Consider the following 57,671-nt stretch of genomic DNA (forward strand, 5'->3'; position numbering starts at 1 on the left):
ATCAGCTATCAGCTATCAGCAGCTTAAAAAAATAGAGAAATGAATGTAAAGCTACTTCAATTTATTAACACAAATAGCTAAACCTCCATCTCGGGCAACTAAAAACTGACGGCTGAAAGCTGAAAGCGCTAAAACAAAAAACCGCTGTAGAGACCAAGCAACTACAGCGGTTTTTACGAAATCAAAGCCGTTTAGAATTAATGCTCTTCATTAACGATATTGAGATTGTACTTAGGTATTTCAACCACTAGGTCTTCATCTTTAATCACTGCTTGGCAGCCTAAACGAGATTCTGGCTCTAAGCCCCATGCTTTATCTAACATGTCGTCTTCTAGCTCATCGCTTTCATCAAGTGAGTCAAAGCCTTCGCGAATTACTAAGTGGCACGTGGTACATGCACACGACTTCTCACATGCATGGGGAATACTAATGCCATTTTTAAGGGCCACATCAAGGACTGTTTCGCCTTGTGGCGCTTCTAATGCTGCACCGTCAGGACATAATTCCGGATGGGGAAGAAAAATAATTTGTGGCATTCTAACCTCTTTAAACGTTGTCTACTGACTGCCCTGTAAGGGCTTTTTTAATTGATGCATCCATTCTGCGCGAGGCAAAATCGCTGCTAGCGTTATCTACTTTTTCAATTGCGGCTTTAATATCACTTGGTTGTGTCGCTGTTTCGCGCACTTTAGCAAGCTCGCTTATTTCAGCTCTTAAATTAGCAAGTTGAATATCATCAAGCAAATCACCATCCGTCGCAAGTGATGCTTCTAGCGCTTCTATAACACGAAGAGCTTCAACTTGCTGCTCTTTAAGCATGCGTGCTTGCATATCGTCTTTAGCGTTGCTCATTGACTCTTTTAGCATGTTAGCCACTTGGTCATCAGATAAGCCAAACGAAGGTTTAACTTGTATTTCAGCTTGCACACCTGTTGATTTTTCCATTGCTGATACACTCAGCAAGCCATCGGCATCCACTTTAAAGGTAACACGAATATGTGCAGCACCTGCAGCCATAGCCGGTATGCCTTTTAAACTAAATTTAGCGAGCGAGCGGCAATCATCAACCAGTTCGCGTTCACCTTGAAGTACGTGTAAAGACATAGCTGTTTGGCCATCTTTAAACGTAGTGAATTCTTGTGCTCGAGCCACAGGAATAGTGGTATTACGCGGAATTATTTTTTCAACTAACCCGCCCATCGTTTCAAGTCCAAGCGACAGTGGCAATACATCAAGTAATAGCATGTCAGAATCAGGCTTGTTGCCCACTAATACATCAGCTTGTAATGCGGCACCTAATGCCACAACGCGATCAGGGTCGATAGATGTAAGCGGTTCTTTTTCAAAAAAGCTTTCCACTTGGCTACGAACCAGAGGCATGCGGGTTGAGCCACCTACCATGACAACCTGCAGCACTTCTTCGTTTTCAATGCCAGCATCTTTTACCGCACGGCGACACGAACGAAGCGTTTTTTTAACAAGCGGCATAGCCAACTCGTCAAAAGTCTCGCGTGTAACTTCTACGGTATGTTTTTGCTCGTCAAATTCAAGTACTACATTCACTTTTGCGTACTGGCTCAGTGCTTCTTTACAGGCTTTTGCTTTATTTATAAATAAGCGCAGTACAGAAGGCGATAATGTAGAAATATCGGTTTGCTGCTTAAAGTAGTCCACCAATAACGCATCGAAATCATCACCGCCTAAGCTTGAGTCACCGCCGGTAGCCATTACTTCAAACACACCTTGGTGCAAGCGAAGTATTGAAATATCAAAGGTGCCTCCACCTAAATCATAAACAGCGATAATGCCTTCTTGGCCTGAATCTAAACCATAGGCAACTGCCGCAGCGGTTGGCTCGTTTAATAAGCGCAATACGTTAATGCCCGCAAGCTCGGCTGCATCTTTAGTGCTTTGACGTTGTGCATCATCAAAGTAAGCCGGTACGGTAATGACAGCACCTAAAATGTCTTGGTTACCAAAGCTTTGCTCTGCGCGTGCTTTTAATGCCGATAAAATATGGCTAGAGGCTGTTACAGGGCTTATTTTTCCAGCTTCTGTTTGAATAGCTAGTGAGCCGTTGTCTTCACAAAATTGATAAGGTAGCTGGCCATAACTTTGTTCAATTTCAGCTTGGGTTTTACCTAAAAAACGTTTAACTGAAATTAGGGTGTTTGCAGGATCTTGTGTTGCTGCTTGTGCAGCTTCTGTACCGACTGTTACACCACCGGCTTGATAGCGTACAACCGATGGCAGCATGGCAGCACCAAGCTCATCTGTTAATGTACGGGCTTCGCCACTTTGTACCGTTGCTACCAATGAATTTGTGGTGCCTAGGTCAATTCCTATAGCTAATTTGTGTTCATGTGGTGCCGCGCTCTGCCCCGGCTCAGCAATTTGCAATAATGCCATAATGCTCTTTTAACTCGTGTTGCTCGCTTTACAGCAAGTAATTAATCGTCAAATAAACTGTCTTCAATGCGCTCAAGCTCGTCTTTCAGTTTATATACAAACTTTAATTTGCGAATATTATCAGCAGCTTGTTGATATTGCGCCTCATCGTTACTTGCAAGTTGCTCGGCAAGTTCATTACTGTACTGGGCTTTTAATTGTTTTATTTGTGATTCAAAATTAGCAATTGCGGTATCAGGGTCACTCGCCGATGCAAGCTCTTCAAGCTCTTCACGCAGCTCCATTTGCTGCATTAAAAACATTGGATCTTGCAGTGTTTGTTGCTCTGCACGAATATCAACACCTAACTCACTTAGCATATATTCGGCCCGCTTAACTGGGTGCTTAAGTGTTTGTAGGGCATCGTTAATTTCAGCCGTGCTTTGTACAGCCATCAACTTATCGCGACTACTCGCATTAGCCTGACGATCAGGGTGCACTGCGCGTTGCAGCTCAAGGTAGTGCTTATTTATTGTGGCCATGTCGATATTATAATCAACAGGTATCGCAAATAACTCAAAATAACGCATAACTTTAACCAATATAATTCACAAATAATAAAGCCCTACAATTACTGGCAGGGCTTATAAATACTACAAAGGTAGTTGAGCTTAAACGGTAAAGCTTTCGCCACAACCACACTCATCGGCTTGGTTAGGGTTATTAAATTTAAACCCTTCATTTAAACCTTCTTTGGTGTAGTCAAGCTCTGTGCCATCGATATAAACCAAGCTTTTAGCATCCACAATTAAGGTAACGCCATTAGCTTTAAAGGTTTCATCGTCTTCGTTTAGCTCATCAACAAACTCAAGTACATAAGCAAGACCTGAACAGCCCGTCGTTTTAATGCCAACGCGCAGGCCTAAACCCTTACCGCGGTTTGCTAAAAATGATTGTACGCGGTTTGCTGCCGCATCTGTCAATGTCACTGCCATGAGTATCTCTTACTTCGCTTGTTTGCTTTTGTAATCAGCAATTGCTGCTTGAATTGCATCTTCAGCTAAAATTGAACAGTGAATTTTCACTGGTGGTAATTCAAGCTCTGCACTGATATCAGTGTTTTTAATGGTTGCTGCTTCGTCTAGTGTTTTACCTTTCACCCACTCTGTTACCAGTGACGATGAAGCAATTGCACTACCACAACCGTATGTTTTAAATTTAGCATCTTCAATAACGCCTTCAGACGATACTTTAATTTGCAATTTCATTACGTCACCACATGCTGGTGCGCCAACCATACCCGTTGCCACTGACGGGTCGTTTTTGTCAAGAACGCCCACGTTACGTGGGTTTTCTACGTGGTCGATTACTTTATCACTATAAGCCATAATTCTATCCTCATTACCTGCTACGGTAGATGCTCACACGTATTAGTGGTGAGCCCATTCAACTGAATCTAAATCAATACCTTCTTGATGCATTTCCCACAAAGGAGACATCTCGCGTAGGCGACCGATAGAGTTTTTAATTAATTCAACGGTGTAATCAATTTCTTCTTCGGTAGTGAAACGACCAATACTGAAGCGAATTGAACTGTGTGCTAGTTCGTCGTTGCGACCAAGTGCACGCAATACATATGAAGGCTCTAAACTTGCTGATGTACACGCAGAACCAGACGATACCGCTATATCTTTTACTGCCATAAGTAGCGACTCACCTTCAACAAAGTTAAAGCTGATATTCACAATACCTGGAACAGATTGGTCTTGTGCGCCGTTAAAGTATACTTCGTCCATATCAGCCATAATGCCATCAATTAGGCGCTTACGTAATGCGCTGATATGTGCGTGATCTTTTTCAAAATCTTGCTTAGCAATTCTAAATGCTGCACCCATACCTACTAGCTGATGCGTTGCAAGTGTACCTGAACGCATACCACGTTCGTGACCGCCACCGTGCATTTGCGCTTCTAAGCGAGCACGTGGTTTACGACGCACATAAAGTGCACCAATACCTTTAGGACCGTATACTTTGTGAGCAGAGAACGACATAAAGTCAACTTTAAGTTGCTGCACATCGATTAATACTTTACCTGCGCTTTGTGCTGCGTCTACATGGAACATTATCTTGCGTTCACGACACATTTCACCAATGGTGTTAATGTCTTGAATTACACCTAGCTCGTTATTTACGTGCATAATGCTTACAAGTACAGTGTCTTCACGCATTGTTTCTTCAAGCTTTTTAAGATCTAGTAGGCCGTTCTCTTCAACGTCCATGTAGGTTACTTCAAAGCCTTGACGCTCGAGCTCACGACACGTGTCGATTACTGCTTTGTGCTCAGTTTTAGCGGTAATAACGTGCTTACCTTTCTTTTTGTAAAACTGCGCTGCACCTTTAATTGCAAGGTTATTTGATTCTGTAGCGCCCGAGGTGAAAACAATTTCACGTGGGTCGGCATTAATTAAATCGGCAATGTCAGTACGCGCTTGGTCAACTACTTCTTCAGCTTGCCAACCAAAACGGTGCGAACGTGACGCAGGATTACCAAAATTACCGTCCATTGTCAGGCATTGCATCATTTCTTTTGCAACACGCTCATCAACAGGCGTGGTCGCTGCGTAATCTAAATAAATCGGTAACTTCATTTCTCTCTCCGCTGCAGGTCAACTTTATAGTTGACAGCTTACTTGAATGTTTTCCAACTGCTTAATTGCATTATTGATGCTGTTATCTTGGCGAGATGCAATTTCTTTTACATCTGACTTTTCCACCAATTCAGCTAAGGTAATATTATTTAAAAACTCTTCGATGCGTGCGCTTAAATCAGACCATAAGCTGTGAGTTAAACACCGCATACCACTTTGACACCCGGTATCGGCACCTTGGCAACGTGTTGCATCTACCGATTCGTCTACAGCGCTAATAACGTCGCCAACAGAGATAACCGTGGCTTCTCGGCCTAGCAAATACCCCCCGCCAGGACCACGAACCGAGCTCACTAGGCCATTCTTACGTAAACGGGCAAATAATTGCTCAAGGTATGACAAAGAAATTTCTTGTCTTTGTGAAATATCAGCAAGGGCTACAGGGCCTACACTCGCATGTAGTGCAACATCCAGCATAGCTGTTACGGCATATCTGCCTTTTGATGTTAACTTCATAACGCCCCCCGCACAAAAGAGTGCAAATTTTAATTACCAGAGTAAAATAGTCAAGTATTATCACTTGATAAAAATTTGATTAAGAACCCTGTTCTATTAACAAATTTTTAATACCTGACCTTTTTGGTCAAGTATTAGGTGTATTGTAATTACCTGAGTGTTTTAGTCAAGTATTAGCTCGTTATTTACCCGCAGGTTTTTATAACCAATCGCTATACCTTACTTAGGAATAGATTTATTAATTGAGGTAAGAATACCGCGCAGTATGTTTAGCTCTGCCTCTTCTGGGCGAGCTCGGTTAAACAAACGACGTAGCTTAGTCATCACTAAACCTGGGTGCTGCTTAATAATAAAACCAGTGTTATCAAGCGTCTGTTCTAAATGCTCGTAAAATAACTCTGTTTGTTTTGAACTAGGATAAGCAGTCTCATCGTCTGCTTGCTCTGCCTTTGGCTGCTGATTTAAAAACGCCATACGCGTTTCGTAGCTTAGCGTTTGCACAGCCATAGCTAAATTAAGCGAGCTATATTCAGGATTTGCAGGAATGCATACATGGTAGTTACACAGTTGTAGCTCTTCGTTGGTCAATCCGCTATTTTCACGACCAAATACAAGTGCTACTGGACCATTCACCGCCTCAGCAACTAGCTTTTCACCGCATTCACGTGGCTCAACCATAGGCCAAGACAACGTGCGCGAGCGTGCACTTGTGCCAATTGTTAATGCACAATCGGCAATGGCATCAGCCACGGTATCAACAATAACCGCATTGCCTAATACATCGGTAGCACCGGCTGCAAGCGCGCTTGCATGGCTATCTACTTCACAAGCAGGGTCTACTAAATAAAGCTTTGATAAGCCCATGGTTTTCATGGCGCGGGCCGCCGAACCAATGTTGCCAGAGTGTGAGGTGTTAACTAAAACGATGCGAATATCATCTAAGATCATTGCTGTGCTACTTTTCTATGCCAAAAAATTGTGCGAATTCTAACATAAAACAGCAATAAGATCCTAGATCCTTAAAGCCCGATCAACACGCTAAATGCCGTTAAACCATGGCCGCTTTTACATATACATCAAAACGGTTCTTTTTTGTTTTAATTTGCATGCTGGGTGTTTTGTCATTTAAAAATGGGGCGTAATCAGGGCGCTTTACAACAACACGCTTACTAGCTAGTGGATAGGCAAAATCAAGTAGATCATCTGCGTCGGTGTCTTCGCCAACAAGCTCTTGAAATACGCGCATTTCTTTTTTAACTAGCGCTGATTTTTCACGGTGAGGAAACATAGGATCTAAATACACTACATCGGGCATGCTCTCGCATTGCTCTAACAATGTATGGCTTGAGCCAAACACTAAGCTCATATTTTGCTGCATCCAAGGGCCAATTTCAGCGTCGTCGTAGGCACGTTTTAAGCCATCAAACAATAAAGCAGCTACCACAGGGTGACGCTCGTGCAGTATTACTTTGCAACCAAGAGAGGCCAGCACAAAGCCATCTCGTCCAAGGCCTGCGGTGGCATCAAGTACAACAGGCGTTGCGCCTTTATTTAGGCCCACCGCTTTAGCTATAGATTGCCCTTTTCCGCCACCAAATTTTCGCCTGTGCGCCACAGCCCCGGTTACAAAGTCTACGTTTATAGCGCCGAGCTTAGGTTCATCAGTTTTTAGTAGGTTTAGGCCAGTTTCGTCAAAATATAGGCTAAAGCCGCTACAACTTTGCGCCCATTGGATTAAGTTAAAACGCGTTTCTAGCTCATTTAAATACGGGCGACACTCTTTAAAAGCACACTGAATAACCACTACACACTCCGACGAAAAATTTCGGCTGCAGTATAACAAGCGTTAACGCACTAAAATAGCTCTATATCGCTTTGATGCGCAAGACTATGTGAGCTGGCCTCTTCTACTTTACTACGCAGGTTACACAATAATTCGTTGCGGCTCTCGGTCACTTGTTTAAGCTGGTATTTTATAAATGCTAGATCACTATTTGCGGTCACTAACAGCTGCATAGTTTCGTCTAATTGAGACATGTATAAGGTTAAATCTGCAGGGTTTGCCTGTGCTTGTGTTTGTTTAATAGCGCAGTTTAGTTCATGCAGCTGCTCTATAAACTGCCTAGTGTAGTCATTTTGTACAACATTTTGGCTGGTAAGTTGCTTTACGATATCTTGCAAAGCAGTGCTAATTTGAGTGGCTTGCTCAAAGCTATTTTCGTTTCTGTCCATAGCAACGACCTTTTCGTTTGTCACCTCGAGTATGTGCGGGAATAAGTCTTTATAGCGGCCGTATAAAGCACGATTATCAGCCGGCATATTTTTAATTAATAAAGATATTTTGGGGTAGTTAATAATGGTGCTGCTACCAATATCAACAAATCGATTAGCATTGCGGTGCTGCTCTAAAAGCTCTTGCTCGAGTGGGCATACACCACTTTCTAAACTATAAAAATAGCTTCCCCCTTGATACCAAAATACAATGACCACATCTAAATTAAACGGGGTAAAAAAAGCAAGTAAGTGCTCGCTTAATGACTGAAAATTATGACAGTGGTAGCTTTGTCCTACAAACCTTACTATACGGCCCATGTCTCCCGATTCAGCTAAGGCCATTGCCGCTGTGTTTTGTGCTTTAGCGACATCATGTTTAAGTTTTACGCATTGCTGTCGGTACTCATAAAGCACTTTAATACGCGCCATAAGCTCTTCTGTATTAAAGGGTTTGATGATGTAGTCAGACGCGCCTACGCTGTAGCCTTTTACTCTATCGTTAAGCTCCACCTTAGAGGACAAAAACATAATAGGTATATCGTGTGTAGACTCATCTGCTTTTAATGCTTGGCAAATTTCATAGCCTGATTTACCGGGCATTTCTATATCGAGTAAAACGATGTCGGGCGTGTGTTTTTTGGCTAGCTTAAGTCCTTGTTCGCCGTCTTTAGCGTGAATAAGCTTACAAAAGCCCGCTAAAGCCTCTTCAATAATTCGATGAACATACAAATCGTCATCAATCGTTAATACCAACTTTGCCATGCCCTAGTCCATTTTGCTGCGTATACACAAAGCATAGTACGGGTGATTAAAATTACTAAAAACAATTGTCCAATATATTAAAAATATAAAAAAAGCGCCATATAGGCGCTTTATAAGGTTAACTAATTGTTTATGCAGCTATACCACTGTGACGCAGTAACGCATCAACGTTTGGCTCACGCCCGCGGAACTTTTTAAATAACGCCATAGGCTCTTCACTGCCGCCTTTTTCTAAAATATTTTCTAAGAAGGCTTTACCTGTCTCGGCATTAAAAATACCGTCTTCTTCAAATTTAGAAAATGCATCCGCAGAGAGTACTTCAGCCCACTTGTACGAGTAATAACCAGCACTGTAGCCGCCTGCAAAAATATGACTAAAGCCATGTTGAAAACGGTTGAATTCAGGTGGATTAATAACCGATGTACGGCTACGTACGTCGTTTAAAATCGCTTGAATTTGGCACGCTTGATTTGCTTGGTAGTCGTGGTGAATTTTAAAATCGAACAATGAAAACTCAATTTGACGCAGCATTTGCATACCCGAATTATAGTTTTTAGCAGCCAGTAGTTTATCAAGTAATTCTTTTGGTAATGGTTCACCGGTTTCAAAGTGGCCTGAAATAAAGCTCAGTGCTTGTTCGTCGTAACACCAGTTTTCTAAAAATTGGCTCGGTAGCTCTACGGCATCCCATGCAACGCCGTTGATACCCGCAACAGGCGCGGCATCAACTTGGGTAAGCATGTGGTGAATACCGTGGCCAAATTCGTGGAATAATGTGGTTACTTCATCATGCGTAAATAGCGCCGGTTTATCACCGACTGCTTTGTTAAAGTTACACACTAAATACGCCACTGGCGTTTGTAGCTCACCACTGGCTCGCACTTTGCGGCCCATGCAGTCGTCCATCCAAGCGCCGCCACGTTTGCGTTCGCGTGCATATAAATCAAGGTAAAAACGGCCGCGCAATGTATTGCTGCTATCAAAAATTTCAAAAAAGCGCACATCGCTATGGTAAGTATCAAAATCGCTGACTTCTTTTACCTGAATACCAAAAAGGCGATTAACGGTTTCAAATAAACCACTCAGCACTTTGTCCGCAGGGAAGTAAGGACGTAATACTTCATCTGAAATAGCGTATTTTTCTTGCTTGAGCTTTTCGCTGTAGTAACCAAAATCCCAAGCTTCTAGTTCAGCTATACCATGCTTTTGCTCAGCATAGGCTTTTAACTCTGCTACTTCTTGCTCTGCTTGAGGTTTAGACTTAGCTGCTAAATCTTCTAAAAAAGAGAAAACTTGCGCTGGCGACTCGGCCATTTTAGTCGCTAATGATTTTTCAGCATAGTTATTAAACCCTAACAGCTGCGCTAGTTCGTGGCGAAGCGCAAGCTCTTCTTTCATAATGTCTGAGTTATCAAACTCACCTGCATTAGGGCCTTGATCTGAAGCGCGCGTACAAAATGCCGTGTAGGTTTCTTTTCTTAGTTCTCGATCATCTGCATAGGTCATTACCGGTAAGTAAGACGGAAAATCAAGCGTAAATACCCAGCCATCTAAGCCTTTGCTTTTAGCTGTTTCGCTGGCAAGCGCCAAGGCCGACTCTGGCAAGCCTGCCAATTGGCTTTCATCGGTAATGTGCTTATGCCATGCAAGCGTAGCATCCATTACATTATTACCAAATTTAGAGGCCAGTTCAGATAAGCGCGTGCTAATTTCGCCGTAACGCTTTTTGTCATCTGCCGATAAGGCAATGCCAGAGAGTTTAAAATCACGTAGGGCGTTGGTAATGGTTTTTTGCTGTGCAGTGCTCAGTGTCTTAAATTCATCGCTGTTATAAAGTGTGTTATACGCATCGTACAGGCCTTGATGCTGCCCTACAAACGTTGAGTACTCAGATATAAGTGGTAAACATTGCTCGTAGGCTTCACGTAATTCATCATTATTCATGACTGAATTTAGGTGCGATACCGGTGAGAACATACGCGAGAGTTTATCGTCCGCTTCTTCAAGGGGTAATACTAAATCGTTCCATGTAAACGAGCCTTTCGCTAGCACCTCATCTATGGCTTTACGACATTGCTCTATACCGTGCTTTAGTGCCGGTACTACGTACTCTGGCTTTATTTTTGAAAACGGGGGTAAGCCTTCTAGGCCAATGAGTGGATTTGTTTGTGCTTCGCTCATGAATTTTCTCAATTTAAATGACTATGAATTTGAAGTTGGGGCAAAACGATGAAATACAAGCCTCCATTAATGGGTCTAATATAGCTTAGAATGAAACTGATCCGCATAATAAACAATTTCGTTTGTTGTATTTATCAGCTTTTTAGCGCGCCGCGCTGGGTGACTTGCACTTAGCATATGCTATCATCGGCACATTATAGTTAAATATTTTTTTGAGGATAAAACATGGCTCAGCATTTTGATTACATTGCGATTGGTGGTGGTAGTGGTGGTATTGCCTCTGCTAACCGTGCGGCAATGCGTGGCGCTAAAGTAGCACTTATCGAAGCAAAACACATGGGCGGCACCTGTGTTAATGTAGGTTGTGTGCCTAAAAAAGTAATGTGGCATGGCGCACAAGTTGCTGAAGCAATTAATTTATATGCACCTGATTACGGCTTTAACGTAGAAGTAAAAGACTTTAACTGGAGCAAACTCGTTGAAAGCCGCGAAGCCTACATTGGTCGCATTCATAAAGGGTACGACAACGGCTTATCTAACAATGGCGTAACCGTAATTAACGGGTTTGCTAAATTTGTTGATAGCAAAACCGTAGAAGTAAACGGCGAGCATTACACGGCTGATCATATTTTGATTGCAGTAGGTGGTCGTCCTCACACACCTAATATACCCGGTGCAGAATACGGCATAGACTCAAATGGCTTTTTTGAATTAACAGAGCAACCTAAGCGAGTTGCAGTTATTGGCGCAGGCTACATTGCTGTAGAGCTTGCCGGTGTATTGCATGGCTTGGGCACTGAAACCCATTTATTTGTACGTAAACATGCGCCACTTCGTAACTTTGATACGCTACTGGTTGATACCCTTGTAGAGATCATGAAAAAAGAAGGCCCTACACTGCATACTGAGTGCTCGCCTAAAGAAATTGTTAAAGAAAGCGATGGTAGCTTAACCATACATTTTGAAAATGGTTACAGTCAAAACGTTGACCAAGTAATTTGGGCTATTGGCCGTGAGCCAAGCACTGATGTTATTAACATTGCAGCAGCAGGGGTTGAGCTAAATAGCTCTGGTTATGTAAAAGTAGATGAATATCAAAACACCAATGTACCTGGTATTTATGCTGTAGGCGATATTATTGAACACGGTATAGAACTTACGCCTGTCGCTGTTAAAGCCGGCCGTACCCTATCAGAGCGTTTATTTAATAAAGAACTCCCTGATGATTTAAAAATGGATTACAGCCTTGTACCTACCGTTGTATTTAGCCATCCACCTATTGGCACTATTGGTGAAACCGAGCAAGAAGCCATTGCTCGCCACGGCGAAGAAAACGTGAAAGTGTATAAATCGGGCTTTGCCGCTATGTACACAGCTGTTACGCAACATCGCCAACCGTGTGCAATGAAGCTGGTATGTGTAGGCCCAGAAGAAAAAGTTGTTGGCTTACACGGCATTGGTTTTGCTGTTGATGAGATGATTCAAGGCTTTGCAGTAGCAATGAAAATGGGCGCAACTAAAGCTGATTTTGATGCCGTGGTTGCGCTGCATCCGACAGGCTCTGAAGAGTTTGTAACAATGCGCTAGGCATATCCGGCCTATAACATTAAACGCCCTTACTCTGTTTGCGTAAGGGCTTTTTTATACTTGCATGTTTATACGTATATTGATCAATTAATCAACTCATAGCGTTACAAATAACACATCATAAATACACAAAACAAACATCCAACCTATTAATTTAACAGTGAAAAATTTAGACAGATAAATAACGTAAAAGTTTCGAGAATGCTTTGGCTTTTGTCCATTTTTGCAATTAAACTGCCGCGCATTGTTCTCAAATTAGGTTTTTATATGTTCTTATTACGATCGTTTATTTACTTACTATGCTTAGCAGGTGTGGCTTTTTTAATTCAACTTGAAGGCTTTGATTTACAGCAAAACGCACTTTACAGTGAAGAAACCCTAACCGAACACATGCAAGATATTTTAACCTTTTTGAGTTGCCTGCTTTTCTTCTACGCCTCACGCATTCACTCTGAGCTTAAAATAGCCGCTTTGTTACTGGCTGCATTATCAGCTGCTATGTTTGTCAGAGAATTTGATACTTACCTAGATATGTATGTGTTTGATGGCGCGTGGCAAACTATCGTGTACACGCTGTTAGGGGGCGTAATATTCTATTTAAAAACTCAGCGAGGCTTTATCTACCGCTCCTTAAAAGCTTATGCTCAAACACCGAGCTATGGTATTTGCCTATCTGGCTTAGTAACCTTACTCGCATTTTCGAGAATGATGGGTAAGGGTGAGTTTTGGCACTCAGTGATGGGAGAACACTACGTTCGGGTAGTTAAAAACATTATTGAGGAAGGCATAGAAACCCTAGGTTATACACTTATTTTTATCGCTGCTATTGAGCTTGTATTGTTTTGCCTAAAACACGCTAAACACGCGCAGGTCTCTATTACACAGCAAACAGCCTAGCTGCTAAGTAATAGCAACTAAATTAAATATTTAGTCACTTGGGCGTGCTAAATAAAGCGCTAACGGCATTATAAGTATCTTAAGTAGAGTAACTACATATTGAAATTTATGCCTGTTATCACGCTATTTGCCTGCTGCTATAAATGACTCATAACCTAACACAATTGGTATACGTTATTTTATGTAGCTTAAATTTGCTAATTGGATTGATTACTCAATATACTTAGCGTGCATATCCCTTCTCCTATTTGGACGTTATGATTAAAGACATACTCATGCACCCTTTTTTAGTGTCGCTATTCGTGCTTGCCATTGCCTTCGTACTTAAAGTACTGGTTGATAAACTGGCAAGAAACCGCGCTGAAAAAAAAGAAAAAGATATTCGTTACATCACTCATAATATTAAGCACTTTATTAATTTTGTTATGGTGTTGTCGCTGCTATTTGTATGGTCGACCGAAATACAAAATTTTGCCCTGTCTATTGCTGCGTTTGCGGTGGCTATAGTGCTTGCAACTCGCGAGTTTATACAGTGCGTTATCGGCTTTTTTTACCTTGTTACGACGCGCCCATTTAGAGTGGGTGACTGGATACAAGTAGGTGATTACTTTGGCGAAGTGGCCGAGACTGATTGGATAAAAACCACCTTACATGAAATTGATATTCACACTTATCAATTTTCACGTAAAACTATATACATCCCCAACAACAAGCTTATTACCAGCTCTATAAAAAATTTAAATTTTGTAAAACGTTTTGCCACCCATCACTTTACAATTGTAAGAAGAGAAAGTTTTAACCCTTACCCTATTCACGCACCACTCACCGAAAAAGCGAAGCAATACTGTGAAGAGTTTGAAGAAGTAGCAAGCCGTTACAACTCAATGATAGAGCGTAAGTTAGATGCTAAAATTTCAGGACCTGAACCTGTAATACATTTTAGCACTACAGAGCTTGGGGAGTTTAAAGCAAACTTTACGCTATTTTGCCCAACTAATAAGGCCCTTGAGATTGAGCATAAGTTAACTGAGAGCTTTATGGATTTGTGGTACGAAGAAGCGAAGAAAAATAAAGAAGACCAAAGCGAGGCATAAACCTCGCATTGCTAACCAATAAAGCGCTAATTGCTTCGCGCTTTATTGTTTTATGCGGTGCCACCTACTGTAAGTTGGTCTATTTTAAGGCTTGGTTGACCTACCCCTACAGGAACGCTTTGGCCATCTTTACCACAGACACCTACGCCTTTATCAAGGGCTAAATCGTTGCCTACCATAGAAATATGCTGCATAACCTCTGGGCCATTACCAATTAGCGTTGCGCCTTTAATTGGCTGGGTAATTTTACCGTTTTCAATTAAATACGCCTCTGATGCGCTAAATACAAACTTACCTGAAGTAATATCTACTTGGCCGCCGCCAAAGTTAGGGGCAAATACCCCTTTTTTAACTGAGCTGATAATATCGGCTTGGCTATGCTCGCCCCCTAGCATGTAGGTGTTAGTCATACGTGGCATAGGTAAATGCGCATACGACTCACGACGTGCATTACCGGTTGGGTTTACGCCCATTAAACGCGCATTGAGCTTATCTTGCATGTAGCCTTTTAATATACCGTTTTCGATAAGTACGTTATAAGCTGCAGGTGTGCCTTCATCATCAACGTTAAGTGAACCACGGCGATCGGCCATGGTGCCATCATCAACTACAGTACACAGCTCAGACGCTACTTTTTGCCCCACTTTACCGCTAAATGCCGACGCGCCTTTACGGTTAAAGTCGCCTTCAAGACCATGCCCTACCGCTTCGTGTAGCAACACACCTGGCCAACCATTACCAAGTACAACTTCCATTGTGCCAGCCGGTGCATCAATTGCCTCTAGGTTTACTTTAGCCTGGCGTACGGCTTCTTCTGCAAAGCCCATCCAACGTGGCTTGCCTTCAACTAGCTCTTTAAAGTAACCATAATCTAAACGTGCACCGCCCCCTGCGCCACCACGTTCACGGCGACCGTTTTTTTCAAGCAAAACGGAGCAGTTTAAACGAATAAGCGGGCGTATATCGGTAGCAAACGTGCCATCGCTGGCAGCAATTAATACCTCTTCGTATACCGCCGACATTGAACTAATTACTTGCTGCGCATCAGGGGCGAGTTCGCGAATGTAGTTTTCAAGCTCACGCAATAAACTCACTTTATCGCTGTCACTCATGCTTGATATTGGCTGATGCGGGGCAAATTGCTCTTTTGCTTTCACATCACTAAATACTTTAATGGTTTTATCTTCGCCTGCATCGGCAATGCTACGAGCCGCCGTTGCAGCTTTGTTTAACGCTTCAAGGTTAATGGCATCAGAGTAAGAAAAACCTGTTTTTTCACCGCTAACGGCACGTACACCTACGCCACGCTCTACATTGTAAGAGCCTTCTTTTACTAAGCCATCTTCAAGCACCCATGACTCATGATGGCTTGATTGAAAGTATAAATCGGCGTAATCCACTTTGTGCTGATGAATATACCCGAGCGTTTTTTCGAGTTCTTCTCGATTTAGCTGGCTGTCGTGTAATAAATGCTGTTCAACCGAATTCATAATAAATGCTCTCTAAATCGTTGATGAGATTGCACGGGCATATCTCTTCTAATTTTATTTAATTGGTTTAGGTCGGCGTAACCGCTTATAAACCCTACCCCACTTTTAAGCGTTGCTATTTGCTCGCCCCACGGTGAAATAATAATACTGTGGCCGTATGTTTGGCGGCCATTTTGATGCGTTCCATACTGCGCCGCTGCAATAACGTAACATTGCGTTTCTATTGCACGTGCCCTTAATAAGGGTTGCCAATGTGCTTGCCCGGTAGGGACTGTAAATGCACTGGGTACTAAAATTATTTCTGCCCCTTGGCGTACAAGTGCGCTAAATAATCCGCTAAAGCGCAAATCATAACATACTGTTAAGCCAATTTTACCAAACGGTGTAGCAACCACCACTACATCTTCACCTGCCTGGGTAAAGTCTGACTCTCGGTAGCTAGCGGTTTTATCGGCCACATCAACATCAAATAAATGCATTTTATTATACGTGGCTACGCAGTCACCTTGGCTATTAAATAAGTGTGAGGCCGCAAAGTACTTATCATTTTTATGTGGCTCGGGGATAGTGCCCGCATTTAACCAAATATTATGCTTTTTACACAATGCACTAAGTTGCTGCTTGTAGTGTGTAATGCGTTTAGCAACCGCTAGCGTATCATAGCCACTTTTACTAAATACTAAAAACGCCTCGGGTAAACACACAAGCATTGGTCTCGTTGCGGGTAGTTTATTTAACGCATTGGCAAGGGTTGCCAAGTTTTCATCAGGGTCGGTGCTTGAACACATTTGCAAAGCAACAATATTGGCGTTTAGTGTACTCATTGTGTTGCTGTTACCGCGGCATCTTTAAGCTTAAGCGTACTAGCTGCTTGGGGCTGATTTTGTGCAGCTTGCGGTAAGGTCACTTCTTTACTTTTACGATCAAGCTCTTGCACTACTGGATCATTCATTTTACCGGTTACTTTAAAGTTAATTTCAGATATCACCCTTGCTGAGTGAATCACTTTATCTAGCGCGAGTGCAGCAAGCCCCGTAACAGGATTAACCATCCAAGCCACAATAACTGGAATGCTGGATGTTACTTGCGGTGCCACTGCTAAATCGTAATCTATTTCAAGGGTGTTTAAATTAGCATAGCCGTTAATCGTTAAATCGGCAGGCACGCCATCCATTTTGGTATTTTTAGTGTAGGCTATGCCTTTATCTAGCTGCATAGAGCCTTGTAAGCTGTTATAAAAAAAGCCTTTTGAGAATACGTCTCTAAAATCGAGTTTTAATTTACGCACCAGCGAGTCAAGGCTAAGTAACGAAAATACGCGCGCCCCCCCATCGCTTATTTCAGCAATGTGACCTTCGCCTAAATCCCATTTAACTTCACCGCCTAAACTTGGTATATCAAAGTCATACGGGGCACCTTGCCAAGCGAGATTATAGTTAATATCGGCTTTTGAATCTTTTATGGCGGTGGTGATATCAAATTCATCAAATAGCGCGCCTATATCGTCACTTTTAAGCTCACCATTAAATTGCGTAAAGCCACCTTGCCATTGCCCTTTGGTACGTAAAATATGATCGCCCTTATCAACCACAAGCTCAGAAATAGTAAGCTTGTCGCCTTCCCCGACCAACGAAGTGCTCACTTTATCAAGCTGGTAATTGGCCACTTTACAATCTGCACATTCAAATTCAATAGCAGGGACTGTGTTAAGCCACGCTAGGTTTTGCTCTGGCAGTACATCGGTGATCTCAAGTTCGTCTTCTGCTTTAGGTGCAAAGTTAAGTCTCAAGTAATCGCTATTTATACGTATCGGCTGGCTTGGCTGAGAGCTGGGAATAAACACGCCAGCACGCAGCTCTTTGGCATTAAGCTTTAAATATAAGTCGTTTTGCTGGGGTGCTAAGCGCATTTCAAAATCGTTAAAAATAATGTCGCTAGCATTAACCTTGTTAATATGCGCAACCACTTCATTTAATGGCGGCATAATACCCTTAGACTGCTGGCCAGGCTTCGCTTGAGCAGCTTTAATTATTTGGTCTATTAATTCAAACCATGCTTCGAGTTGCGTTTGTTCAAGATTGATATTAACGCTTAAATCTTTTTGATTTAGCCCTAAATCTTGCTCGCCAAGTACAATATGCATATTACTAAATTGCGGCTGACCGTTTTCTAAAATCGCATTAAAATAGAGCTGCTGATTAGCATTAGCCGTAATAAGATTTGAAATATCATCGCCTTGCACAACGCCCGTTAACGGCCAAACCTGCTCACTTGTTTTGCCATAAGGCGCAGGTAATGTGCTCGTCAAGCCGCGTAGCTCTGAGCTAACCTGAGCGCGATAATTAAAGCCTTGCTCGGTAAAGTTAAGGGAAAGGCCTATATCAACTTCACTTTGCCCACTCAGGTACCCTTTCAGCACGCCTTGCGCCTGGGTTGTTAGCGTATCTGCATTTAACAGCGCCGTTATATCAATATTAGCGGCGTACTGCTGAGCTTCGCTTGCACTATTATAGTTAATGCTAAGCGGCATACCCAACCATGAAGCACTGGCGTTTTGCATGCTAATTGTATCGTTTTCAAAACTAAGCTCGCCGTTTAGTTTTTCAAGCGCAATACCTGGGGCTGCAATATAAACAGGCAAATCCTTTAGTTTAACTTTGCCGCTTACACTGGCTCCACCTTTAAATTTAGAACCAATTAAAAGTGTTACGCTTGCATCAGCTTGACCTTTACCCTGTACCACCTCAAAAATATTAGCCAGAGGGTTTGCAATCGGCGTGGCGGCAAAAAAGTCATGTAGTTTTTCCATTTGCGCGCGTTTATCTATTTGTACAATAAGCTCATCAGCATGCATTAAATCGGCAATACTAACGTGCACGCTATCGCCTACTTCTAAATTAACTAACTGGCCTTGCTGGCTGTAAATATCCATTCGCTCGTTGGCAAAATGCAGTTGCACATTAGCATTACTCACCGCTGGCCACTCAGGGTCAAACGCGTAGGTTGCATCGTCTATTTGAGCTAGTACATCAAACTGGCCGCTGCCATCTGTAAAAGGAAAGCCAGATAACGGGCCTGCAAATAATACTTGCGCTTTAGCTACTTCGCCCCCTTTTATCGCGCCGTTTAAGTAGCTTACAAGTTGAGGGCTCATTGCCTTTAACGGAAAGTAGTGACCGGCTACTGTGGCATCCTCAGCATAGGCTTCTGCGTAAAGATCTAAACGCGGATCGTCGCTAAGGCTTAGATTAAGTTCAGCAGCTAAAGTTACTTCGTTATTATCAAACCAAATATTATTACTGCTTACAGTCCAGTAATTATCTGTTTTTGCTAAATCCAGATCGATATTGATTTGGTTGTAATCAATGTTTTTACTGAAACTATCGCCGGTTATTAAAGTGCCGTTTTCGCCAAATAGCTGCACTCGCCCACGCTGCTGATTTATAAGCCCCGAGACTCTAAGTGCCTGCGCTGCGGGAATACCAGAGACTTCTTGCCAGCCAATTTTATTAGCTGAAAACCATAACTGCCATTGCTCATCAGGATTAAGTTCTAGGTAGGCTTGATCGATAAAACCACTTGGTTTGCGGTTTAAAAGTGGCTGCAATGCTTCAAAATTAGTTAACGATGCCAAGTTACTCAGTAAAGAAAGATCAACCTGCTGCAGCCACACTTTATTTTGCTTACCTAAGTTTGCCTCAAATTCTAGACTGGGCCAGGTTGTGTCGTTATTACTAAATGTCAGACCCGTGCTTTTTAAGTGCCAAGCATTTGCCTCAGGAAATAAATGAAATCCCCCTTCGCTTAAGCTCACTTGCTTGGCTTGTTGGTTATTTTGCCAGTGCACAAAACTCGGTAACCACTGCATTTTTACATCGCTGATAAACCCATTTTCGAGCTTAAGCCAAGACTTTAAGTTTATGTCTGTGTAAAGCTGTTGTTTTTCAGTATTAATATATTGCGCTAACCAGTTAGATACATCTACACTATTTGCTTGTACGTAAATATCACCTGCAATCTGTTCTATAGTTTTACCACTAAGCGCGATACGTGCGTCAAAGCTACCCACACTAATACCAGGCAAAGCTAGGCTGCCGCTGCCTAGGTGTTGTTCATCTTGGTTTTGCCATACTATGTTTTCGAGTAATAATTTACGCTCTCTACCATCTTCTAAAATAAAATTAATACTCGAATTTTCAATAGCGAAATGCCCTGTATCTCCTAAAAACAGCTCTTCAATTAACTCTTTTTGCTCAAACGAGACGTCATCGTTATTGGTGTTATTAAATAAATTTTGAATATTTACACTGGTATGAAAGCCATTAATAACAAAATAATTAGACTTTACCTGAAAGGCTTTAATGCTCTCCCATAAGTTAAGTTCTAGGCTTGTTTTGGCAATAGTAAGCGATATGGGCGCCGTTTCGTTATCCTTAAAGGACAGATCTTCTAATACCAAGGCAGGCCCTGCGCCATGCCAGCTGGCAGAGATTGCGCCTATAGAAAGACTAATGGCAAATTTATCGTGCAGGTAGGTTTCTATGTCGCCTTTGTAGTCGTTTGCATAAGGTAAGGTGTACTTTAAAATAGAAACAATTACGGCCAGTAATACTAAAATTATGGCGCAGGTTTGCCATAACTTTCTAAAACAAAAAAAACAGACCGCTTTTGTTTTCATTACATCATTACCACATCAAACTGCTCTTGGCTGTATAGGCTCTCTGTTTGGATATTGACCTGTTTACCAATGAATAGTTCAAGTTCGGCTAGGTTATGGTACTCATCGTTGAGTAAGGCTTCACTAACTGCAGGGGCTGCATACACCATAAATTTATCGGCATCGTAGGCACGGTTAACACGCACTATTTCGCGCAGTATTTCATAGCATACGGTTTCAACTGTTTTTTGTGAGCCACGCCCAGAGCAAGCAGGACATACATCACACAAAATATGCTCAAGGCTTTCGCGAGTGCGCTTTCGGGTCATTTCTACTAGTCCTAATGCGCTTAAGCCATTTATGTTGGCTTTTGCACGGTCTTTAGATAACGCCGATTCTAGTGAATGTAATACTCTGCGTTTGTGATCTTCGCTGATCATATCGATAAAATCGATAATAATAATACCACCTAAGTTACGCAGGCGTAGCTGCCTAGCAATGGCTGATGTGGCTTCTACATTGGTGTTAAAAATAGTTTCTTCTAAATTACGATGCCCTACAAATGCGCCGGTATTTACATCAACTGTGGTCATCGCTTCGGTTTGGTCGATAATTAAATACCCCCCCGACTTGAGCGTAACCTTGCGGTGCAATGCCTTTTGAATTTCGGTCTCAACGTCAAATAAATCAAAAATAGGACGCTCACCAGGGTAGTACTCAAGTGCCTGCGAAAGCAAAGGTACAAATTCTTCAGTAAACAATTTTAGTTCTTGGTAGGTTAGCTTAGAGTCAACTCTTATGCGCTCCATATCCTCACCTACGTAGTCACGTAGAGTTCTAAATGCAAGCGTTAAGTCTTCATGTAATATACTGGCTTTATTAGTTTTTTGACGACGAGATACAATTTTTTGCCACAGTTTTTGTAAAAATTCAGCATCGTGTCTTAACTCCGCTTCACTGGCGCCTTCTGCTGCAGTACGGACAATAAAGCTACCGTTGTCGTCGCCGTATTCTGCCACTATTTTTTTAAGCCGCGCACGTTCTTCTTCCGTTTCGATGCGTTGGCTTACACCTACATGCGTTGCATCTGGCATAAACACTAAATAGCGAGAAGGAATAGTGATATCGGTGGTAAGCCTGGCCCCTTTTGTGCCTAGTGGATCTTTAACCACTTGCACCATAATGTATTGGCCTTGGCGTACTAGCTCACGTATGTCTTGAACCTTTTTAATTGGCTCGTCGTCTACACCCTCAACGATAGAGGCGCTATTAACTATGTCTGATGCATGCAAAAAAGCGGCTTTCTCTAGGCCTATATCAACAAAAGCTGCTTGCATGCCTGGCAATACGCGGCTTATTTTCCCTAAGTATATATTGCCAACAATTCCTAGGTTACCTATACGCTCTAGTTGAATTTCTTGTAATACACCGTTTTCGATTAGGGCAACACGGCTTTCACTTGGCGTGACATTTATTAGTAATTCTGTACTCATGTTACCTTCTTAAGAATGCTTGTAATAATTGTTCGGTCTCGTATAAAGGTAAGCCTACAACAGCAAAATAGCTACCCGCAATGTGTGTAACAAAGCGACCACCTAAGCCTTGAATGCCATAACCGCCGGCTTTATCTTGTGGCTCACCAGATTCCCAATAGGCATTTATTTCTTCATCGCTGAGGGTTTTAAACGTTACATCGGTACTTACTACACAACTCAGTACATCTGTTTGTGTAGCAAAAGCAACCGCCGTTAGCACTTGATGTGTATTGCCCGATAAACGTTTAAGCGTTGTAATAAAATCGTTTTTGTCGCGTGGTTTACCCAGCGATTCGTTATCAATAACAACCACAGTATCACTACCCAGCACTGGGCGGTCTGTGTAACCGAGCGCTACGCCTGTTTGCGCTTTTAAGCGGGCTAAGCGCTCAACCAATACATGAGGCTGCTCATTTGCAAGTGGGGTTTCGTCTGCATCTACACTAAATTGTTCAAACTCAATGCCTAACTGATTCAATAACTCTTTACGTCGAGGGGAGGCCGATGCCAAATATACTGCGGTTGTCATTACCTGATCCTAAAATGTCTACGGTATTTACGAAGAAGTAAAAAGACCCAAAACCAACTAACCATACCGGTTGCCACTGGCCACAGGTATTGTGGGTTAAAGTAAACACCTAATAAAAAGTGATTTAGCCAAAATTGCATTAAGTGATACAAGGTTAAAAATAAACCCACTAATAAGCTTTGTTGCCAAAGCGAAAAGTTACGTATTTTTTGAAAGTTACTTGCAGTCACAAATATGCAAATAGAATACGTGAGTGAGTTTACTCCTAATGGCGAGCCTAAGGCTAAGTCCATTAATAAGCCAACAACCCACGCGGTACCAATATTTAATCTATGTGGCACTGCCAGCGACCAGTACATTAATACCAGTAACACCCAGTCGGGTCTGAAGGGTTCAAACGAAAAAGGCAATGGCATTAATGCCATAATTAAAGCAAAAAAGATGCTTAGGGCAATTAACAATGAATAACGATTAATCATCGCTGATTTGCTCCTGTTGATTGCGCCATAAAATAACCAACAATCGAATGCGGTCTAGCTGTGCAATTGGCTCGGCAAACACTTGGGCAAATGGGCGTCCTTCATCACGGTTTATCTCGGTGACAACCGCCACCGGATACCCTTCTGGAAACGTACCGCCAAGTCCTGAGGTCACAAGTACATCGCCAATGCGAACATCAAGGCTATGAGGTACATGCGAAAGCTTTACAACGTTAATTTTACCTATGCCTTCAACCACAGTGCGCACGTCGTTTCGTAATATACGTACCGGCGTGGCATGGGTTGTGTCGGTCATCAGTAATACGCGTGATGTGGTAGAGCCTACTTTTGTTAACTGGCCAACAACCCCCATTTCATCTATTACCGCTTGGCCTTCGCTTAGGCCGTCGGTGGTACCGCGGTTAATAACCACTTGATGACTATAAGGGTTTGAATGTACAGAAAGCACCTGGGCTATTTTTTTACGATTAGATTGCTTAGCCGATGAGCCAAGTAACGCGCGTAGCTTTTGGTTTTCGCGAGCTAAAAATTGGTATTGCTGCAATTGCTCGCTTTGTAGCATTTGCTTTTTTTTCAGCGCTTCGTTTTCGCTCAGTAGCTGGTCGCGAGTGTGTAGGCTTTTAGCGCCTAAGCTAAATATTTCGTAAGGTAGGTTGGCAACGTAAATTAATGGGCTGACAAGTGTATTAAGGCTTGTACGCACAACCGTGCCGCCTTGTGTAAACTTATCGCCCGCAATGAGCACTATGCTCAAAAGCACTGCGACAAAAAGTCGCAGTTGCAAAGAGATGGTTTGTCCAAACAGTAATTTCATTAATCGTAACTAAAAACGTCACCACCATGAACATCAATCATTTCAAGTGCTTTACCGCCGCCACGTGCTACACACGTAAGTGGGTCGTCGGCAACAACCACAGGAATGCCTGTTTCTTCCATTAATAAACGATCTAAATCTTTTAATAGCGCACCACCGCCCGTCAAAACCATACCGTGAGCTGAAATATCTGATGCAAGCTCAGGTGGAGACTGCTCCAGTGCAACCATTACAGCACTTACAATGCCCATTAGTGGCTCTTGTAGTGCTTCTAAAATTTCGTGCGAGTTAAGCGTAAACGAGCGTGGTACACCTTCGGCTAAGTTACGACCGCGTACTTCAATTTCAATTGGCTCGTCTGTTTTAAACGCAGAGCCAATTTGATGCTTGATATTTTCAGCCGTTGCTTCACCTATTAGGCTGCCAAAGTTACGGCGCACATAATTAATAATGGCTTCATCAAACTTATCGCCACCAATGCGCACAGACGATGAGTAAACAACCCCATTTAATGAAATAATAGCCACTTCGGTAGTACCACCACCAATATCAACAACCATAGAGCCGGTTGCTTCTGATACAGGGAGTCCTGCACCAATTGCTGCGGCCATTGGCTCTTCAATTAGGTACACTTCGCGCGCGCCAGCACCCATTGCTGATTCGCGGATTGCGCGCTTTTCTACTTGGGTAGCACCGCACGGTACACAAATAAGTACACGCGGGCTTGGGCGCATAAAGTTATTGTTGTGCACTTGTTTTATAAAATGCTGTAACATTTTTTCGGTTACATAAAAGTCGGCTATTACGCCATCTTTCATTGGGCGAATCGCTTTAATATTACCCGGTGTACGCCCTAGCATTTGTTTGGCTTCTGTACCCACAGAAGCGACACTTTTAGGTCCACCAGCGCGTTCTTGACGAATAGCGACTACTGAAGGTTCGTTAAGTACGATCCCTTCTTCTTTTACATAAATAAGGGTATTGGCTGTACCCAAGTCGATCGATAGATCGTTTGAAAAAATACCACGGAGTTTTTTAAACATGAGGCTGGATGACCTTTGAAATACGTTCTTATGTTAGCTGCACTCACTTTAACATGCCTAATTAGATGAGCAATATAAAGCGCAACTACCTTTGTTAATTTGTGAAAAAAGGAAGCTAGGCTTCCTTGGTTAAATGCTATCGTTCGCGGACTAAGCGAAAGCCAATGTAGTTAGATCTAAAATCTGGCGCTAAAATTAATCGTGTTGAAGCACGTGCAAGGCTAGGCGCAAAGTTCCACGCACCGCCTCTTACTGCCACATCAGATTCACCTGACTCTTTAGCTGTCCATTCCCACACATTGCCTACGGTGTCGTATAATCCAAATGCGTTAGGAGAAAAAGAACCTACCGGTGCTGCACGTTTGTTTGACCATTCGCTACCACACCAACCACAGTTAGCTAAATTTTTACCTATTTCGTTACCCCAAGGGTATTCTGTTTCTGTCCCTGCGCGAGCAGCGTATTCCCATTCAACCTCATTAGGTAAACGGTATTGCTGTCCGGTTTCGCCAGAAAGCCATTCTGCATACGCTTTCGCGTCATTAAATGTTAAACACACAGCAGGAAAATCACTACTTTGCTCAAAACCAGGGTTACGCCAATTTAAATTAGCTTCCCATACGGGTTCGCCATTTAAATAATACGCACAGCCTTTGCTTTGCTCTGCTTGTGTTTTATAACCGGTGCTGGCAACAAACGCTTCGTAGGCACCTACGGTTACCTCTTTGGTTTGCATAGCAAACGAACTGGCTATCACTTTTTCAATAACAGGGCGTTCATTTGCTAAACCATTGCCGTTAATATCGCCCATTTTAAATTTACCCGCGGGCACAACTACAACATCATTTTGTACATTAGTAGCACGGTTAGTGCTTGCTGTACGTGTTACAGGTTTTGGTTGCTCGCGAGTGTAAGCCGGTGCAGCAATCGACTCAGACTTTTTTACTAAGTTAGCATGAATAGTCTGTGCTTTAGTTAGATCAACTCTTACTTTGTAAGGCTTATAACCTAGTTTACGTATTTCTATGTTGTGCACACCACGCGGCAAACGTGTAACTAAACGCGTAGAGCCAAAACTCACCCCGTCAATAAACACTTCATCATCGTAAACATTCGAACGTAAAGTCAGCTCAACTTGCTGATTTTGTTCTTTATTTAAAATTGATGGATAGTTTTTTTTTGTAGGTGCAACGTTAACTGAATAATCGCGCACAGGCTGTTTATTCAATCGCGATACAGACACAGTGTCGGTATTATCCGCGGTGTTGCTGAATGTTAACTGACTATCAGAGTAAGTCGCGCCATAACCTGGTTGATACGTTGTTGCCAGTGGCGAACCATATTCAGAACAATAACGGTTATCTACACTTAGTAAGTTACATAAGCGGCTGCTGTTTACTTCGCCACGCATTGTCACGCTTAAGTTAACGTTATAATTACCTTGTCCGCTAAATGCACTATTAACCACATGGCTACTTAAAATTTGTACTTGCGCGCCTGCCATGTTGCGTTTTGGTTCAACAATGCGCTCTTCTGTTAAATTAGCAAATATTTGATCAACAAAACGCTTAGTCGCTTTTTGTAAGCCCATTTGCTGGCCGCGTTGCTCACAAGCTGCGAGCGTTTCGGTACGCTTACAGTTAATTGTGTGGTTTACTTCAAGTGTCCCTTCACGGGTAAACTCATTACGTAAACGTTCAACTCGGGCTGTGGTTAATTGCTCTTTTAAGCTCTCTAGCGTATTTAAAAGTGTATGTTTTGCAACACGAATTTGCTCGATATCTTTACGGTGAGATGCAATTGCCGCCAACTGCATTGAGATGTCGTCTTTGTTTTGCTTATGATCAACCACGGCTTTTTGATAGCGCGCTTGGGCGGCGCTAATATCAAGCGTAGGGTCATCTATCATGCGGCGATACATTTCGTTCATCGCATCAAGTGCTTGGTTTTTCTCTTTGTCTAGCTCTGTAGAACGAGAGCGAAGTAGTTCAAGTTGGTTTTGTAACTGACTTTCTTCTTTTAAGTGTTTTTCGAGTATTTGTGTCGAGTTATCGTATTCTGTTTGTTTAATACTAATCTCTGATTCAATTCCGGTTACTGTTGCTGTGTCTTGTGCAAATGCACTACTAGCTAACAAACTAGCGGAAATTAACAGAGATAAAGGAGCAATTCGCATATATTCCAGTCCCAAAAAGCGGCAATTATTTGGTCGTTATTATTGTTTATTAGAGTGTACTCACTTTTGAAAGCTGAACAATTTTCAACCATCAAAAATCAATACACCCAATGCCTTATGCTATGTACTTGAAGCACAAAACACAAGCTTTGTTCAATTATTATCTTAGTTTACAACTATTCTCTTGTTTCACGCCAGTAAATAACCCGATCATTTCCTCTAAAGCGGCCAAATTGCAAAATAGCATGGGGATTTTGCTGTGAGTTGTCGCCAAGCCAATCCCACTTTAACCAGTTTTCGGTTTCGTATTCTAATGTAAATGTACCACTACCATTTGGTGTAGCATAAATTGCATTGTTTGTAGGGTAGCTGCCAGCCTCTAATGTACCTGCTCCTCCTGCGCTATATTCATAGCTTAATATTGGCGTTGATGGCGATATTTGCGATAACTGCGGGTGCTCAAATACGCTGCAGTTATCTTCGGTATTTAATACAAACCCGGTTCCATTGAAATACTGAGCCTGCATAGGTACGCGTAAGGAATCTAAATCTGAACCAACATTGCTTCCTAACACTAAACGTCCAAATCTAAAATCTATTGGTACATCATTTAAACGTACGCTATTGCACTCGTTACCACTGCAGCTGGTTTGCGTGTTCGGTTCGTCATTTGCATCGATTAATGTAGCGCCTTCTGTATTAGTGACAGTGGCCATTAAATTAACCATAGTAAATGGACCGTCGGAGTTATTTATGCCTAATCGCGTTAACATGGCCGTGCTGTCACTCATTTGCCACTGTCCATCAGTTAAGGTGTTCCAACTATTACTCGTTATATTGGCTAACCTGCTGGTTAATGTTGATGCGGGTACATAATTTCCGGCCTGATTGTTTTCGGCATTTATTTGTACTTGGGCTTTTTCAAAGCCTTGTTTGTAATTAGCCATTAGCTGGTTGTTATGATTAAGTGCTTGCACCGTAAAACCAAGCTCAAAGGGCTGATCTAAATAGGTTAGATTACTGCCTAACTGTGTACACTGCGCAGCAGCTTGAACACCTAATACTTGATAGTGCGACGGCGCAAACCGGCCTACGTTGTTTAACTGCCCTTTTACATCGCCCACCCCAAAATAATCGCCATCTTGTAAACCCGCAAACACGTTTATAATACCTACTTGGTCATAAGCGTACTGCGATATGGATTCACTCAAGCTTCCCGTATCAGCAAACGCATTAGTATTTAGCGCCTCAATTTGCCCCTCATTACCAGAGCTGGGTAATACTAAGCTATGTGTTACTGTAGGGGACCCACTAATGAAGTGTTTGGCAATGGGGTTGCTATGAATAGCGCTGTAGTTATCTGGTATGCCATCGTTGTTATTGTCTTGCCCTGCTCGCCACTGTACTGCATTCATTTTTAAATCAAATGACTCACCCGTTAATCTAAATAAACTATCGTTTGCTGTTTGAGCATAGCCGTCACTTGCAACTTGCATTGCTAATCCAAAGGGCTTAACTACATATTCGTTAGAACTACCGGTTAATCTTTTTGATAAATTAGTTATTGGGTCTAATACAATTGTTGCCCGTGCATTTAAACTTAATTTAGCGGCATCGGGGTAGTTAATAGCAATAGGCGCTTTTGAGTCTTGATCGAAGGTGAGCGAAAAGGTTTGATATGCTTGCCGCACACTATACGTATTGGCATTATTACTCAGTTGTACTGGGTCTGAACATATAGCGCCGGCGCTGCAGGTATACGCTAAATCTAAATCAACTTGACCACCTGCAGGGAATGCGGCTTCGCATACGCCTGTGGTGGTATTTGTTTTAACCGCTTGAATAGATAACTCGGCGGCATTAAAACCCTCACTAGAGGGTTTACCAGATAATTGAGTGGGGATACTCGCTGTATTGGCTGTGTCGTTATTAAAAATAAACCCCGCATCAGAAAAAATCACTTTGCACCCGCCCAGCCCTACGTTATTGCCATTAATATAACAACGCAGCGGTGCTGATGGGTCGGCGGTATTATAGCCAAGCGTTACGGTACCGGTGGTGCGCTTTGCGAGGGCCACTGTGGCAGAGCCTGTAAAGGTAATATTTTCACCGCTTACCCAGCTTTGTTGACCATTGTTATCGGGAGAAAGGTCAAGGGCAGAAGGTTCATCATAGAGTAAATCACATGCATCGTTTGCACAGGCGGTTAACGTCATTTCTTTTGCTTGGCAGGTTAAGCCTTGGTTATCACTCATTGATATACGGTAGTGATCAAGCAAAATCGGCGTAAAAATACCGCAAAACCCAGGGATACTCTCAGGGACCTCTAGCGCATCAAACGTAGAGCTGCCCTCGGTTATTACTTGTGTTGCAGCTGTTATTGAGCCTTGGTAAGTAACATTTTGGGCAATTCTTACCTCCCCCGTTGCGACGATATATGCAGCAATATTTGCATCGGCCGCAATGGCAACATCACCATCTACGTATATGGCTAAATACGCCCCTTCTTCAACCGCTATATTTGTTTTACCTATGTTTAAAAATGCGCTAGAAATTAGCGATGTCGTATCTTTTAAAAAGATACGTGTGGGTGCTGTTACCTTGTAATCATCTTCTAATAAGTTAAGTGTTAGTTCGTCATAAAAATAATCGCCAGCTAGCATTATAGGCACGTCACCGGTAGAGCTTCCATCGTTTGTGACCGTGGGGACTTGCGCAGCTTGATTTGGCTCTAGGGAGTTATACCCGGTTGCCACACAGCCTTGGCCATTACATAAAGGTGGGTTAGTTAGCGCCGTTGATATTAAATTAGTGGTAGTAATAAATTGGGCATTGCTATCGGTTATTTCCACGCCTTGAACAAGCTGCACTTGTCCATCATTGTAGGTAGAAATAGCGCCAGGAAATAAAGTATCGCAATCTAAAATGTCACCATTAAATACAAACGTACTGGTCATGGCCAATATAGAGGCTTCTTCCTTTACGTGGTTACGCTCTCTATCGCCATCGCGGTCTTCATCAACAACCAACCCTAACCTATCCGCTCTTAAATTACAGCTACGCAGCCACCCACCATCGTCCTCAAGTCGGGAGTTCTTACTTGCCACCACCAGCGGCGCTTCGCTAAAGTTATTGTTAAAATTAAAGTAATTACATCCATCACTCCAGCCATCAACTTCGAACCCTGTAAAGAAAGTTTCCCACAACACTTCGACCCCGTTGTCATCAGTAAAGGTGCGATTGCTGCCAGGCTCTACGGCCATGTAGGCCACCGTTTCACTTTGAATAACACCTAATGCGGTTTCGGAGGCCTCTAACGCTATATTTACCCCACCTGTAGATAAAGAACCGCTTTGTACGGCAACCGTTAAAAAGGGCACAAGCGCTTGAGATGGCGGGTTACTATCTAAACTATTAAGTGTTTGTAACGAGTGAAAAAAGTTGGGTCTAACAGTAAATGGTTTATCAAAAGTCAGGGCTTTATAACCTTTCGGTGTGATGGGGGCAAATCCCGACTTAGCACCATATTGCAGCTCAAGGCGTAAGTCGGTGCTCCCTACTTCCATAATGGTACCATCAGGAAATTCATGCACTCCGTATTCTACCGCTAAATAATGCGCGCCCATGGTTATATGCTCGCCATCTTCTCCCGATGGCTCGAGGGGAAGTGCTTCAAACCCTGTGGTTGTTACATTGCGTATTCTCACTATAGCGGGGTTACCGCCTTGATTAGTTGACAGCATAAATACCGCAGGCGGTGTTATATATTGCTGCTGAAAGTTTATTTTTGTCCAAATGGGTGAAGTGTAAGTGTCTTGTAACTCTATAAATCGCCCTTCAATTTTAGGCGGTACAGCCATAGCGCATCGGCTTAGTAGCAAGCTTATTAAACATAAAATACAGAGGGTATATTTGCTCATGGTAATGTTTTAGCCTCCACACTTAGAGTACGCTGGGTTTGCCAATATTCTTTTTGACACGCTGCACCGGCAGCACAGTCATTGGCGGCGCACGTTGCTGAGCTTTGTAAATAGTAAATATTAACTGTGCCAGAGCGGGTGCTACTATCGGGCAAGTCGATATATTCACTACAACTCAATTCAACCTCACAGTTGGCTAAATAGAGGGTGCTAAAATTCCTATTAGTGGTTACAGCACTGCATGTTTGTGCTGTGCTCTTTAGTGCAAAAATTTCACTTAAACCAGTTTCTAACCCGCTTTGCGCTGCCATATAAGCACGCGCGCCGTAATACTCAATGGTATTTTGTTGCGACGCCCCCGATAACACTTTTGAAAGCGCCAGCCCCAGTGCCAGCATAGTGACGATGATCACCAATGTAATTATGAGCAAATTGCCTTGCTGTTTTTTAGCTAAAGTGATGTTTTTTATCTTAGGGAACATTAGGCACATGCACCTCATGGCTAATACTTATTTGTTCGGTGTCGTTAAACCCCATTTGCGCAAACACATTAACAACCGCGCTGCGCTGCAGTGTAACCTCACTCAATATAAAAAAGGCGCTGCTCGTTAAGTCATTTGAAATATAATTACTCATTAAATCGCGTTTAACGCCCGAGCTAACCTGTAAGCTGGCAGCGTTTAATTGGCTTGTAGTAAAACCGTAGTTACTATAGCGATACAATGAATTACCCTCTACACAAAAGCTAACGGGCTGATCTAATAAATAAAGGCGCTTACTCGGTGACTCTTGAGCAAATGCTTTGCTAAATTGCCATGTATCGAGCTCACCTGTAACAGCGCTATAGCCGATGACTTTTAAACGCTTGTTTTGACTTTCATCGTATATATCGCTGCTATTTAATGGGTAGACACTTGCCCAAGCGTTTATTTGTGGCTCAGTTAAATTATTAAGCGCAAAATTCACGGCGGTAATCTCAAAAGGAGCGCTAGTGGGTAAGTAATCGGTATAGTGAGTGGCAGATAAAAACGGCGTAAATTCTAAACATTGCTGCGTGCTACACGCTCCGTTGCTGGCGTTGTCGCAATTTAAGCGCAACGAATTAGGGGTTGCGTGGCGAAGCTCTTTACTTAATCGGGTTAAAACAAAGCGACTTTGCGCCACCGCTTCTTGGCGCTTTACACCTTGGCTGTAAATATTAAACCCAGCGCTGATAAACGAAAATGACGCCACAGCTAAAATGCCAATAATTACTATAACAAGTAATAGCTCAACTAAGGTAAAACCCTGTTTTTGCTTTGCTCTATTCATTAATAATTACCTTTGTATGCACTAAAGCCGTACACTTGCCCCAAGGGTGAGGTTACTTCAATGGTAATTCGTTTAAAGACAACGCCATCGTTATTGGTGGCCTCGTTTAGGTCGCTGTCGTATTGCACCTTCACAGCCAGTGAAAAATCGCTGTATTGCGCTAATGTATTCCCTAAACTATCACTAATAGGCTGCCCGGTGAGCGCAATATAATCATCAACATCGTTAAAATTTGTCCGTGTTTCTCCGCTGTCTGCACCCAGTTCAGAGCTAGTACTACAAGGCTGTGCACCTAAGCTGGTCTCAGAGCAGCGCCTAAATGGTGGCGAACGTTCGCTATGTTCATCAAATGATTTAGCTAATATTTCGTTCATTAATGCTTGCCCAATCTCTGACGCTCTCAGCGCGACAATAGGCTCAGCGCTTTGCTTTGCTTGCGGTGCTATAAGCGCTGTAATAATGCTTAGCGCAATAGCAAACATGACAATGGCTATAATCAGTTCTATTAAGGTAAAGCCTATTTGCTTTTTAGGGGCAGGCATAAATAAGCCCTTCACCGCTAATGCATACAGCTGCAAGGCCGAGATCAATTTTACAAAACACTGCGCAATTTTGATCAACCCTTCCAAGTGGATCAAAGTTTATTTGCGAAAACGTATTGCCATTGCTATCTAAAGCATTAAAACGTACGTTACTACGCCCAGTGTTTATTTCGACAACTAAATGCTCGCTATTGTTGGTACTTGGGCCGCCCGCACAGGTTTCTGGCTCTGGCCCCGCAACCAAGGTAGGTGAAATATACAGTTTGTGGCAGCTGCTTGTTGCAGTATTTTGCATTGCACGTAATTGTACGGTGCGCAGGGCATTTAATACCCTATCTCTGTATGAGTATGCTTGCTCTGTTGAACTGCCCAGAAACTTGGGCACTGCCGTTACCGACAGTATGCCCAAAATAACTAAGGTAATAATTAGTTCAACAAGGGTGAAGCCACGCAATCGTTGATTACTACTGCTATTCATTTATATAAATTAACACCCACTCGTGATAAGCGTAACCGTAGGAGGTACTACAGATACTGGCGGCGTGCCGTCGTTTTCATCAGATGCTTGTGTATATTCAATACGGCAATCATCAGTTTGCACGTAGCTATTAGGGAAAATAATTGCTTTTTCATCAGCGGCAACCTCTACAAGGTTAAAATCAGCTGAGTCGTCAGATGCAAATGTAACATCTAAAAAAGCCTCAAAGGCTGCTTCTGTTGCCGCAGGGTAGCCATAAGCAGTCGCTACTGCATCACCGGTATCAACGGTCACCGTGGCAGTCGCTTTTTTATGATCGCTTGCGATAATAGATTTACCATTAACAATGTTCATACCGCTTCGAATTGAACCTTGCAAGCCTTCGAGTGTAGAAGCATTAGCATCCCCTTGCAGGTTTAAAAAACGAGGGGCGGCGGTCACCGCTAAAATACCTAAAATCACGATTACAATTATTAGTTCAACAAGCGTAAAACCTGCTTGCTTATTCATTGGTTGTTTTAATGACTGCATTTTCATAAGTAAGCCTCTTTATTACTTAGTTTTTAAAAATTTGCACTTTGCCTGTAGTTGGAAAGTACGAAAACCCTACGTTTTTTGCTATCACAGCGCCATCGGTAGGTAAGTTGTTAGTGTTTAAATTATGCGTTAAATAATAAATACACTGGTTGTTTTTAGCGTTATAACGCACTAAATAACTCACCTCGGTTATTGCAGAAACCTCGGTACTTAATGTACTTGTAGGCGCATCTTGTAAAATTACCTTTAATACTTTTTGGCATTTCAGTGCTGTCATTGCGCTGGCCCGCGTATCAGTATTAGTCGTTTTATCACCCGTTGGTGTGCCCCTATTTCCATCGACACCAACAATGACACCTCCGTAGTTAATATGTGTTGTATTATTAACGCCTTTCGGGCGCCCCGATAATTCCCAGTGACTTCTTATCATCGTTACCGCTGAAGCAAACCCACCAGCGACTACATCGACACTCGCGTTATGAGCCTGATTTTTAACCCCTATGTATTGAGGTATAGCAAAAGCCATAATAACTGCCAGTAAAACAACTACTAAAATCAGCTCAAACAATGAGAAACCTGTTTCATGAGCGCGCCAGTTATTCATAATGGCTATCCTTTAATAGCCGACATCATGTTCCACATCGGCATAAATATGCCCAGCGCTAAAATAAGCACCATAATGGCAACAAACACGGTCAAAATAGGTTCTATTTTCGAGGTTAAACTGCGTAAGTCGTAATCAACTTCTCGCTCATAAAAGTCGGCCGCCTCTTGCAGTAATTCATCTACTCGGCCCGTTTCTTCACCCACAGCCACCATTTGCAGTACCAGTTGTGAAAATAGCTCGCTACTTCGCGAAGCACGCAGCAAACTGTCGCCTTTTTCGATATCTTGACGCATAGTGATAATGGCTTTCTCCATGTAGCTGTTATCAACTGCATGGGCCGTTAACGACAGCCCTGTCGTCATAGGGACGCCGGAGCGAAGCACCATAGCTAAACTTTGGCTATAACGTCCAAGCAAGGTGCGCTTTAAGATATCGCCGACAAAAGGAATTTTTAGTTTGTGGTGATCCCACTTAAAACGTCCAGCCGAGGTATTTATATAGCGGCGCCAAGCAAGGACTCCACCAATTAACATTAGCGCCAGCAGCCACCAATAATTGACAAAAAAGTTACTTGTACCGATGAGAACTTGGGTCATTAAAGGCAGCTCTGCATCAAATTTTTCGAACATGCTGGCAAAGGTTGGGATCACAAAAATATTTAAAATGATCATCGCGACTAAAAGCGCCAAAATAACAAACGTGGGGTAACGCATAGCCGCTTTTATTCGTTTACGCGTCTCTTGTTCTTTTTCAAAGTAAATAGCCAGTTGATAAAACGCATCTTCTAATCGCCCTGACCCTTCACCAACCTTAACCATAGAAATAGTTAAGCGGCTAAACACCTTATTGTGTATGGCCAAAGCACTCGATAATTCGCGGCCTTGCTCAAGTTGGCGGGTGACTTCAAGCAATACACTTTTAAACTCTTTATTTTGCGTGGTATCAGCCAGGCCTATCATTGCTCTAATAATAGGAATACCCGCTTTAAGTAATGAATACATTTGCCGTGAAAACATAATCATGTCATCAAGGGTTATTTTTTCACTAAACAAGTTATCGAATAACTTAATATTGTTTTTTGTTTCAACCAATGAAATTGATATAGGTATGTACTGGCGCTTTAGTAAGCTATCGGCTACACCAGCCTCGTTATTTGCCTCAACACGCCCTTTAACCAGCGCGCCTTTGGTGTCTTTGGCTTTGTAACTATATAGCTGCATCGTCACCACCTACTACTTCAGGTACATATTCAGCCACTTTAAATACCTCATCTAACGAGGTAATTCCTTGCTTTGCATACGTTAAAGCCATATAAGATAGTGGTGCAAAATTAGCGCTACTTTTAGCCGCTTCGGCAAAACGTTGCGTGTCGTTAATACGCAGAGCATCCATCATAGCGTCGTTCATTTCTAGCAGTTCAAAAATCCCCACTCGTCCTTTATAGCCACTATGGCTACAGGCAGTGCAGCCTTCACCTCGCCAAAACTGTGTGCTGTTAGCATCTTCACCTAAGTAGGTAAGCCAACTTTGTTCTTGTTTATCTGGGTGGTACGGTGTTTTACACTCATTGCAGATGCGCCTAACTAAGCGCTGAGCAATAATAGCCCGTAGTGAACTGGCGACTAAATAAGCTGGCGCCCCCATATCAATTAAGCGCATTGCACTTGATATGGCATCGTTGGTATGAAGTGTAGAAAGCACTAAGTGGCCCGTTAATGCAGCTCTTAGCCCTATATCTACGGTTTCTTGGTCACGCATTTCGCCAACCATAATAATATCGGGGTCTTGGCGTAGTGTGGTTCTTAGTACACTGGCAAAACTTAAACCAATTTTGTTGTTTATTTGCACCTGATTTACCCGCCCAATGCGGTATTCAACCGGATCTTCTACGGTAATAATTTTACTTTCTTGTTGGTTAAGTTCACTTAAAGCGCCGTACAAAGTGGTGGTTTTACCTGAGCCTGTAGGCCCAGTCACTAACACCATGCCATGCGGGCGTTTTATAATGCTGCGCAGGCGTTTTAAAATATGCACCGGCATGCCTGTTTCATCTAACGATAAAAGCCCTGCAGATTGGTCGAGCAACCGCATCACAACTGACTCACCATATTGCACAGGCATTGTCGATAAACGCACATCAATGCTGTGCGCGTGTACTTTTATATTAAAACGGCCATCTTGCGGTAAACGCTTTTCCGATATATCTAACCCCGACATAAGCTTGAGCCTAAGCACTAAGGCTGAGGCTATTTTTACTTGATTTAGTATGTGCTCTTGTAATACACCATCAACGCGTTGGCGAATGCGTAATAGCCTTTCATCGGGTTCTATGTGGATATCTGAGGCGCGTACTTGCACTGCATCTTCAAATATAGATTGCAGTAGTTTTACCACGGTGGCATCAGAGGTTTCATCTGCTAAGGAATTAAGATCAAACTCTTCTACGTCTTCGTATTCTTCGTGTAGCTTTTCAGCAAAGTTAGTAATATCTTCTGTTCGGCGGTACACATTATCAAACGCAGCCATAAGTTGGCTTTCTTGCACTACAGCCAACTCAACTCGCTTAGGGGCTAGCATTGGCGCTAGCTGATCCAACGCTCTCAAATCTGCGGGGTCACTCATCCCGACTAAAACTGAATCGCCATTGTCCTCTATGACTAATGCTCGGTAACGTCTGGCATAAACCTCAGAAAGTAGCTTAGATACATCTGAAGATATTTTCCGCTGCGAAATATCTAAAAATGGTATTTGTAATTGTTGAGCTAAAAAGCGTAATAATTGCGGCTCACTTATAAACTCAAGCGCAATTAATGTAGCCCCTAACTTACGCCCTGACGCGGCTTGCACATTAAGTGCTTCACTTAGCTGCGCTTCGGTGATCATTTGCTCATGAACGAGTAAATCCCCTAAACGCATTTTTAAACTGGGTCTCATACAGCCTCCTTCAATGCAACTAAACGCTGTAGTGCATGTTGCGTCATTGCGGCATTTAAACCGCCTAAATCGAGTGCAACTTTATAAAGGTGCTTTGCATCAGCAAATTCTCCCAACGCATCTTTTGAAGTTGCTAACGCCAGCCACCATTTAGCCTGCTGAGGCTGAAGCTGTGTAAGTTGTGTAAAACTCGCAAGCGCTATTTGATGTTGCTGCGCATTTTGTGCTGCGGTGCCTTTTAAAATCCAAAACTCAAGGTTTGCCTGAGGCTCAAGCTTGGCTATGAGCAGTTTAAGTACGCCTTCATACTCTTGCTGCATAATTAAGATTTTACTGAGCATGGTTCGCCACTGCACAACCTCAGGGTTTATTTTTATGCCAGCAACCAATAGCTGCTGAGCCATAAGTACATCTTGTTGCTGAAAGTAGGTTGCCGCGAGTAAGTTTCGCGCTTCTATATGCTCAGGTTGTGTTTGTAAAATAGCGGTTAAATCGTTAATCGCATCATCATATAAAGCAAATTCCAACGCTTGTTTAGCACGCTTTAATTGCTGTGCTATGCGCTGGGCTTTGCTTTGCTTAACACTGGCAGTTTTTACTAATTTATTTTCAACGGGTGGCTGCTCAGCCTGTGTAATGCTTTTTACTGGTGTACTGCTTTTTGCTTCAAGTGGGGCATTTATCTCTGTACTAGCGGCTACTTTTACGCTTGTCTCTGTGGGGCTGTTTTTTTTGCTTAGTAGCGTGTCTTTCTCTACAGCGTGTTGCTGTATTACTTCGTCTTTTGGCTGCTTAAGCAACGCGTTATTGCTTTGCTCCTGCGCCAGTTTTTTTTGCGCAACTGCAGGAGTGTAAGCCGCTTCAGCAGCTGTGCTCTCTTCGTTTAATGGTTTTAAAGGCTTAATTACTGGGGTAATTTTAGCTTGAGCAATTTCAACCGGCTGGCTGCTATTTTTAACAGCATGGGCTTTTTCAGCTGTGTCGCTACTCGGTTGAGGTGCTTGTGCAAAAGGCAAATAAAGGTAGGCTGTAAAAATAATTACAATCGCGAGTAACACGCTCAACACTTTAAATAATACATCATGGTAGTCGCGTACAGGGGTAATAGCGACTCCAGCACTTTGCTGCTTACGCTGAGCATTTTGGCGCTGGTCGATGTTTTTGAGCATGTTATTAATCACACTCATAGCCATTGCCTCCATAACCACATAACTGCAATAGCAAACACACTAATAGCTAATAAGCCGTAAGCCCAGTAATGGTTAGCATGGTGCTTTTTGCAATCTTCGGTGTCTGCAATAGCAAGATGTACATGGCGCGGTGTCACTTTATTAAGCCCTTCGCCGTATGCTTGCAGTAAAGCTTTGTGGCATAAAATATTGACCAACCGTGGAATGCCTCGACTTGCACGCGCTATTTTTGATCCTAATCGATTAGTAAATAGTAGCGGCTGATTAAAGCCTGCCACCTGTAAACGGTGATTAATATAATAAATAACCTCACTGGCGGTCATTGCACGCAATGAGTACGAAAAACTGATACGCTGGCGTAACTGCCTCACCTTACTATTAGCTAGCTTTTCATCTAATTCGGGCTGGCCAAATAGCACCACCTGAATAAGCTTTTCGGTTTCGGTTTCTAGGTTTGTAAATAATCGAAGTGCTTCAAGTGTATCCCAACTCAGGCACTGTGCTTCGTCTATTAATAACACAACCCGTTCGTTATCTTCTTGTAGCTCAAGTAAGTAATGATTTATTTGCTGACTTAACGATTGCTGATCTAGCGTTTTATCTACCTCCATGCCAAGCTCTACAGCAATAGCCCAACGTAATTCTTCAGGGCTTAAATATGAATTAGGTAAATAAGCCACGAAGTAGTCTTCTTCAATTTGATTTAAAAGTTTTCTGCATAGTAAGGTTTTGCCTGTCCCTACTTCCCCTGTTACTTTTATAAACCCTTCACCCATTTCTAGCGCAGTGGTCAGTACTTGCATGGCTTCGTGGTGCGGTTCAAGCGCACAAAAAAACTCAGTGTTTGGGGTTAAGGTGAAAGGCATTTCACTTAAATTAAAAAAGCTTAAATACATAGTTAGTTCTCATACCATGTATTTAATAGCGCGCGACTATGAGCCTGTTGCTTTTTCCATGTGTCGGGCATCACCACCGTTGGCTTAATTAAAATTACGAGCTCTTTTTTCTCTTGGCGCTTACTGATACTTTTAAACAAGTTGCCTAATATTGGCACATCGCCCAAAATCGGTGTTTTCGACTCTTCATCTTCCGTCGTGGTTTGCATTAACCCACCTATTACGACTATTTCACCACTTTGAGCGCGGATCACCGTATCAGATTCTCGAATATTGCTTTGTGCAAGCGGCAACTCAAAACGCTGATCATCTAATGTAATCACCTTTAGCTGCTCTTCTGTTTCGGTTACCGACGGATGAACATGTAAAATGACTGAGCCATATTTATCAATTTGCGGTGTGACATCGAGCGCAATGCCCGAAAAAAACGGCGTTAGGTCTATTTCTGGAGACGTAGTCGTTGAGGTGCCCGTTACTGTTGTGCTCGAAACGTTAGTGACAAAGTACTCATCTTGTCCTACTTTAATCACGGCTTTTTGATTGTTTGTAGCCGTTACACGGGGGTTAGAAAGCATTTGTAGGTCACCCTGGGTTTCAAGCAAGCTAATTACGCCGCTAAAGTCGCCTTTTTCAATCGTTAACGAGGAAACCCCTCCTAAAGTAGCTGAAATAGAATTACCTATGCTGCCTGCTGTTGTTGCAAACGACACCCCGCCTTCTAACCCTCTAGAAATCCGCTCCCAGTTAACTCCTTGTTGGTACTCATCTTTTAGAGTTATTTCGACAATTTTAGCTTCAAGAATAACTTGTCGCTGAAGGTTTTCTTGGCTTTGACGTAAAAAATCTTTTAACTGGTTTATTTCACTTGGTAAGGCGTTGACCGTGACTAAACTAGCCTGCGGGCTGGCAACCACATAGCGCCCATCGTTTGAGCCAATAAGCGATTTAAGAGCAAGTTCAAGCTCCTTCCAAAAGTCGTTTTGATTAATTGTTTGGATGCGAGAGCCATTCAACTCAGTATTTTGATTATCGCTGCCAAACTGATTATTTTGGCTCGAATTATTGCTGCTGTATGAGTTTGAATTTGAACTTGAGTTGTTTTGTGAGAACTGGCTTACCCCACCTGCAACAACACTTACCGTTGATTGCCCATGGCGCTGCATCATTAAATAATTAACCGGTATAGTTTCTGTGCGCATAATTGCAGGTAGCACCTGTACAATACGCCCTTCTTGAACAATATCTAATGGGTACATGCGTTTAATAACCGCTATCACTTCTTCAAAGGTTACGTTTTTTAAATTTAAAGAAATAACACCGCTTACCTGTGGGTGTACTGCCACGCTGTATGGCGTATCAGCCGTTAAGCCATTAAAAAATGAGCTTATTTCTACCTCTTTTGCGGCTACATCAAAACGTTTTACAGCTAACTCATTGGTTAGGCTTTGCTCACTATTAAGTGATGAAAGTAGGCTTTGTGTTAGCGCACTGCTTACTTCTACTGGAGCTACACTTTTTGCTTTGTTACTGACAGGCGCAAGCTCTTGAGCAATATGTGGCTGAATCTCTTTTCCGGGCTTAAAACTATGGCACGCCGTTAAAAAAGGCGGTATTAAAATAAGCGCAAGCCATGGCTTTGTTGTATTATTTTTTAATTTCATAGTCGTATAATTCTAATTTTATTTGCTTATCATCATTTGCTAACAGCACTGAATTAGCGTTTATTGTTAGCACCCGAAATTCACCTACTACATCTCCTGGCTTATATACCTGCTTAGAAATAATCGCTTTGTATTGCTTTTCGGTTTTAATAATTGACTGTAACAACAGCGCTGTATTACTTACTGCAGCGCCATTTATTATTGGTGTTTTGCTAGGTTGTGTAGGGTCGCGCAGTATTTCAGCTGAACTGATAACAGGGGAAAAACATATGCAAATCACACACAAACTATAAAGCAATAAATTTTTCATTGGCGCTCACCGTGGCTATTTGTAATGTTAACTCTGCATTAGGGTATGTTTTCACTTGATAATTAAATTGCTGTATAAGCAGCTTTTGTTGGCTTGCTTTAAGGCCTGCTAAGTATCCTTGTAAACTAAAATAACGTCCCTGCAATGTAACCACCATTTGGTGCTCAAAAAACAGCGTTTGCGTATCGTGTTCACCCAGTTTTTCTACATCAATTGCTTTTGCTGGGTTTACCCTAAAGCTAACAACACGCACATCGGGTGTGTTTACGAATAGATCCCTTAATACAGCGGGTACTTTGTTAGCCGAAATAAAACCTTGGCTAAACATGCTTAGCTTATTATTTATCTCTTCTAACTCTCGCTGTGTTTGCCCAATCTGATTTCTTAGTACTTTTGTGTAGTCATGCTCTAATGCCTGTGTAAGCATAGAAAGCTGTGCTTCATTTTGGTTTATTTTTTGCCACAATTCATTTTGCTTAATGCGTAAATTGTTTACTGCATCTTGCTGTGGGAACACTACAAACCATAATCCCAAGTAAACAATCAGAAATAAGCCAACAAATAGCACTGAATACTTTTCGCGCTGCTGCAACGTTGCGAATCTTGTTTGGTATTTAACAAATAATGGCCAGCCTTTTTTTTCACTTTGCTCACTCATTGCGTTACCTCACTTTCACTCAGCTGCGTAGCAACATTAAACTCGCTCACCCCCTCGCTGCTCGACAACTCTATAACTGAAAACTCCTTTCCATTGAAAAAGCTCGATTGCTTAAGATTGGTAAGCCAAATAGGTAAAAATTTTGCTTGCTGCGCGCGCCCTCTAAGTATTATTTTTTGACCGTCAAATTTTATCTGGTCAAGCCAAATCTGCGGCTCGTGGTACGCTGCCAAATCACGCATAACATCTGCGTAATCTGTTTTGGTATGCATAGATGTGTTTTCTAAATAATCAAACACCTGTTGTTTATGCAATATCTCTTGTTGCAGTACTTTTAGTTCATCAATCAAGTGCGATTTATTTTGTTTATCAGCTAAGCGCTGCTTTACCACTCTTAATTGCTGTTGTGTGTGTGTTAAATAGGCCTCGCTTTGTGTTACTAATTGCAGACTTTTATGCTCTTCGTATAAATAAAAAAGCCAAGTTAATGCAACTACACATAAGGTAGCTAGCCAAAGTACGAGCATGCCTTTAAAAGGAACGGGGTCGCGCCTAACCCTAATCGCTTTTTGGTAAAAATTAATCCGTGTTTTCATAGCACTGAATCCGGACTGGTTAATTGATACGCTGCCCCCAATGCGTAATAGAAGCTCGGCTCAAGATCTTGGGCTAGATCGATATTAGGTTTGAAATCAACAACTTTTACTTGTAAAAATTCTGCAAGGCCAGCCCTTAAAGTCAAAGACGACAGGTCATCGCAGTGCAGCTGAATACTTCTAATAGGAGGCTGCTTTAATTGGCTTTCGAAAAAGTCCATCGACCTTTGAATCTCAAGACCAAGGGCTTCAACTAGCCCGTGTGTACGCTCTTTATCCGAAATACCTAAAAACCCGTTCAATCGTCTAGCTAATAAAAGCTGACCATCGCGAATAATTAAAATACGAGGCTCGTGCCCTGCATGTTGCACTATAAGCATGTGTGCACTTTTATCTTCACCAAACAAGGTTACTAAAATCATCTCTTCCGAGGTCATTGCCCTGAGGACAGGCTTTATTTTTGAAAAGCTATCGATAAAAGGCAGTAACTGAAGTTTATTGGTAATAAACACATTCATTTTACTGCTTTGCATAGGCTGAACGATTGGGTAATCGATAAAATCGGCAACAATGTTCTCTGGCGGAATATCAACTAAATCTTTTGTTGTCCAAGGTAAGGATTGAATGATTTCTTCGTCACTCAACATGGGTTTATCCATTTGCACTATTTGATAAAAATAGTGAGGCACCACTAAATTTACTGGGCACACCTCTGCACAAACTTCATTTGTGCAAGTTGCAATAGCAGCTGTATAATCTGTGAGGTCTTCAACATTCACGCTATATGAGTTATGAACGTACCACTGCCCTTGATTTTTTTTTAAACACACTGCTTTTACAGTATCTGCATAAGTAGCAATACCAATTGATGTGCTAGAGTCTAAACTGCGATTTAACCAAGATAACAACGAAAACAGCTTTTTTTTCATACAGCTACTATTGTTAATAAGAGATTAACTAAGTGTCGTACAAGATTGTTGGTTTGCAAGTATAAACACGAGAAATAATGCTTAATTTATTTAATATTGAAAAAGAAAGCCCAATACAACAAATAGATAGCGATTGTCTAAAAAAAAGAAACATACGCTTAAGCATTAAAAGAGATGACCTGCTCCACCCACTTATTAGTGGTAACAAATGGCGTAAACTAAAATATAATTTACAGCATATGCAAGCCTCCAATAAAACACAGTTACTCACTTTTGGAGGCGCGTTTTCTAATCATATTCATGCCTGCGCTGGGGCGGGTAAATTATTTAATATAAAAACCCACGCCATCATTAGAGGACCACATTTAGACACCCAAAACCCCACAGTGCGATTTGCTAAACAATGTGCAATGGACTTACATGCGGTTACGCGTATTGAATATAAGCAGCGCCATGACCCAGATTACTTAGCTCAGCTGCAAGCACAATTCCCCTATGCATACATAATTCCAGAGGGTGGAAGTAATACACATGCTTTGCCAGGGTGTGCTGAGCTTGCTAAAAGCTTACCTAAGCATGATTACTTAATTTGTCCCACAGGCAGTGGCGGTACACTTGCAGGTTTAATTGAAGGCAGCTTTGAGGCCACACAGCTGCTAGGAATTGCGGTATTAAAGCAAGCCGAATACCTTAACAAAGAAATTACAACACTTAGTAAAAAAGCCGCCCAGCAATCAAATTGGCAACTACTTACAGAGTTTCATGATGGCGGTTATGGAAAGTTTACCAATGAATTGTGGCAGTTTTGCCAACGCATGCAGCAGCGCCATAACTTACCCCTGGAACCTATATACAGTGGTAAAATGATGTATGCATTATGGCAGCTGATCGAACAAGACTACTTTGCTGCTGGTAGTCACATAATGGCTATTCATACAGGCGGTTTACAGGGGCTTAATGGTTTAAAGTATCGTGGCTTGATTTAGTGTAATTCCTAATAAAACGTGGCATGTGTGTACTCTTGCAAGGGCTCAGAAAAGTAAAAGCCTTGTGCAGCAACTACGCCTAGTTTAGCCAACATAAGTAGCTCTTTTTGGGTTTCTACACCCACCGCGTATACAGGTATATTGAGCAACTTGCTTTGCGCCACAATGTTTTTAACTTGCTTTTGCTGTTGTGTTTTTTCATCCACATTATGAACAAGCGGATACCCTAGTTTTATACCGCTAACTAATTTTTGAGAAGCAATTTGGTTAATGTGCTCCAAATTCTGTACATTATCAATCACCAGCAAACTTTGTAGGGCCGTCAGTTTGTCAAAGGCACCAGCTAGTTGCCCTTGGTACTTAATAAAGTCTGCTTCGCTAATTTCAAACTGTAATTTTCGCTTTGTCGTAAAATCTTTCATATTGGTGACAAACCAGCTCCAAAACTGCTTGTTAAACCAATTACTTATATGCAAATTAACGCTCACCGTTAGTGCGCTGGACTCAGCTAAAATAAGCTTTTTAACTTGAAGTAGCACCGCTTTATCTAACTCAAATGCTTGGTGATTGTTAAAGTCTTGATTAATAAAGTAACGCGCAGCTAGTAAACCGTGCGGTTGCTGCCTAATTCTTATTAGCACTTCATGTTGTACAATATCGCCGCTGGTGATCATAAATAACGGTTGAAAGAACAAGATAAATTTATTCTTTTTAATATTTTCAATAACCTGCTTACTTGAAATTAAGTTCCCTTGCTCGTGCTGTAACGCGAGCCTATGCCAGTGTTGCATCACGTTTTTTTCTGAAAAAAGCAAGGCAGACTTAGCTAACTTAAAAATAACAGGTTGCTCGGCTGCATACCGATAATCACACAAACCAACTTTTATGTTTTTGCGTTTTACAGTACTTCGATAGCGCCTACAAATTTGATAAACGCATTCGTGTAGGCTTTCACTGTATGTATCTAGCTTTGCTACAGGGATATTATTTAAAGTAATAGCAAGGTTGTTAGCATCAAATACATTAACTGATACTGCAGGAAGCTCTTTAAAATATTTTGCTATCAATACCTTAAAGCTTGCTTGGGTATCGGTATTTTCATCAAACACACAATCACATTTCACTATGGCAAATAAGCTATGCCGCGCTGCACTAACACCGTACATAGACTTTACTTCGCAGTTTAATGTGGTGATTTGCGTAGAAAGTTTTTTTGCTGCTTTAGTTTTGCTGTAAGGCAATGGCAGGCTCGCTGCCGGTTTTGTTACTAATACTTTCCACCATTTAACCCACCAGCTAGTAGCACCTAATATAATGATATTTAATAGTAAAAATAAGTAGGCTTGCTCCACCCAGGCAGGCCAGTGGTATAAACTTATGCTGAGCGTTTTATAGCTAAATACATCGTGCTGTATATCAACTAAGTATTTGAAGTGTTCGGCATTTGAGTGTGCAGCCAGCATAAAGCCCTTACTTTGCACCAAAGCCTGCACTATTTCTTTATCAGCATTAGCGTTAATTTGCAGCTCATAAATTTGCTGTGTTAACTGCTGGCCATTTTTGTGGATTTTTTTATGAAGCGTATTATTTAAAAGCACATTAAAAATAATGACTACCAGCAAAAAACTCGTTAAGTACATTATTTTTTTTTGCTTACCAAGTTTTATAAAGGCTTTATGCATAGTGCTCTCTGTGGCAACGCGACTATTTAAAGTGTTGTTCAAAATAGTCATTAGCACAAGCACGCTAAGCAAGTTTAAATGTTTATAATTTTGCTAAACAAAAAAACCCCGTGTAAACGGGGTTTTGGCAAATAATTTATTAATTTTTAGGTTGCTCGCCATGCGCGTTCAATATCATTTCGCCGTCTTCTTTGTATAGCTCACCTTTAGGCCATAGCGCTAACAGCGTTAAAACTTGCTCACTAGGGCGACACAACTTAACCCCTTTTTCGGTGCACACTATAGGTCTGTTAACGAGTATTGGGTGCGCAAGCATGGCCTCTAAAATAGCTTCACCTGTTATGTTTTCACTCAACAAACCTAGTTTTTTAGCTGGCGATTTACTCACTCTCAACGCTGTTTTTGGTGTTAAGTTTGCTGCGGCAAATAACGCTAGTAACTGAGGTTTTGTCCAGCCCTCTTTAAGGTATTCAATAACAATGGGGTTATAGCCAGCGCCTTAATAATCTGCAATACATTGCGCGATGTACCACAATCGGCGTTATGATGAATAACAACCATAACACTCTCCTAGTTAAACCAATGACGCGTTTTATTAGCAAAATAAACTAAGCTAAGCATAACAGGTACTTCAACAAGCACGCCTACAACGGTGGCAAGCGCAGCGCCAGAGTGTAAACCAAACAATGAAATAGCCACGGCAACAGCCAGTTCAAAAAAGTTAGAGGTTGCAATCATACAAGCTGGCGCTGCAATACTATGAGCTAGGCCCATTTTTTTTGCAGCTATATAAGCTATTGCAAAAATACCATACGTTTGAATAAGCAACGGAATAGCAATCAATACAATGGCTTCTGGTTTATCTATTAAAGTTTGAGACTGAAAACCAAACAAAAGCGCCACCGTTGCCAGTAAACCAATGATGGAATATGGTTTCATTACCTTTAAAAAGTGATTTAACCGTGTGTGATCTTCACCTTTATCTAACTTTTTGCGGGTAATAGCGCCTGCTATTAATGGAATAAGTACATACAAAACCACCGAGAGTAATAACGTGTCCCACGGTACCGTTATGTCTGTTACCCCTAGTAATAAGCCTGCAATGGGCGCAAAGGCAAAAATCATAATAATATCGTTAATAGATACCTGCACTAACGTGTAATTAGCATCACCTTTTGTTAATTGGCTCCACACAAACACCATTGCAGTACATGGTGCTACACCTAATAAAATCATACCGGCTATGTATTCTGTCGCTGTTTGTGGGTCAACAAAGTCTGCAAAAATACCTTTGAAAAATAACCATCCTAGTAAGGCCATGGTAAAGGGCTTTATGAGCCAGTTGATAACAACTGTCAGCACTAAGCCTTTAGGCTTTTTACCTACATCTTTAATAGAGGAGAAGTCAATTTGCACCATCATCGGGTAAATCATAAACCAAATAAGTACAGCGATAACAATATTTACATGTGCATATTCTAAGCTTGCAACAACACTAAATATATCGGGTATCACGTAACCAGCTATAATGCCTACCGCAATTGCCAGCGTTACCCACACCGATAAAAAACGTTCAAATAACCCCACAGTAACCTCCTAAATATCTTTTTGATTTAAGCGTTTACTGAGCTGCTCTGCTGTTTCTACTCGTTCAGAATACCTATCAACAAAGTGTTCTTTTTGGTCACGCATTAATAAAGTAAATTTTACGAGCTCTTCCATTACATCCACTATTCGATTGTAAAAAGCGGAAGGCTTCATTCGGCCACTCTCTTCAAATTCTAAAAACGCTCTAGGCACAGATGACTGATTAGGTATTGTTACCATGCGCATCCAGCGCCCTAGTACGCGTAACTGATTAACCACATTAAATGACTGCGAACCACCACAAACCTGCATTACAGCCAGCGTTTTACCTTGTGTAGGTCTTACGCCACCCAGGTTTAATGGAACCCAATCAATCTGATTTTTAAATACGCTCGTCATAGCACCGTGTCGCTCCGGCGAGCACCACACTTGCCCTTCAGACCAAAGCATTAAATCGCGTAGCTCTTGCACTTTAGGGTGCGTCTCATCTTCACTATCTGTTATGGGTAACCCCTCAGGGTTAAATATTTTAACCTCAGCACCAAAGTGGGTTAGCAAGCGCGCACTCTCTTCTATAACCAACTTGCTATATGAGCGGGCTCGCAGCGATCCGTATAACAATAAAATTTTAGGTTTATGAGATGAAAACGTTAGCGTGAAATCCTTAACGCTAGGAGGAGTGCCTTGTAAGAGTGCTAAATTAGGTAGCTCGTGTTCAATTGATTTACTCATAACCTTTAACCTTATAGCTCTGTAGTGAACTAAACACATATGAAAAAACAGATATATGAAATTTCACATATAAAGACATCAGAGTCAACTCTATTTATACCCACCCGCTTAATTAAGTGAGCTATTTGGTGGATGGAAAAACGTGTTGATAGCCAGGAAAAAAATTCGCTATTTAGTTTCTCTCGGCAATTGCTTCTGCATTGCTCTACCTTCTGCTTCCATGCAGTTATAAATGAGAATTTTTAAACACTGATAGCGACACTTTTAGCCCCTCAAAATGATGAAGCTTATTGCGGACAGGTATGAGATTGGCATTTAACTTTCGATCGTAAAAAATGCTCTCTGGGCAGTGGTTATCTGTAAGTAAAAACTAAAAAAGCCGCTTAGTAGCGGCTTTTAAAATTACATTTCAACATTTTTGTCTTTGGTTAAAAAGGAATGTCATCATCAAAATCTATTGTTGGTTCCATAGGATTTGATGCGCCGCCTTGTGGGGCATTTTGCGGCTTAGGTGCAAAACCACCTTGCTGCTGTGGTGCACTATTTTGCTGTGGAGCGAAGCCGCTATTGTTTGATTGCTGGTATTGGTTATTTTGCTGTGGTGCAGCCGCTGCAGCCGGACGCTGTGCTGGAGCCGCCTGCTGTTGTTGCCCATAGCCACCGCCTTGCTGACCTTGGTTATTTTGGCCATAACCACCGCCTTGCTGATTATTCTGGTAACCGCCACCTTGTTGGCCGCCTTGATTACCTTGATAGCCACCACCTTGCTGATCACCACCACGAGCGCCTAGCATTTGCATTTGACCTGTAAAGCCATCAACGACAATTTCAGTTGTGTATTTTTCTTGGCCTTGCTGATCAGTCCATTTACGTGTCTGTAGTTTACCTTCTACGTAAATTTGTGAGCCTTTGCGGCAGTATTCGCCAACAATTTCAGCTAATTTGCCAAAAAACACGACACGGTGCCACTCAGTTTTATCAACCATTTGGCCAGTGTTTTTATCTTTATAGCTATCTGACGTTGCTAAGGTAATATTTGCTACACCATTGCCATTAGGCATGTAACGAACTTCAGGATCTTGTCCTAAATTACCAACCAAAATTACTTTGTTCACACCGCGTGCCATGGAACCATCTCCTATAAACGTTAGATTAAACCAGCTACTTTACGTGCTTGGTCTAGGTCGAATTCTTTATCATTAATCTTTAAATAGCTGCGGCTTTCGTCGCGTACTACTGTTGCTTCTATTACGCCAGGTAAAGCAACTAGCTGAGAAGCAAGTTCTTGAGCTTGCTCTTCAGAACTTAAATTGGTCATTAAACTAATAACTTTACTTTTCGGTGGGACTTGCATTTTCCACGCAATAATAAGCCATATTAACCCAACAAGTGCCGCTGCCGCAAACACAGCTTGTGTACTTGTTGTTTGTGCTACGTAACCCCCTAAAATACCACCTAAAAAAGCCCCTAAAAACTGGCTAGAGGAATACCCGCCCATCGCCGAACCTTTTTGGCTTGCAGGGGCTATACGCGATACAAGCGCAGGCATAGTCGCTTCCAAGAAATTAAATGCGACAAAATAAAGCAGCATACAAATGGCAATGCCAACCACACTATTTACCCAAATAGACATGGCAAACATACTGACCGAAAGCAGCGCAATTGATCCAATAAAAACCTGTTTTTCTTTTTCTTTTTTAATGGCAATAATCATCATTGGCACCATTAAAATAAACGCTAGCAGCAACACCGGAATATATAAATACCAGTGGTGGTTGGCAACTAAGCCGTCTTCTATTAGCTGGCTTGGTAGTACCACAAAAATAGTGGTGAGTGTTAAATGTAGCAGTAACACACCAGCATTTAAGCGCGATAATTGCGGATGCTTAATTAATTTTTTTATGTCGCTAAAGCTTGCCAAGGTGTCGCCTTTAGGCGCTTTATTAACGGCATTAGGCACTAAAAATAAAATAATACCAATACCAAACACGGCAAGGATTGCTGTTAACCAAAATACCCCTGCTACGCCCCACGACGCTGCAACTATGGGCCCAAGTAACATAGCAAAGGCGAAACTCATGCCTATGCTCATACCAATTACAGCCATTACTTTAGGGCGTTGTTCGTCGCGGCTTAGGTCGCTGGCAAAAGCAAGTAATGCACTGGCTATAGCGCCCATACCTTGTAGTGCTCGGCCCAATGTAACCATCTGAATAGATTCAGCTAGTGCTGCAATAATTGAGCCCAACGCAAATACAACTAAGCCACCAACAATGACTTTTTTACGGCCTATTTTATCTGACAAACGCCCCATGGGTATTTGCAGTACTGCTTGGGTTAAACCATAAGCGCCAATAGCAAACCCTATCCACATAGGCGAAAACCCATCAAGCGATTGACCATAAATAGCCAATACAGGCATCAGCATAAACAAGCCGAGCATTCTAAATGCAAACACACTCGCCAGCGATACTGCGGCGCGTTTTTCTCGTGAATTAAGTGAAGATGCGGTCATTATCTGCGTAATCTTACGGTATGAAAAATTTAGGCTGGGATTCTACCACAAGCTTGGCAATAATTAATCGCCTATAAGTAAGGATTTTTTCGTTGATCATTGATTAATAATGTTTCGTATTATGCGATACTGGACAAATAATTTTGGTAATAAACGAGATAGCATGGAAAACATTGAAGTCCGAGGCGCCCGTACGCACAATTTAAAAGACATCAGCCTAACCATCCCACGTGATAAATTAATTGTTATCACAGGCCTATCTGGTTCGGGAAAATCATCACTGGCATTTGATACTTTATATGCAGAAGGACAGCGTCGTTATGTAGAGTCACTTTCTGCCTACGCAAGGCAATTTTTATCGTTAATGGAAAAGCCTGACGTTGATCATATTGAAGGCCTCTCTCCCGCCATTTCTATTGAGCAAAAATCTACATCGCACAACCCTCGCTCAACAGTGGGTACCATTACCGAAATATACGATTACTTGCGTTTAATGTTTGCCCGTGTGGGAGAGCCACGCTGCCCAACTCACGACTTACCCCTTGCAGCTCAAACAATTAGCCAAATGGTTGATACCGTTTTAGCACTGCCAGAGGGCACTAAGCTAATGCTTTTAGCCCCGGTAGTTAAAGACCGCAAAGGCGAGCATGTTAAATTACTGGAGCAGCTCTCAAGCCAAGGGTATATTCGTGCTCGTATAGATGGCGAAGTGTGCGACTTATCCGATCCACCAACGCTTGAGCTTCATAAAAAGCATACTATTGAAGTGGTTGTTGACCGCTTTAAAGTAAAAGATGGCCAGCAGCAGCGTTTAGCCGAATCATTTGAAACCGCACTAGAAATGTCTGGCGGTGTAGCAAATGTAGCCTACATGGACGACAGCACGATAGAAGAAATGCTGTTCTCGGCAAATTTTGCCTGCCCTACCTGTGGCTATGCAATGACCGAGTTAGAGCCACGTTTATTTTCGTTTAATAACCCTGCGGGGGCATGCCAAAGCTGTGACGGTTTAGGCGTACGCCAATACTTTGATCCTAACCGCGTAGTACATAACCCTGAGCTAAGCTTGGCCGGTGGTGCAATAAAAGGCTGGGATAAACGCAGTTTTTATTATTTTCAAATGCTACAAGCGGTTGCCGAGCACTATAATTTTGATTTAGATGTGCCATTTGAAAAACTTGCTAAAGAATCACAAAAAATTATTTTAGAAGGCTCAGGTAAAACAAAAATAGCCTTTAACTACCGTAACGACAGAGGCGATTTAATAACTCGTAACCACGAGTTTGAAGGCGTGTTAAATAACATGAACCGTCGCTATCGCGAGACGGAGTCAAACTCGGTACGCGAAGAGCTGGCTAAATATCAAACTAGCCAAGCGTGCCCTAGCTGTCATGGCTCACGTTTACGCCAAGAAGCACGCCACGTATTTATAGGTCAAACAAACCTGCCTGCTATTACTAATATGAGTATTGGTGAGGCAATGGACTTTTTTGAAGGGTTATCACTCACAGGTCAAAAAGCCCAAATAGCTGAAAAAATTCTGAAAGAAATTCGCGACCGTTTATCGTTTTTAATTAATGTTGGCCTTAACTATTTATCGCTTGAACGCAGTGCCGATACCCTCTCTGGTGGTGAAGCGCAGCGTATTCGTTTAGCCAGCCAAATTGGTGCAGGCCTTGTAGGTGTAATGTACGTACTGGATGAGCCATCAATTGGTTTACACCAGCGCGATAACGACCGTTTATTACAAACCTTGGTGCATTTACGCGACCTAGGTAACACCGTAATTGTGGTTGAGCATGATGAAGATGCCATTCGCGCAGCCGATCATATTATTGATATTGGCCCAGGCGCGGGTGTACACGGCGGGCATATTATTGCACAAGGTACACGTGACGATATTTTAGCGACCAAAGACTCGGTAACGGGCCAGTTTTTATCTGGCGTGCGTAAAATAGAAGTACCACAAGAACGTAACCCAACAGGCGACAAATGGCTTGAGCTGTTTGGCGCCACAGGTAATAACCTTAAAAATGTAGACTTAAAAATTCCATTTGGCTTATTAACCTGTATTACAGGAGTATCGGGCTCAGGTAAATCAACGCTCATTAACGATACACTTTTTAAGCTTGCGCATACTGAACTTAACGGTGCGACCACAGCGGAAGCCGCGCCTTACAAGTCAATTAGTGGCCTTAATCATTTTGATAAAGTGATTGATATTGACCAAAGCCCGATTGGCCGTACACCGCGCTCAAACCCTGCAACCTACACAGGTATTTTTACCGGTATTCGTGAGTTATTTGCAGGAACACAAGAAGCCCGTTCACGTGGCTATAAAGTAGGTCGTTTTAGCTTTAACGTAAAAGGCGGGCGCTGTGAAGCTTGCCAAGGCGATGGCGTAATTAAAGTAGAAATGCACTTTTTACCTGATGTATATGTACCGTGTGATGTATGTAAGGGTGCGCGCTATAACCGCGAAACCTTAGAAGTGCAATACAAAGGTAAAAACATTCACCAAGTACTCGAAATGACCGTTGAAGACGCGCACGACTATTTTGATAAAATACCCGCAATAGCCCGCAAGCTTAAAACCCTTATGGATGTTGGTTTATCGTATATTCGTTTGGGGCAGGCTGCTACCACGCTCTCTGGTGGTGAAGCTCAGCGTGTAAAACTGGCTCGTGAGCTATCTAAACGCGATACAGGTAAAACTCTTTACATACTTGATGAGCCAACAACCGGCCTTCACTTTGCCGATATTGAACAACTACTTGTGGTATTACATCGTCTGCGTGATCACGGTAATACCATAGTAGTGATTGAGCATAACTTAGATGTGGTTAAAACCGCAGACTGGGTGGTTGATTTAGGCCCTGAAGGCGGTGCTGGCGGCGGTGAAATACTCATTGCAGGCACACCTGAAGAGGTCGCTAAATGTGAGCGCTCGCATACTGGGCATTACCTAAAGCCCCTATTAAACTAATTGGGGTTTATTACTTCTTACGATAAGGAAAGTCGGTGTTAAGGCCTTTTAAAATTATAAAATGGCGAGCCAGTAGGCTATTTAAACAGCTGCAAAAAAAATCGCAGCCTTTTAAAGCTGATATTGATGAGCATATTAAACCCATATGGTTTAGCCTTAGCACCGCGCAAAAGCTTTACTTAGCAGCGCTTATATCTGTGATTTTCTTTAAATCTTGGTCACTTTGTGCGCTTTTAACAATGACTGCCTTGGTCATTGAATTTTGGCCAAAGTTTAATAAACTTTGGCACTCCTTAGCAGGCAAAGCTTTAATTTTGGTTTTTTATGCAACCATTGCTAATTTTGTTTTGGCAAATGCAAGCAGCATTGTTAACGATGTAACTCACGTATCAGCTGCAAACATGAGCTACACACACAATTTTGCAACTTTGATATATTTACCCATTTGGGCATTAGGAATTACACTCTGTACATTACTAATATTTCAATTTATTTTACCCTTTTATATCATAATGCTGTTACTTATAAAGCCATTTGGATCGCAAAGCATTAAATATATAAGTCAAAGCTACTCTCCCTTACTTACCGCATCTATTAGATTAATATTAGCCTTCATAACTTTAAGTACCCTCTATTCCTTAGTAGACGATAGGGATGAAGCAACATTTTTATCAGACATAGAAAACGGCTTTTATTTTGGAAGAGAGCTGGCCAGTGACTCACCTGAGGTGAAGGAGCAAGCTGTGGACAATCTAAATAAAAGGCTAGCTAAACAGGAACCTGGCTCACCAAAAACAGAAGAAATAAATGAGCTCGCCGAATCTGCAAGTTCATTTGTTGCTACTGAAGGTTATTTTGAACGTAGTAAACGCCTTATAGCGATGTTTGCATTTAATTACGAAGCAGATGAGTACTCAAGGTGTAAAAAAGCCAAAAATAGCAAAGTGGTAGAGTTGAACGATTACGAAATAGTAGAGATTACGCCAAATGAAACTATGCCTTATGGCTATTCTTTTATTGTGAAAGCCTGCGAATCACCTGCATTTAGACCCATTAGATGAACAATGATGACCTTTAAGCGATGAGTCAAGTATTAGAAGTTACATACAAAAATGCCGCTAAATTTAGCGGCATTTTTATTCGCTTATACTAGGGTCTGTTGAAGCATTTTATGTACGAGGAATAAATCCTAGTGCATCGTAAACTGATTTAAGGGTTTTTTCTGCACGTACACTTGCCTTTTCTGCACCTGATTTCATGATGCTATCAAGTAGGTTTTGATCTTCTCTGATCTCTTTAAAACGTGCTTGAATTGGCTCAATCATGCTCACTACAGCATCGGCTGTATCTTTTTTCAAGTGGCCATACATTTTATCTTCGTACTCTGGCACTAAGTCTTCAATTGAGCGCTTAGTGGCTACGCTTAATAAAGTAAGTAAATTAGAAACGCCTGGTTTTTCAGTACGGTCAAAGTAAATACGTGCTTGCTCGTCTGAATCAGTTACTGCTTTTTTAAGCTTTTTCTCAATCTTTTTAGGCTCATCTAATAGCATGATGTAGCCGTTAGGGTTTTCATCAGACTTAGACATTTTTTTAAGCGGATCTTGAAGGCTCATTACGCGTGCGCCAAACTCTGGGATATAAGGCTCAGGTAATTTAAATACATCACCGTATAAATTATTAAAGCGTGTAGCTATATCGCGCGTTAACTCTAAGTGCTGCTTTTGATCATCCCCTACCGGTACTTGGTCTGCTTGGTATAATAAAATATCCGCTGCTTGCAATACTGGGTACGAAAATAAGCCGACGTTTACATTATTAGCATGTTTAGATGATTTATCTTTAAACTGAGTCATGCGGTTAAGCTCGCCCATTTGCGCATAACAATTTAGCACCCATGCTAACTGCGCGTGTTCTGGCACTTGTGACTGTACAAATAAGGCCGATTTTTCAGGGTCTATGCCACAAGCCGCGTACAAGGCTATACCATCTAATACACGAGAGCGAAGAAGTTCAGGCTCTTGACGAACAGTAATCGCATGTAAATCAACAAGCATAAAGAAACTTTCGTGGTCTTCCTGTAGCTTTAGCCACTGGTTAATAGCGCCAACATAGTTGCCTATTGTCATACCACCGGTTGGCTGAATGCCACTTAAAACTACTGGTTTACTCATGATTTTCCTTTAATGTTGTTTAGTTAATTAAAAAATTTAACGCTGTGTTAGTGTTGGTATTATATCTAAGAAGTTCTCGCATAGGTACTGTGGATTAAAGTCGCTTAGGTTTTCGCCTTGGTTATAACCATAATCCACCGCTATGACATCAATTTTAGCGGCATGTGCTGCCAATATATCGCTTTTTGAATCGCCAATCATAATAGCCTTACTCGGCTCAACATTCAGCTTTTTACATGCATACAGCAAAGGCGCTGGCGACGGCTTTTTAGCCATATCATCTCCACACACGATTACTTCAAAGTGGCGCGTAAGGGAAAGCTTATCAAGTAGTATTTCGGTAAATATGCGCGCCTTATTGGTAACGAGCGCTTTAGGCATACCACTGAGCGCATTAAGCCCTGTTTCTACATGTTGATACAACACGCTATATTCGCCCACTAGCTGCTCATAATGTTGATAGAATAAAGCAATAGCTTTTGCACTAAGCGCTTCATCTAAGTGTTCGCTAATTTGCATATCACCACTGAGTGCACGCTTGACTAAGGTTTCAATACCGTTGCCTATCCAGCTTTCAACCAAGCTTTGGCTAACAATAGGGAATGCTAAATCACTCAGTGTTAAATTTATTGCTAAGTATAAATCGTAAACGCTATCAACAAGTGTGCCGTCAAGGTCGAACAAAGCTACATCATATTTCATTACTTTACGTTTCCTAACTGCTCACGCATTTGATCAATAACCACTTTATAATCAGGCTCATTAAAAATAGCAGACCCTGCTACAAACATGTCGGCACCTGCTTGCGCTGCTGCGGCTATATTATCAACCTTAATACCGCCATCAACTTCTAAGCGAATATCACGACCCGACTCAACTATGCGCTGCTTAGCTTGGGCTAGTTTTTCAAGGGTGTGGGGGATAAAGCTTTGGCCGCCAAAACCTGGATTTACCGACATTAGTAATATAGTGTCTAACTTATCAATAACGTGATCGAGATAGCTCAGGCTAGTGGCAGGATTAAATACTAAACCGGCCTTACAACCATGATCTTTAATAAGTTGTATGGTGCGGTCTATGTGCTCACTCGCCTCAGGGTGAAAGGTAATTATTGATGCACCGGCCTCTGCGAACTGAGGGATTATACTATCTACAGGCTTTACCATTAGGTGTACATCGATAGGGGCCGTTACCCCGTAATTTCTAAGCGCTTTGCACACCATAGGGCCTATTGTGAGATTAGGCACGTAGTGATTATCCATGACATCAAAATGTACTACATCAGCACCTGCAGCGAGTACCTTATCTACATCTTCACCTAATTTTGCAAAGTCAGCTGACAATATAG

The 57,671-nt window shown here is 42.0% G+C and carries 50 protein-coding genes and 1 pseudogene (1 of these 51 running past the window's edge); 6 read left to right on the plus strand and 45 right to left on the minus strand.

The window, feature by feature from the left end; translation table 11 throughout:
* Positions 1-197: 197 nt before the first annotated feature.
* From fdx to prlC, 11 genes are all read right to left on the minus strand, one after another.
* Positions 198-536, minus strand: coding sequence for an ISC system 2Fe-2S type ferredoxin (fdx, locus tag CWC16_RS08980; protein ID WP_055016624.1), 339 nt, complete (start codon positions 534-536; stop codon positions 198-200).
* Between the two features lie 10 nt (positions 537-546).
* Positions 547-2,409, minus strand: a complete 1,863-nt coding sequence (gene hscA, locus CWC16_RS08985; RefSeq protein WP_138541305.1) for a Fe-S protein assembly chaperone HscA — start codon at positions 2,407-2,409, stop codon at positions 547-549.
* 41 nt (positions 2,410-2,450) lie between these two features.
* On the minus strand, positions 2,451-2,978 hold the full coding sequence (hscB, locus tag CWC16_RS08990; protein ID WP_055016626.1) for a co-chaperone HscB: 528 nt from the start codon (positions 2,976-2,978) through the stop codon (positions 2,451-2,453).
* Between the two features lie 81 nt (positions 2,979-3,059).
* Entirely contained in the window at positions 3,060-3,383 is a 324-nt protein-coding gene (iscA, locus tag CWC16_RS08995; protein ID WP_138541306.1) for an iron-sulfur cluster assembly protein IscA, read from the minus strand.
* A gap of 9 nt (positions 3,384-3,392) precedes the next feature.
* On the minus strand, positions 3,393-3,776 hold the full coding sequence (gene iscU / locus CWC16_RS09000) for a Fe-S cluster assembly scaffold IscU (protein ID WP_055016627.1): 384 nt from the start codon (positions 3,774-3,776) through the stop codon (positions 3,393-3,395).
* Between the two features lie 42 nt (positions 3,777-3,818).
* Positions 3,819-5,036 carry an IscS subfamily cysteine desulfurase gene (locus tag CWC16_RS09005; RefSeq protein ID WP_055016628.1) on the minus strand — a complete coding sequence of 406 codons (1,218 nt, stop codon included), beginning with the start codon at positions 5,034-5,036 and terminating at the stop codon, positions 3,819-3,821.
* A gap of 24 nt (positions 5,037-5,060) precedes the next feature.
* On the minus strand, positions 5,061-5,552 hold the full coding sequence (iscR, locus tag CWC16_RS09010; protein WP_055016629.1) for a Fe-S cluster assembly transcriptional regulator IscR: 492 nt from the start codon (positions 5,550-5,552) through the stop codon (positions 5,061-5,063).
* A gap of 219 nt (positions 5,553-5,771) precedes the next feature.
* Positions 5,772-6,500: a tRNA (cytosine(32)/uridine(32)-2'-O)-methyltransferase TrmJ gene (gene trmJ / locus CWC16_RS09015; protein ID WP_138541307.1), complete on the minus strand. Its 729-nt coding sequence runs from the start codon at positions 6,498-6,500 to the stop codon at positions 5,772-5,774.
* A gap of 100 nt (positions 6,501-6,600) precedes the next feature.
* Positions 6,601-7,356: a class I SAM-dependent methyltransferase gene (locus tag CWC16_RS09020; RefSeq protein WP_138541308.1), complete on the minus strand. Its 756-nt coding sequence runs from the start codon at positions 7,354-7,356 to the stop codon at positions 6,601-6,603.
* Between the two features lie 50 nt (positions 7,357-7,406).
* The gene (locus CWC16_RS09025; RefSeq protein WP_138541309.1) at positions 7,407-8,588 is read right to left on the minus strand and encodes a response regulator; all 1,182 of its coding nucleotides are present in this window, start codon (positions 8,586-8,588) and stop codon (positions 7,407-7,409) included.
* A gap of 130 nt (positions 8,589-8,718) precedes the next feature.
* Positions 8,719-10,770, minus strand: a complete 2,052-nt coding sequence (prlC, locus tag CWC16_RS09030) for an oligopeptidase A (RefSeq protein ID WP_138541310.1) — start codon at positions 10,768-10,770, stop codon at positions 8,719-8,721.
* 225 nt (positions 10,771-10,995) lie between these two features.
* On the opposite strand from prlC, the gene gorA reads away from it, so the two are divergent.
* From gorA to CWC16_RS09045, 3 genes are all read left to right on the plus strand, one after another.
* Complete coding sequence (gene gorA / locus CWC16_RS09035) at positions 10,996-12,357, plus strand: glutathione-disulfide reductase (protein ID WP_138541311.1); 1,362 nt, start codon at positions 10,996-10,998, stop codon at positions 12,355-12,357.
* A gap of 267 nt (positions 12,358-12,624) precedes the next feature.
* Positions 12,625-13,254, plus strand: coding sequence for a hypothetical protein (locus CWC16_RS09040; RefSeq protein WP_138541312.1), 630 nt, complete (start codon positions 12,625-12,627; stop codon positions 13,252-13,254).
* 257 nt (positions 13,255-13,511) lie between these two features.
* The gene (locus CWC16_RS09045; RefSeq protein ID WP_055014631.1) at positions 13,512-14,348 is read left to right on the plus strand and encodes a mechanosensitive ion channel family protein; all 837 of its coding nucleotides are present in this window, start codon (positions 13,512-13,514) and stop codon (positions 14,346-14,348) included.
* Positions 14,349-14,398: 50 nt separating this feature from the next.
* Here the strand turns inward: CWC16_RS09045 and tldD are convergent, their stop codons facing one another.
* The 25 genes from tldD to CWC16_RS09170 all read right to left on the minus strand — a co-directional run bounded on the left by tldD (position 14,399) and on the right by CWC16_RS09170 (position 43,661).
* Positions 14,399-15,838, minus strand: a complete 1,440-nt coding sequence (tldD, locus tag CWC16_RS09050; protein WP_055014630.1) for a metalloprotease TldD — start codon at positions 15,836-15,838, stop codon at positions 14,399-14,401.
* Complete coding sequence (locus CWC16_RS09055) at positions 15,835-16,662, minus strand: carbon-nitrogen hydrolase family protein (RefSeq protein WP_138541313.1); 828 nt, start codon at positions 16,660-16,662, stop codon at positions 15,835-15,837. The genes tldD and CWC16_RS09055 overlap by 4 nt, the downstream gene beginning before the upstream one ends.
* A complete protein-coding gene (locus CWC16_RS09060) occupies positions 16,659-20,516 on the minus strand; it encodes a YhdP family protein (protein ID WP_138541314.1) in 3,858 nt (1,285 codons plus the stop codon). The genes CWC16_RS09055 and CWC16_RS09060 overlap by 4 nt, the downstream gene beginning before the upstream one ends.
* A complete protein-coding gene (gene rng, locus CWC16_RS09065; RefSeq protein ID WP_055014627.1) occupies positions 20,516-21,988 on the minus strand; it encodes a ribonuclease G in 1,473 nt (490 codons plus the stop codon). Before rng ends, CWC16_RS09060 begins: the two co-directional genes overlap by 1 nt.
* Position 21,989: 1 nt before the next feature.
* Positions 21,990-22,559, minus strand: a complete 570-nt coding sequence (locus tag CWC16_RS09070) for a Maf family protein (RefSeq protein ID WP_138541315.1) — start codon at positions 22,557-22,559, stop codon at positions 21,990-21,992.
* Entirely contained in the window at positions 22,559-23,038 is a 480-nt protein-coding gene (mreD, locus tag CWC16_RS09075; RefSeq protein WP_004585757.1) for a rod shape-determining protein MreD, read from the minus strand. Before mreD ends, CWC16_RS09070 begins: the two co-directional genes overlap by 1 nt.
* On the minus strand, positions 23,031-23,873 hold the full coding sequence (gene mreC / locus CWC16_RS09080) for a rod shape-determining protein MreC (RefSeq protein ID WP_024032490.1): 843 nt from the start codon (positions 23,871-23,873) through the stop codon (positions 23,031-23,033). Before mreC ends, mreD begins: the two co-directional genes overlap by 8 nt.
* Positions 23,873-24,916 (minus strand): rod shape-determining protein, encoded by a 1,044-nt coding sequence (locus CWC16_RS09085; RefSeq protein ID WP_002958401.1) that lies wholly within the window; start codon positions 24,914-24,916, stop codon positions 23,873-23,875. The genes mreC and CWC16_RS09085 overlap by 1 nt, the downstream gene beginning before the upstream one ends.
* Before the next feature lie 136 nt (positions 24,917-25,052).
* Positions 25,053-27,092 (minus strand): formylglycine-generating enzyme family protein, encoded by a 2,040-nt coding sequence (locus CWC16_RS09090; protein WP_138541316.1) that lies wholly within the window; start codon positions 27,090-27,092, stop codon positions 25,053-25,055.
* Positions 27,093-27,268: 176 nt separating this feature from the next.
* Positions 27,269-30,952, minus strand: coding sequence for an H-type lectin domain-containing protein (locus tag CWC16_RS09095; RefSeq protein WP_249929201.1), 3,684 nt, complete (start codon positions 30,950-30,952; stop codon positions 27,269-27,271).
* Positions 30,953-31,008: 56 nt separating this feature from the next.
* Positions 31,009-31,494 carry an agglutinin biogenesis protein MshP gene (locus CWC16_RS09100; protein WP_138541318.1) on the minus strand — a complete coding sequence of 162 codons (486 nt, stop codon included), beginning with the start codon at positions 31,492-31,494 and terminating at the stop codon, positions 31,009-31,011.
* Positions 31,484-32,323 carry a type II secretion system protein gene (locus tag CWC16_RS09105; RefSeq protein WP_138541319.1) on the minus strand — a complete coding sequence of 280 codons (840 nt, stop codon included), beginning with the start codon at positions 32,321-32,323 and terminating at the stop codon, positions 31,484-31,486. Before CWC16_RS09105 ends, CWC16_RS09100 begins: the two co-directional genes overlap by 11 nt.
* The gene (locus CWC16_RS09110; RefSeq protein ID WP_138541320.1) at positions 32,323-32,865 is read right to left on the minus strand and encodes a prepilin-type N-terminal cleavage/methylation domain-containing protein; all 543 of its coding nucleotides are present in this window, start codon (positions 32,863-32,865) and stop codon (positions 32,323-32,325) included. Before CWC16_RS09110 ends, CWC16_RS09105 begins: the two co-directional genes overlap by 1 nt.
* On the minus strand, positions 32,852-33,343 hold the full coding sequence (locus CWC16_RS09115; RefSeq protein WP_138541321.1) for a pilus assembly FimT family protein: 492 nt from the start codon (positions 33,341-33,343) through the stop codon (positions 32,852-32,854). The genes CWC16_RS09110 and CWC16_RS09115 overlap by 14 nt, the downstream gene beginning before the upstream one ends.
* Positions 33,344-33,352: 9 nt before the next feature.
* On the minus strand, positions 33,353-33,880 hold the full coding sequence (locus tag CWC16_RS09120) for a prepilin-type N-terminal cleavage/methylation domain-containing protein (RefSeq protein WP_138541322.1): 528 nt from the start codon (positions 33,878-33,880) through the stop codon (positions 33,353-33,355).
* 19 nt (positions 33,881-33,899) lie between these two features.
* The gene (locus CWC16_RS09125) at positions 33,900-34,484 is read right to left on the minus strand and encodes a prepilin-type N-terminal cleavage/methylation domain-containing protein (RefSeq protein WP_055014618.1); all 585 of its coding nucleotides are present in this window, start codon (positions 34,482-34,484) and stop codon (positions 33,900-33,902) included.
* A 5-nt stretch (positions 34,485-34,489) separates the two neighbouring features.
* Positions 34,490-35,707 carry a type II secretion system F family protein gene (locus CWC16_RS09130; protein ID WP_138541323.1) on the minus strand — a complete coding sequence of 406 codons (1,218 nt, stop codon included), beginning with the start codon at positions 35,705-35,707 and terminating at the stop codon, positions 34,490-34,492.
* Positions 35,694-37,421, minus strand: coding sequence for a GspE/PulE family protein (locus CWC16_RS09135; RefSeq protein ID WP_138541324.1), 1,728 nt, complete (start codon positions 37,419-37,421; stop codon positions 35,694-35,696). The genes CWC16_RS09130 and CWC16_RS09135 overlap by 14 nt, the downstream gene beginning before the upstream one ends.
* Positions 37,418-38,608, minus strand: coding sequence for a tetratricopeptide repeat protein (locus CWC16_RS09140; protein WP_138541325.1), 1,191 nt, complete (start codon positions 38,606-38,608; stop codon positions 37,418-37,420). Before CWC16_RS09140 ends, CWC16_RS09135 begins: the two co-directional genes overlap by 4 nt.
* Positions 38,605-39,507 carry an ExeA family protein gene (locus tag CWC16_RS09145; RefSeq protein ID WP_138541326.1) on the minus strand — a complete coding sequence of 301 codons (903 nt, stop codon included), beginning with the start codon at positions 39,505-39,507 and terminating at the stop codon, positions 38,605-38,607. The genes CWC16_RS09140 and CWC16_RS09145 overlap by 4 nt, the downstream gene beginning before the upstream one ends.
* Positions 39,508-39,509: 2 nt before the next feature.
* Entirely contained in the window at positions 39,510-41,168 is a 1,659-nt protein-coding gene (gene mshL / locus CWC16_RS09150; RefSeq protein WP_055014613.1) for a pilus (MSHA type) biogenesis protein MshL, read from the minus strand.
* Entirely contained in the window at positions 41,152-41,478 is a 327-nt protein-coding gene (locus CWC16_RS09155) for an agglutinin biogenesis protein MshK (RefSeq protein ID WP_138541327.1), read from the minus strand. The genes mshL and CWC16_RS09155 overlap by 17 nt, the downstream gene beginning before the upstream one ends.
* A complete protein-coding gene (locus tag CWC16_RS09160; protein ID WP_138541328.1) occupies positions 41,456-42,136 on the minus strand; it encodes an agglutinin biogenesis protein MshJ in 681 nt (226 codons plus the stop codon). Before CWC16_RS09160 ends, CWC16_RS09155 begins: the two co-directional genes overlap by 23 nt.
* Positions 42,133-42,732, minus strand: coding sequence for a PilN domain-containing protein (locus CWC16_RS09165; RefSeq protein ID WP_138541329.1), 600 nt, complete (start codon positions 42,730-42,732; stop codon positions 42,133-42,135). Before CWC16_RS09165 ends, CWC16_RS09160 begins: the two co-directional genes overlap by 4 nt.
* Entirely contained in the window at positions 42,729-43,661 is a 933-nt protein-coding gene (locus CWC16_RS09170; RefSeq protein WP_055014609.1) for a hypothetical protein, read from the minus strand. The genes CWC16_RS09165 and CWC16_RS09170 overlap by 4 nt, the downstream gene beginning before the upstream one ends.
* Before the next feature lie 77 nt (positions 43,662-43,738).
* Between CWC16_RS09170 and CWC16_RS09175 the strand changes: the two genes are divergently transcribed.
* On the plus strand, positions 43,739-44,647 hold the full coding sequence (locus CWC16_RS09175) for a 1-aminocyclopropane-1-carboxylate deaminase/D-cysteine desulfhydrase (protein WP_138541330.1): 909 nt from the start codon (positions 43,739-43,741) through the stop codon (positions 44,645-44,647).
* Positions 44,648-44,655: 8 nt separating this feature from the next.
* On the opposite strand, the gene CWC16_RS09180 is transcribed toward CWC16_RS09175, so the two are convergent.
* The 6 genes and pseudogenes from CWC16_RS09180 to CWC16_RS09205 form a co-directional block, all read right to left on the minus strand.
* Complete coding sequence (locus CWC16_RS09180; RefSeq protein ID WP_249929202.1) at positions 44,656-46,380, minus strand: EAL domain-containing protein; 1,725 nt, start codon at positions 46,378-46,380, stop codon at positions 44,656-44,658.
* Positions 46,381-46,468: 88 nt separating this feature from the next.
* A pseudogene (locus CWC16_RS09185) lies at positions 46,469-46,890 on the minus strand (arsenate reductase family protein).
* A gap of 9 nt (positions 46,891-46,899) precedes the next feature.
* Positions 46,900-47,916 carry an ACR3 family arsenite efflux transporter gene (gene arsB, locus CWC16_RS09190; protein WP_138541331.1) on the minus strand — a complete coding sequence of 339 codons (1,017 nt, stop codon included), beginning with the start codon at positions 47,914-47,916 and terminating at the stop codon, positions 46,900-46,902.
* Between the two features lie 9 nt (positions 47,917-47,925).
* A complete protein-coding gene (gene arsH, locus CWC16_RS09195; RefSeq protein ID WP_138541332.1) occupies positions 47,926-48,648 on the minus strand; it encodes an arsenical resistance protein ArsH in 723 nt (240 codons plus the stop codon).
* Between the two features lie 428 nt (positions 48,649-49,076).
* The gene (ssb, locus tag CWC16_RS09200) at positions 49,077-49,775 is read right to left on the minus strand and encodes a single-stranded DNA-binding protein (RefSeq protein WP_055014604.1); all 699 of its coding nucleotides are present in this window, start codon (positions 49,773-49,775) and stop codon (positions 49,077-49,079) included.
* 20 nt (positions 49,776-49,795) lie between these two features.
* A complete protein-coding gene (locus CWC16_RS09205; RefSeq protein ID WP_138541333.1) occupies positions 49,796-51,163 on the minus strand; it encodes an MFS transporter in 1,368 nt (455 codons plus the stop codon).
* A gap of 163 nt (positions 51,164-51,326) precedes the next feature.
* Between CWC16_RS09205 and uvrA the strand changes: the two genes are divergently transcribed.
* Positions 51,327-54,149: an excinuclease ABC subunit UvrA gene (uvrA, locus tag CWC16_RS09210; RefSeq protein ID WP_138541342.1), complete on the plus strand. Its 2,823-nt coding sequence runs from the start codon at positions 51,327-51,329 to the stop codon at positions 54,147-54,149.
* 197 nt (positions 54,150-54,346) lie between these two features.
* Positions 54,347-55,210, plus strand: coding sequence for a hypothetical protein (locus CWC16_RS09215; RefSeq protein WP_249929203.1), 864 nt, complete (start codon positions 54,347-54,349; stop codon positions 55,208-55,210).
* 108 nt (positions 55,211-55,318) lie between these two features.
* On the opposite strand, the gene trpS is transcribed toward CWC16_RS09215, so the two are convergent.
* The 3 genes in view from trpS to rpe are tightly spaced (at most 36 nt apart) and all read right to left on the minus strand, a layout consistent with a single transcriptional unit that may run on beyond the window.
* Positions 55,319-56,323 carry a tryptophan--tRNA ligase gene (gene trpS / locus CWC16_RS09220; protein WP_029771853.1) on the minus strand — a complete coding sequence of 335 codons (1,005 nt, stop codon included), beginning with the start codon at positions 56,321-56,323 and terminating at the stop codon, positions 55,319-55,321.
* A gap of 36 nt (positions 56,324-56,359) precedes the next feature.
* Positions 56,360-57,025: a phosphoglycolate phosphatase gene (locus tag CWC16_RS09225; RefSeq protein WP_055014602.1), complete on the minus strand. Its 666-nt coding sequence runs from the start codon at positions 57,023-57,025 to the stop codon at positions 56,360-56,362.
* On the minus strand, positions 57,025-57,671 hold the 3' portion of the coding sequence (rpe, locus tag CWC16_RS09230) for a ribulose-phosphate 3-epimerase (RefSeq protein ID WP_055017773.1). The gene runs 37 nt beyond the window's last position; 647 of the gene's 684 nt are visible here — the last part of the coding sequence; the start codon falls outside the window, past its right edge; its stop codon occupies positions 57,025-57,027. Before rpe ends, CWC16_RS09225 begins: the two co-directional genes overlap by 1 nt.

The organism is Pseudoalteromonas sp. S3776 (assembly GCF_005886915.1).
In the GTDB taxonomy this organism is placed as follows: domain Bacteria; phylum Pseudomonadota; class Gammaproteobacteria; order Enterobacterales; family Alteromonadaceae; genus Pseudoalteromonas.

Coding starts and splice junctions, on each gene's coding strand:
- fdx (WP_055016624.1), bottom strand. CDS start 536: ATGCCACAAATTATTTTTCTTCCCCATCCGGAATTATGTCCTGACGGT.
- hscA (WP_138541305.1), bottom strand. CDS start 2,409: ATGGCATTATTGCAAATTGCTGAGCCGGGGCAGAGCGCGGCACCACAT.
- hscB (WP_055016626.1), bottom strand. CDS start 2,978: ATGCGTTATTTTGAGTTATTTGCGATACCTGTTGATTATAATATCGAC.
- iscA (WP_138541306.1), bottom strand. CDS start 3,383: ATGGCAGTGACATTGACAGATGCGGCAGCAAACCGCGTACAATCATTT.
- iscU (WP_055016627.1), bottom strand. CDS start 3,776: ATGGCTTATAGTGATAAAGTAATCGACCACGTAGAAAACCCACGTAAC.
- CWC16_RS09005 (WP_055016628.1), bottom strand. CDS start 5,036: ATGAAGTTACCGATTTATTTAGATTACGCAGCGACCACGCCTGTTGAT.
- iscR (WP_055016629.1), bottom strand. CDS start 5,552: ATGAAGTTAACATCAAAAGGCAGATATGCCGTAACAGCTATGCTGGAT.
- trmJ (WP_138541307.1), bottom strand. CDS start 6,500: ATGATCTTAGATGATATTCGCATCGTTTTAGTTAACACCTCACACTCT.
- CWC16_RS09025 (WP_138541309.1), bottom strand. CDS start 8,588: ATGGCAAAGTTGGTATTAACGATTGATGACGATTTGTATGTTCATCGA.
- prlC (WP_138541310.1), bottom strand. CDS start 10,770: ATGAGCGAAGCACAAACAAATCCACTCATTGGCCTAGAAGGCTTACCC.
- gorA (WP_138541311.1), top strand. CDS start 10,996: ATGGCTCAGCATTTTGATTACATTGCGATTGGTGGTGGTAGTGGTGGT.
- CWC16_RS09040 (WP_138541312.1), top strand. CDS start 12,625: ATGTTCTTATTACGATCGTTTATTTACTTACTATGCTTAGCAGGTGTG.
- CWC16_RS09045 (WP_055014631.1), top strand. CDS start 13,512: ATGATTAAAGACATACTCATGCACCCTTTTTTAGTGTCGCTATTCGTG.
- tldD (WP_055014630.1), bottom strand. CDS start 15,838: ATGAATTCGGTTGAACAGCATTTATTACACGACAGCCAGCTAAATCGA.
- CWC16_RS09055 (WP_138541313.1), bottom strand. CDS start 16,662: ATGAGTACACTAAACGCCAATATTGTTGCTTTGCAAATGTGTTCAAGC.
- CWC16_RS09060 (WP_138541314.1), bottom strand. CDS start 20,516: ATGAAAACAAAAGCGGTCTGTTTTTTTTGTTTTAGAAAGTTATGGCAA.
- rng (WP_055014627.1), bottom strand. CDS start 21,988: ATGAGTACAGAATTACTAATAAATGTCACGCCAAGTGAAAGCCGTGTT.
- CWC16_RS09070 (WP_138541315.1), bottom strand. CDS start 22,559: ATGACAACCGCAGTATATTTGGCATCGGCCTCCCCTCGACGTAAAGAG.
- mreD (WP_004585757.1), bottom strand. CDS start 23,038: ATGATTAATCGTTATTCATTGTTAATTGCCCTAAGCATCTTTTTTGCT.
- mreC (WP_024032490.1), bottom strand. CDS start 23,873: ATGAAATTACTGTTTGGACAAACCATCTCTTTGCAACTGCGACTTTTT.
- CWC16_RS09085 (WP_002958401.1), bottom strand. CDS start 24,916: ATGTTTAAAAAACTCCGTGGTATTTTTTCAAACGATCTATCGATCGAC.
- CWC16_RS09090 (WP_138541316.1), bottom strand. CDS start 27,092: ATGCGAATTGCTCCTTTATCTCTGTTAATTTCCGCTAGTTTGTTAGCT.
- CWC16_RS09095 (WP_249929201.1), bottom strand. CDS start 30,952: ATGGCTGTACCGCCTAAAATTGAAGGGCGATTTATAGAGTTACAAGAC.
- CWC16_RS09100 (WP_138541318.1), bottom strand. CDS start 31,494: ATGTTCCCTAAGATAAAAAACATCACTTTAGCTAAAAAACAGCAAGGC.
- CWC16_RS09105 (WP_138541319.1), bottom strand. CDS start 32,323: ATGAATAGAGCAAAGCAAAAACAGGGTTTTACCTTAGTTGAGCTATTA.
- CWC16_RS09110 (WP_138541320.1), bottom strand. CDS start 32,865: ATGCCTGCCCCTAAAAAGCAAATAGGCTTTACCTTAATAGAACTGATT.
- CWC16_RS09115 (WP_138541321.1), bottom strand. CDS start 33,343: ATGAATAGCAGTAGTAATCAACGATTGCGTGGCTTCACCCTTGTTGAA.
- CWC16_RS09120 (WP_138541322.1), bottom strand. CDS start 33,880: ATGAAAATGCAGTCATTAAAACAACCAATGAATAAGCAAGCAGGTTTT.
- CWC16_RS09125 (WP_055014618.1), bottom strand. CDS start 34,484: ATGAATAACTGGCGCGCTCATGAAACAGGTTTCTCATTGTTTGAGCTG.
- CWC16_RS09130 (WP_138541323.1), bottom strand. CDS start 35,707: ATGCAGCTATATAGTTACAAAGCCAAAGACACCAAAGGCGCGCTGGTT.
- CWC16_RS09135 (WP_138541324.1), bottom strand. CDS start 37,421: ATGAGACCCAGTTTAAAAATGCGTTTAGGGGATTTACTCGTTCATGAG.
- CWC16_RS09140 (WP_138541325.1), bottom strand. CDS start 38,608: ATGAGTGTGATTAATAACATGCTCAAAAACATCGACCAGCGCCAAAAT.
- CWC16_RS09145 (WP_138541326.1), bottom strand. CDS start 39,507: ATGTATTTAAGCTTTTTTAATTTAAGTGAAATGCCTTTCACCTTAACC.
- mshL (WP_055014613.1), bottom strand. CDS start 41,168: ATGAAATTAAAAAATAATACAACAAAGCCATGGCTTGCGCTTATTTTA.
- CWC16_RS09155 (WP_138541327.1), bottom strand. CDS start 41,478: ATGAAAAATTTATTGCTTTATAGTTTGTGTGTGATTTGCATATGTTTT.
- CWC16_RS09160 (WP_138541328.1), bottom strand. CDS start 42,136: ATGAGTGAGCAAAGTGAAAAAAAAGGCTGGCCATTATTTGTTAAATAC.
- CWC16_RS09165 (WP_138541329.1), bottom strand. CDS start 42,732: ATGAAAACACGGATTAATTTTTACCAAAAAGCGATTAGGGTTAGGCGC.
- CWC16_RS09170 (WP_055014609.1), bottom strand. CDS start 43,661: ATGAAAAAAAAGCTGTTTTCGTTGTTATCTTGGTTAAATCGCAGTTTA.
- CWC16_RS09175 (WP_138541330.1), top strand. CDS start 43,739: ATGCTTAATTTATTTAATATTGAAAAAGAAAGCCCAATACAACAAATA.
- CWC16_RS09180 (WP_249929202.1), bottom strand. CDS start 46,380: ATGACTATTTTGAACAACACTTTAAATAGTCGCGTTGCCACAGAGAGC.
- arsH (WP_138541332.1), bottom strand. CDS start 48,648: ATGAGTAAATCAATTGAACACGAGCTACCTAATTTAGCACTCTTACAA.
- ssb (WP_055014604.1), bottom strand. CDS start 49,775: ATGGCACGCGGTGTGAACAAAGTAATTTTGGTTGGTAATTTAGGACAA.
- CWC16_RS09205 (WP_138541333.1), bottom strand. CDS start 51,163: ATGACCGCATCTTCACTTAATTCACGAGAAAAACGCGCCGCAGTATCG.
- uvrA (WP_138541342.1), top strand. CDS start 51,327: ATGGAAAACATTGAAGTCCGAGGCGCCCGTACGCACAATTTAAAAGAC.
- trpS (WP_029771853.1), bottom strand. CDS start 56,323: ATGAGTAAACCAGTAGTTTTAAGTGGCATTCAGCCAACCGGTGGTATG.
- CWC16_RS09225 (WP_055014602.1), bottom strand. CDS start 57,025: ATGAAATATGATGTAGCTTTGTTCGACCTTGACGGCACACTTGTTGAT.